29 protein-coding genes and 1 pseudogene are annotated in these 44,563 nt (G+C 37.5%); 3 read left to right on the top strand and 27 right to left on the bottom strand.

Going from position 1 to position 44,563, the window contains the following annotated elements; all coding sequences use genetic code 11:
* Positions 1-362: 362 nt before the first annotated feature.
* A complete protein-coding gene (locus ACT29I_RS22855; protein WP_444794516.1) occupies positions 363-656 on the bottom strand; it encodes a DDE-type integrase/transposase/recombinase in 294 nt (97 codons plus the stop codon).
* Positions 657-943: 287 nt separating this feature from the next.
* Between ACT29I_RS22855 and ACT29I_RS22850 the strand changes: the two genes are divergently transcribed.
* Positions 944-2,443, top strand: a complete 1,500-nt coding sequence (locus tag ACT29I_RS22850) for an IS5 family transposase (protein WP_444794515.1) — start codon at positions 944-946, stop codon at positions 2,441-2,443.
* Between the two features lie 4 nt (positions 2,444-2,447).
* On the opposite strand, the gene ACT29I_RS22845 is transcribed toward ACT29I_RS22850, so the two are convergent.
* The 20 genes and pseudogenes from ACT29I_RS22845 to ACT29I_RS22750 form a co-directional block, all read right to left on the bottom strand.
* Positions 2,448-2,594, bottom strand: a complete 147-nt coding sequence (locus ACT29I_RS22845; RefSeq protein ID WP_444794517.1) for a two-component regulator propeller domain-containing protein — start codon at positions 2,592-2,594, stop codon at positions 2,448-2,450.
* A 955-nt stretch (positions 2,595-3,549) separates the two neighbouring features.
* Positions 3,550-5,583 carry a BREX system Lon protease-like protein BrxL gene (gene brxL / locus ACT29I_RS22840; RefSeq protein WP_444794514.1) on the bottom strand — a complete coding sequence of 678 codons (2,034 nt, stop codon included), beginning with the start codon at positions 5,581-5,583 and terminating at the stop codon, positions 3,550-3,552.
* A 20-nt stretch (positions 5,584-5,603) separates the two neighbouring features.
* Entirely contained in the window at positions 5,604-8,099 is a 2,496-nt protein-coding gene (gene pglZ, locus ACT29I_RS22835; protein WP_444794513.1) for a BREX-1 system phosphatase PglZ type A, read from the bottom strand.
* A gap of 1 nt (position 8,100) precedes the next feature.
* On the bottom strand, positions 8,101-9,465 hold the full coding sequence (locus ACT29I_RS22830) for a hypothetical protein (RefSeq protein WP_444794512.1): 1,365 nt from the start codon (positions 9,463-9,465) through the stop codon (positions 8,101-8,103).
* The gene (locus ACT29I_RS22825) at positions 9,465-14,042 is read right to left on the bottom strand and encodes a DEAD/DEAH box helicase (protein ID WP_444794511.1); all 4,578 of its coding nucleotides are present in this window, start codon (positions 14,040-14,042) and stop codon (positions 9,465-9,467) included. Before ACT29I_RS22825 ends, ACT29I_RS22830 begins: the two co-directional genes overlap by 1 nt.
* A gap of 2 nt (positions 14,043-14,044) precedes the next feature.
* Entirely contained in the window at positions 14,045-15,064 is a 1,020-nt protein-coding gene (locus ACT29I_RS22820; RefSeq protein ID WP_444794510.1) for a DUF1848 domain-containing protein, read from the bottom strand.
* Positions 15,061-15,675: an alpha-ketoglutarate-dependent dioxygenase AlkB family protein gene (locus ACT29I_RS22815; protein ID WP_444794509.1), complete on the bottom strand. Its 615-nt coding sequence runs from the start codon at positions 15,673-15,675 to the stop codon at positions 15,061-15,063. Before ACT29I_RS22815 ends, ACT29I_RS22820 begins: the two co-directional genes overlap by 4 nt.
* Positions 15,676-15,691: 16 nt before the next feature.
* A pseudogene (locus ACT29I_RS22810) lies at positions 15,692-15,961 on the bottom strand (DNA/RNA non-specific endonuclease); the annotation flags it as partial.
* Between the two features lie 380 nt (positions 15,962-16,341).
* Positions 16,342-18,108 carry a hypothetical protein gene (locus tag ACT29I_RS22805; RefSeq protein ID WP_444794508.1) on the bottom strand — a complete coding sequence of 589 codons (1,767 nt, stop codon included), beginning with the start codon at positions 18,106-18,108 and terminating at the stop codon, positions 16,342-16,344.
* Positions 18,109-18,127: 19 nt separating this feature from the next.
* Complete coding sequence (locus ACT29I_RS22800; RefSeq protein ID WP_444794507.1) at positions 18,128-19,255, bottom strand: DNA/RNA helicase domain-containing protein; 1,128 nt, start codon at positions 19,253-19,255, stop codon at positions 18,128-18,130.
* A 2-nt stretch (positions 19,256-19,257) separates the two neighbouring features.
* On the bottom strand, positions 19,258-21,618 hold the full coding sequence (locus tag ACT29I_RS22795; protein WP_444794506.1) for an Hsp70 family protein: 2,361 nt from the start codon (positions 21,616-21,618) through the stop codon (positions 19,258-19,260).
* Positions 21,619-21,710: 92 nt separating this feature from the next.
* Positions 21,711-25,658: a BREX-1 system adenine-specific DNA-methyltransferase PglX gene (pglX, locus tag ACT29I_RS22790; RefSeq protein WP_444794505.1), complete on the bottom strand. Its 3,948-nt coding sequence runs from the start codon at positions 25,656-25,658 to the stop codon at positions 21,711-21,713.
* A gap of 244 nt (positions 25,659-25,902) precedes the next feature.
* Positions 25,903-27,438: an RNA-binding domain-containing protein gene (locus ACT29I_RS22785; protein WP_444794504.1), complete on the bottom strand. Its 1,536-nt coding sequence runs from the start codon at positions 27,436-27,438 to the stop codon at positions 25,903-25,905.
* Between the two features lie 9 nt (positions 27,439-27,447).
* The gene (gene brxC, locus ACT29I_RS22780; RefSeq protein ID WP_444794503.1) at positions 27,448-30,951 is read right to left on the bottom strand and encodes a BREX system P-loop protein BrxC; all 3,504 of its coding nucleotides are present in this window, start codon (positions 30,949-30,951) and stop codon (positions 27,448-27,450) included.
* A gap of 100 nt (positions 30,952-31,051) precedes the next feature.
* Positions 31,052-31,630 carry a DUF1788 domain-containing protein gene (locus ACT29I_RS22775; RefSeq protein WP_444794502.1) on the bottom strand — a complete coding sequence of 193 codons (579 nt, stop codon included), beginning with the start codon at positions 31,628-31,630 and terminating at the stop codon, positions 31,052-31,054.
* Between the two features lie 2 nt (positions 31,631-31,632).
* Positions 31,633-32,235 carry a DUF1819 family protein gene (locus ACT29I_RS22770; protein ID WP_444794501.1) on the bottom strand — a complete coding sequence of 201 codons (603 nt, stop codon included), beginning with the start codon at positions 32,233-32,235 and terminating at the stop codon, positions 31,633-31,635.
* A 2-nt stretch (positions 32,236-32,237) separates the two neighbouring features.
* Positions 32,238-32,411, bottom strand: coding sequence for a helix-turn-helix transcriptional regulator (locus ACT29I_RS22765; protein WP_444794500.1), 174 nt, complete (start codon positions 32,409-32,411; stop codon positions 32,238-32,240).
* A gap of 66 nt (positions 32,412-32,477) precedes the next feature.
* Positions 32,478-33,125, bottom strand: coding sequence for a hypothetical protein (locus tag ACT29I_RS22760; protein ID WP_444794499.1), 648 nt, complete (start codon positions 33,123-33,125; stop codon positions 32,478-32,480).
* Positions 33,126-33,149: 24 nt separating this feature from the next.
* Positions 33,150-33,407, bottom strand: coding sequence for an HsdM family class I SAM-dependent methyltransferase (locus ACT29I_RS22755; RefSeq protein WP_444794498.1), 258 nt, complete (start codon positions 33,405-33,407; stop codon positions 33,150-33,152).
* A 175-nt stretch (positions 33,408-33,582) separates the two neighbouring features.
* The gene (locus ACT29I_RS22750) at positions 33,583-33,876 is read right to left on the bottom strand and encodes a helix-turn-helix domain-containing protein (protein ID WP_444794497.1); all 294 of its coding nucleotides are present in this window, start codon (positions 33,874-33,876) and stop codon (positions 33,583-33,585) included.
* A gap of 773 nt (positions 33,877-34,649) precedes the next feature.
* Here ACT29I_RS22750 and ACT29I_RS22745 point away from each other — a divergent pair.
* Positions 34,650-34,931, top strand: coding sequence for a hypothetical protein (locus ACT29I_RS22745; protein ID WP_444794496.1), 282 nt, complete (start codon positions 34,650-34,652; stop codon positions 34,929-34,931).
* Positions 34,932-35,021: 90 nt separating this feature from the next.
* The gene (locus tag ACT29I_RS22740; protein WP_444794495.1) at positions 35,022-35,678 is read left to right on the top strand and encodes a hypothetical protein; all 657 of its coding nucleotides are present in this window, start codon (positions 35,022-35,024) and stop codon (positions 35,676-35,678) included.
* 290 nt (positions 35,679-35,968) lie between these two features.
* On the opposite strand, the gene ACT29I_RS22735 is transcribed toward ACT29I_RS22740, so the two are convergent.
* The 6 genes from ACT29I_RS22735 to ACT29I_RS22710 all read right to left on the bottom strand — a co-directional run.
* On the bottom strand, positions 35,969-37,030 hold the full coding sequence (locus ACT29I_RS22735) for a glycoside hydrolase family protein (protein ID WP_444794494.1): 1,062 nt from the start codon (positions 37,028-37,030) through the stop codon (positions 35,969-35,971).
* A 30-nt stretch (positions 37,031-37,060) separates the two neighbouring features.
* The gene (locus tag ACT29I_RS22730) at positions 37,061-38,563 is read right to left on the bottom strand and encodes a sulfatase (RefSeq protein ID WP_444794493.1); all 1,503 of its coding nucleotides are present in this window, start codon (positions 38,561-38,563) and stop codon (positions 37,061-37,063) included.
* Between the two features lie 6 nt (positions 38,564-38,569).
* Positions 38,570-39,958, bottom strand: coding sequence for a sulfatase family protein (locus tag ACT29I_RS22725; protein WP_430937096.1), 1,389 nt, complete (start codon positions 39,956-39,958; stop codon positions 38,570-38,572).
* Positions 39,955-41,421 carry a sulfatase family protein gene (locus ACT29I_RS22720; RefSeq protein ID WP_444794492.1) on the bottom strand — a complete coding sequence of 489 codons (1,467 nt, stop codon included), beginning with the start codon at positions 41,419-41,421 and terminating at the stop codon, positions 39,955-39,957. The genes ACT29I_RS22725 and ACT29I_RS22720 overlap by 4 nt, the downstream gene beginning before the upstream one ends.
* A 59-nt stretch (positions 41,422-41,480) precedes the next feature.
* Positions 41,481-43,109, bottom strand: coding sequence for a glycoside hydrolase family 172 protein (locus ACT29I_RS22715; protein WP_444794491.1), 1,629 nt, complete (start codon positions 43,107-43,109; stop codon positions 41,481-41,483).
* 47 nt (positions 43,110-43,156) lie between these two features.
* Positions 43,157-44,563 (bottom strand): sulfatase family protein (locus tag ACT29I_RS22710; RefSeq protein ID WP_444794490.1); only part of this gene is annotated, 1,407 nt, incomplete at its 5' end.

Below are 44,563 nucleotides of genomic sequence, written 5' to 3'. Positions count from 1 at the left end.
TATCTCTAATCTTAAGGCAAAATCGCCTTTCTAAATAGCCGATATAATTATGTTGCCTTGGATACCTGAGTTGTTACTTTTTTTTTAATCTGTCAAAGTAGAATTAAGTAAACACAATTACACTAACCTGAACCCAATATTAATTAACAGGGTAGTAAAATCAATTTAACAATTACAATCCAAACGTAACTCAATATGAAGATTTTCTTCGGTTCTGTCGCATTAAACCCACATGATTTTTAAAAGCATACACTATTTAATTATTACGAAGCCAAAGAATTAAATCATTTAAATGTAGTTGATTTTGAATCTATAATATGATTTTCTCCAATGATATTTATAATTTCAATTCCTGCCAGAGTTCATTGTGCTGACTCAAGGTCTTTAAATCCTCTACTGATGACTATTTTTCTTTTGATGTTACGATGATCCTGTTTGGCAATGTTGTTCAAACACTTGCATTGTCTCCATTTTACATTCTTAAAATTTCTCTTGTTGAATGTCATTATTCCTTCTTTATTTGCTCCACTCTTATCGATACTTATAACACGTGGGATACTGTTGTTCCCAATCGCTTTATTTAAATACTTCTGAGCAAATCCTTTCATTCTTCTCTTGATAATTAAGCAACCTATTGTATTTCCATCCTTATCCACCGCGCTCTATATAATACCAATAACAACATGAAATGAGCCTTAATTTGAAATAAACTGCCTGGAGGATTTTTGCTTTGGGATATCGGTGGTACTTGAACATATAACCTATGTTTTTGTGGAAAGGTAAAATTAGCAAGTATTAAAAATCAAACTACATAGAATCTGCTGAAAAAGTTCAATTTTTGCAATAACCTGTTGATAACTAAAGTAAAAGGTTAATAAAGGAATCCCCTAGAATTCATTAAGTGCAAGGCTTTTAATAAATTAGTATCAAAAGCCTTGCAGATATGATCAATTACACACCACAAAATCAGTTGAGACTAGAATTATTTAAGCATCCGTTCGAAAAAGAGTTGGATAAGAAAAATAGATGGGTAGTTTTAGTGGAACTGATACCATGGGATGAACTAGCGTCAGTTTATTGTCAAAAATTAAATTCTACCACGGGCCGAAAAAGCGTAGATGTAAAAACTGTCATTGGTGCATTAATTGTAAAGCACAAACTTAACCTGGATGACAGGGGTACTATTGATATGATATCTGAAAATCTCTATATACAGTACTTTTGCGGGCTAAAGGAATTTACGGTAGATTCGGCTTTTGATCCAAGTTTGTTTGTCGAAATCAGGAAAAGAATGGGAGGCAAGGAATTCGATGCCTTTAACAAGATTGTAATAGAGAAGTCAGAAAGAATAAAGCCACACCAGTCCAGGTTAAAAAGAAAAGATGATAGCCACAGTGATGGAAACAAAGGCACACTGAAGGTAGACGCTACTGTTGCGGACCAGGAGATAACCTATCCCACAGATCTTAAACTTCTGAACGAATGCCGTGAGAACCTGGAGCGGATAATTGATTTGTTGCATAACCACTCGATAGATAAAAAGAAGCCTAGAACCTACCGAAGGGTTGCCCGCAAGGACTACCTTGCTGTGGCTAAAAACAAGAAGAAGAGTTCAAAAGCCATCAGGAAAGGCATGAGAAAACAACTCCAATATGTCAGCCGGGACATTAAGATAGTTGACAGGCAGATTCTTGATTTAGATAGCAAAGTCAAGTTAAGCCATCGCGATTTGGAAATATTATCAACAATCCGGAAAATATACGATCAACAAAAGGTAATGTACGATACCAAGACCCATAAGTGTGATAACCGAATTGTAAACCTATACCAGCCTTTCGTGCGGCCAATAGTTAGGGGAAAGGATAAGTCAAAAGTAGAGTTTGGATCAAAGTTTAACATGAGTGAAGTGGGTGGTTTTTGCCGAATAGATAAGTTTAGCTGGGATGCATTTAACGAGGGAGCTGATGTTAAACTTCAGGTAGAAAATTTTAAAGATCTGTATGGCAGATATCCAAAGTACTTTCTTGGCGATGGCATCTATTTAACACGTGAAAACAGAGGTTTTTTAAAGCTGAATAATATCCAGATTGTCGGGAAACCATTTGGCCGACCACCTAAAATCAAAGTGTCATCAGCTCAAAAACATTATAGGAAGAAGAATCCTGCAGAAAGGAATCACGTTGAAGGTAAGTTTGGTCAAGGAAAAAGAGGATATGGACTCAATAATATAAAGGCAAAACTTCAAGATACTTCTGAATCATGGGTAAATGCCATAATTTTTGTAATGAATCTAACTAAATTAGTTCAGGTAGCCCATAAATACGGCAAACTTTGCGGCTTATTTCTTAAAAATCATATTAAAGCGTTATTAGCACTGGTTTATTTTCAACAATATCGTTTTCAGATTTGTACTGTAAAAATAAATCAACAAAATATAAAATAGAACTTCAGCAAACTCTATTTATCTCTTCTTGCTCTGAAGGTTTAAATTGCTGAAAGTAATAACCATCAAATCTGTTTAATCCTCCCTGGGTCCCAAACCACATAAATCCATATATATCCTGCGCTATGGAGGTAACCTCATTTTGTGACACCCCATCTGCTACTGATAACTGAGTAACAGAATAGTTTTGAGCATTAAAATCTAAAAAATGAAAAAACAATCCTATACCAATAAATACAGCTTTATAACACCAGTCCCTGTAAATTGCTTATAAAATTTTCGTTATAAGCAACACTATACGCCTAAGATATTAAAACCTTTATTAATTATACTTGGGTATATGTACATTTTACAATCTCCTTCTTAAAGTTATGTGCCAGTTAATCAGTTTCACCAAACACCAGTTTACTAAGACACTAGTATTATTATGATAAGGTAATTCAAACTAAGATTCATCCCGAAATCAATCTCTTTTCATCTTTGGTGAACGCTTAGGTGAACAGATATTTCTTTACCACTCCAAACACCGGTAATTATTGCGATTTGGAAAGTTGGTTCGAATCCCCCCCTCTCCGCCTTCGCCCGCCAAAGCATTTTATTGCGACGGCGGGCTTTTTTATTGTTTACAATTGTCTTTTCACGAAAGAGGGAAATCTGCGGCCTGCAACTGAGATACTTCGCTAACATGGAATTTTTACCTGTCGTTTTTCAAATTAATGTGAGCTAACACGGGATTTTAGCGGACCTTTTACCGTACAATTGGAAAAAATCTTAGAATAGCGGGAATTGTCCATGGATTCTACGCAATGTTGGAAGGTCTCACATTAACAAAATGGTTTGAGCATTATTGACGTGTGAGCGCGAATGCTTACGTTGATTTCTATACTTTAATAATATCACTATTGCAATTTGTACAATGCCACTCTGGGTCATCGTCACAAATTACACAACCTCCAAGAACCGTTTTACCAGTATCCAATTTTTCTTGTAATCTTTCATCCCAGATAGGCATCCCATAGAGAATATTTGCAATTGTCGAGCTGCCACACTTTGGACATTTTCTTGGTTTCCTGTTACAATAGTATTTATCCATTTTTTATCTAGACTTATTCCACATCCTTTAAATATGTAACCTCAAATGACTTACAAAGCCTTTCTTCCTGAATATTATTGGCAAGGTTGAACGGGTTTTTAAAGTCATAAGGTTGAAAAATATCTAACCCTCTATCCATACTTATTTTCCAGCCTGTATCTGTTTCAATGCTTCTTGCATGAAAACTTTGTGATTGGTCAAATTCAAAATCGAAGATAATTCCGGAACCATCAATGCTTTCTTTAAGTTGCTCTAGTCTTTCTTCGGTTTCCAGTTCCCTAAACTCATCACATTTGGTAACCAGTTTTAGCTCTATATCTTCACCTTCCTGTTTATTTTTCAGTAGCATCTGAATAAATTCCATAAAGTTCTTAACCTGATAGAATTGGCGAACATAAGGATCTAATACCGTTATTTTTGTAGCTCCATTGATGTATGGAGCGAATAGCTTCTGATAGCTAATTCCTTTTGAGTTTTCTTCAATAACTAAGTGCTTGCCGGAAAGAAGTTCTTCAGTTTTCTTTTCTTTGGCTTCAGTTTCAATCGGTTTAACTATTACAGGTTCTCTACCAGTTGAAACCTTACTCAAAGAAGGATATTGTTTTTCTTCTAAGGTCAGTATGGAAACTGTTTTATCATCTTCCTTCGATGTGTAGGAGAAATCTACCTCTTCAAAGGTTTCATCCATTTTTTGCAATTGCTGCTTTACCCTTTTCCTGTTCTCAATGGAGAAATCCAATATTACTTTAGCTTCTTGCTCTGTAACTTCTCCATGCGGATATATCACCTTTACCAAACCAGCAAAGGTCTTAGCAATAGATGTTTTATCTCTTGTTGTTATGGAATCTGACAAAGTAAAATACTTCGAAAACTCATTGGTTTTATCTTCTTTTCTAAGCTCTTTTAATACCTCTGCTAAATAATCAACAATAAATCCATAATTCGAGGTAAACATCTCATTACGTAACTTCTGAACTTCCCAACCAGGAAGGTAAGCATGCATCCTATCCAGAAAAGCTGTATCATAGTAATCCTTTGGTAATGCATCAAATAAGTTACTATGCTTGATCATATGCGGAACTGAATGATCAGTGTTCCCAACAAAAACCATAGATGCTGATGCACCATAAACTTCCGTACCTCGAGAGAATGATTTATTCGCCATATAATTCTTCATGATATCTACCAAACCTCTATCCGACTTTTTGGTTTTTCCGGCAAATTCATCATAGGCTACCACATCCCAATATCCCACAAGCCCAATTTCTCCAGAACTATTGTTGACAAATAGCTTCGCTTTCGATACCTCACCACCAGATATCAATATGCCATGCGGAGACATCTCAGAGTAAATATGTGATTTACCCGTTCCTTTGGGGCCCAATTCAATCAGATTATAATTGTTCTCCACAAAAGGAACCAACCGGGTTAATTGTAGCAATTTAGAACGAAAAGTAAACTCTTCTGGATTTAAGCCAATGCTTTGTATAAGCATATCAATCCACTCCTCCTTTGTAAAGTTTTTGCGCAGCTCTTTATATTCGTCCATTTCTACATTGGATACCTGAATAGGCTTTAAATTCTCGATGATCCATGGTGAACTATCTTTTTCGTCATTTGAAAAATAAGCTAAAGTAAGAATACACCACACTCCACTTGATAGTAATTTCTTGTGACTTCGAATGATAGCATCAGAAATAGGTATCTTGGCCAATCCTAAATTTGCAAACGATGCTTCATATTGGTCTAAACGATCATTGAGTTTAACCGAGATCTTATCAATAATCCTATGCGATCCCTTTTCCCTTACCGTCGATTTTATTATCTGGGCTTCATCTCTATGGACAAAGTGCTTAATAACGATGTTTTTTACTGTTTCAACACCCTGGTTAATGGTATCTTCATCATCAGTGGCACAATACTGGCCTAATAAATACTCAAGTACATAAGTTGGTACTATGGCATTTCCTTTCACTAATTTAGTAAGGTCTTTTCTTACTACCTTTCCACCAAAGTATTTATTAATTTTTTCATCTAAAGTTGTCATACTGTCTCTTTGGCTTAAGATTAAATTCCATCAAAATCGTTTGTAAACGATATATTTAAGGTATAAAAATAATCTTTATACTCTCTCCACTTTGTGGTTCCTTCAACAGGTTCCTCCAGCACTAAACGAACGCGCTGATTCTTATATTTACTGCTAGCTTTAGAGCTTAACTGAAATCTATGCTTCACTTCTCTCATTCTTTCTGAACCTTCGGCAATATCAAAGTTATATTTGAACTGATCACTGAGAAGTTCGCCATCTTCAGCATAAATAGCTGTTCTTAGTACTCTTGGCAATACCTGCTCTGTTACCAAATTACTCTGAATAAAGGATACCGAAAGAATATTGGTGGTTATGCGATCTGTTGATTTAATGATATCAATATCAACTTGACTCACTGTGTCTTTTTTCTTTTTGGTCACATTAACAAGCGGAACCACAATTTCCTGTAACGATGTGCCGCCATGAATAAAACGAGATCCAGCACCTTTAACTCTCAATCGGTTTATTGATTTTGGAAACAACAAATCAATATCCGTTGATAGATTCAAATCTTTACCCTTAAACAGCTTCGTAGAATTATCTCCTTGTAAATTTTTACCTATGACAAACCGTCTATTCTCTTTCCACACTTCACCCTGATGGTTTGAAACAGAAAAATCACTCTCACTTAATTCGCTATGCTGATATAAAAAGCCATGATCCGAGGTCACCATCATATTTGAACCGTTCATATTGGCTATTTTTTTCATGAGATCCATTAAAAACTGCAGTTCATCTTCTACAGCCTCAAATACTTTATCCTCGCTTGTTTTGTCATCACCTACCTTATCAATCCTATTGTGGTAGATATAAATTAAATCGTACTTTTTTACAAAAGCCCGTCCCTCTTTGGCTGAATTCATTTTCATAAAATCCTCGGCCTTAATGGCAGTTGCATCAACACCCGAATTGGATAATAAAACATTACTTCGTCCTTGTATACCTGAACTGCTCATATTATCGGCAACTACAATATCTGACTTATCTTGTATAGCCAAATTCTTATGGGGTAACATGGATGCCATGCCTAATTGCGTATAGGATGGTAACGAACTCAGCATATAGTCAATAGATGACTCATATCGATTTTCTGATTGAAGGCGTTTACTTAGTTCTGCACCACACTCGTATCGAAAAGCATCGGAAATAATAACAAAAAGGCGCATTTTCTTTTGAATAAAGGGTTTTACATGTACATTAAAGAATTGTTGCTGACTATGACGTACACCTGTTGGCCAAGAATCTAAGGCATCAATAACTTGCTGCCAATTATTTGTAAACTGAAGCAACCAATCATTGGAATACACCTTCTCAACTTGATCAAATAATTCAGATAGTATTTTGTTTTGATTGGTCCTGCGGTAGCTAAAAATAAACTTTCGGTAGACACTATCTACCCGGTAAAGCAACTTTGTGTAATGCTCAACACCCTCCGACAAGGACTCATATTGTGTGCTTGAATACTTTCGTATTAAAGCAATTAAAGATGATGCTTCTTGTAATGATTGATAAAACGCACTAAATTCATTAAACCAAAATTTATTTTCCCGTTGCTTAATGTACTGCGAAACTTTATCGTAACTAATGGTTTCCGCACTAATCTGATGAACCAATTCATGTATTACTTTTAAATCGGACAAGCGGAATAGCTCATCACCAATTGTCTGATCAAGGTTGGCATCGTTTAACTTGGTCTCCAAATCAATATCTTCGGCAATTTTACCAGACACAACATTAAAGCTATCTCTATATTTTATAGTATCTCGCCATAGAGATAATATTAATCGAGTTTCCTTACTCACAGTTCCCTTCTTGCCTAGGGAAAAGTTGTGTTCAAATACTTCCAGTAAGAAATCGTAAATGGAAGGTTCCTCATTTTGGTAGTTATATTTTCGGGTTACTTCGCTCCAATAAAAATTAGCCAGGTTATAACGCTCTAATTCTTTATCATACTTTTCGTTTTCATCTGCAAATGCTGATCCATGGGCATGTATAAAGGTGACTAAGCTGATATTCTCCGTATCAAATAATACTGCCAGCATTTTATAACGAATGTCCCGATGCTCATCGCCTTCACCTAGTAGTTCCTTTAGCTTTAGCCGACGTTCCTTCGCCTCGAAAAATTTCACATGTTCTGCTACCAACTCCTTTAAATGATAACCTAAGCCTATTTCTTGCAAAAACATGGCTTCTTTATCTGTATGGAAGACATGATAAGCCAATTCCAAGTCGAGCAACCAGTTTTCTTCATTTAATGGTTTTGGACTGGTAAAATACAGCAGGAACTTTTTATTAGGATGTTGCTTAACAACAAGGTGTTTTACTTCAAATTCATTGCCTTGAACATGAACTTTTTCAACACCATCCATATCCAACTCATTGAACTGCTGGGTTAGCTCTACTTTTTCATCGTACCAAAAAACAATGCGATGATTTTGGAACTGCTTGATTAGGGCTTGAGATATGTTGTTCATATTAGAATAAACTTAAGAAAAATTTATAATTACTCAATACGAAGAAACCACTGGTTGATAATACTATTAGGGCCCAGGTGATGTATGTATTATTGCGTTGCTTTATAAATATCTTTTCCTGCATTTCCGAAGTTTTAGATAGTGTCTCGGAGATGCTTTTCTCCATGTTTTGAATTTTTTGCTGAATATGATGAGTTTCATTATTAGTTTTAGCAATTGAGTTATTAAGTTTCTCTAATTCGTTAGAAAAATTAATAATTGATAACTGTTGAACTAACCTTTGTATTTTATCACTATAAGCAATAAGCGTTTTAATAATATGCTCGGCTTGAGTAGTTTGCTTTTCTATGGATTCAATGGCGATTTCCTTGATTCCATTTATAGACTTATTATTGTCCGATTTCAGTTCATTAATGGACGTATTAAAATCCTGAATTTCTTTAGATATGCAATTTGTATTTTCTTTTGTTATGTTCCCAATCCTAGATTCAAATTGAACCAACTTATCAGAAAAATTAACTATGATGGTTTCAATAGCTGCTGTAATTTGTGCTTCTTGATTCGTTATTGTTTCGCTGGTTAATGATCTTAGTTCATGGATTGCGTTATGGCTAATCTCCTTAAGCTTAATTGTTGAGTTAGTGAAATCTTCAATTTTTTCAGTAATAACATTCTTATTATTTTCTGTTTCACTCCCTATCTTATCCTCGAAGGCTACAAGTTTATTAGAGAAACTGGCGCCAATGGTTTCAATAGCTGTTGCTATTTGCACTTCTTGATTCTTTGCTGTTTCGCTGGCTAATGACTTTGCTTCATTAATTGTGTTATGACTAATCTCTGTCAGTTTACCAACAGCCTTATTGAAACCTTGAATGTTTTCAGCAATTCCTTTTTGACTTTCCCGCGCTACATCTGCAATACTGCTCTCAAAATCAATAAATTTTCCATTTAAGTTGATGATGACGGCATCCAATTTATTTGCTAAGTCTGTTTCATACTTCTTGATAAGTTCAGCAGATTGGTTGTTGACATTCTTGAGTTCAGATTTAGTAGTTTCTTCTATTTTTTTTGCAGTTTCTTTAAAGGTTTTTACCTTTTGACCAATACTCTGATCCCCGTTATCGATAGAATCATGCATCTTTTGTTCAAAATCAGCTAATGAGACAGAAAATGAATGAAGAACAGATGACGTTTCATTTTTAATGACATCTGCCATTTTTTTTACTTCTTGAGCGAGGTCTTTGGTTGCACTGGATAACATAGTGCCTGTTTCAGCTACTTTTTCTACTTGAACTCTTGCAGAATCAATTTTTGTTAAACTCTGTTGTATTTCAACTAATGACTTATTAATATTTTCAGACTTCATTATAAGGTATATTTTGTGGCTATATTACTTATTTTATTGGCATGTATTGCAAGAGACACTTCTGATTTTAACTGAAGTAAAAATGTTTTATCTGTAGATATTGGTTCTAAAATACTATTATAAACTTCAAATAAATCCCAAAACGCTAACTTATCTTCAGTGCGCTTTTCAAATTCCATTACTCCATCCTTGTAACTGTTAGTTAATTCCTCCACTAGTATATCATTGTTATTGGTACCCAGGTAAAATAAACAAAATGCATTTAGCAAAGAAAGCGCCGGGTTGGAATCCGTTAATGATCGACGAATTAAACGCACCGCACCTTGCAGGTGTTTTACATTATCAATGGGTACACTAGCACCTACTAACTCATCATTGATCACTTTCATATATTTGAATAAAATATGTGCAGATGATTCTTTCCCTCTATCTGTATCCATGGTTAATGAATATTCTTCACCATTATCTGCTATATAGTCTTCTTTGGCATATTTAGAGTTGAAGTAATAGTAGATAAAGTCCTTCAGTTCTTCATTTCTATCTTTCCAGTCTTTCGATTCATCAATACCTGCAATACAGAAGTTACGCATATCGTCAATCGCACGTTTCCTCTTTTCTGATATCTTATCGTAAATAAATTCAATCAGATATTCCAGGCAACGATTTATTTCATTTTTTACCGGATAATCAGGATCTTCCTTGATATTAAATCCTTTCGCTTTCTCCAGCTCTAGTGCAGACCTATCTGTATTATAATATCTTAATAAAAAACGGTTTAAACCCTTGTAGTATCCACCTTCTTCCTTTCTTACAGATACGATTCGATAATGACCATTCTTATAATCTTGTGTGAAGTCTTCAATCAGCCCAATACAAGTCATACGGTAAATAGCCTTGGCTACATCTATTGAATCACCTTCAATTCCTTTTTCTTTATCTTCATCAACATATGGTATAAATGAAACAATTTCCTCCCCCACCTTAGCAGCCAAAAGAGAAGATAAGAAACCTTTAACTTTCTTAACTGATTTCATCTCCATATCATTGCCAAAGAACATATCTATTGTTTTTAAACTTAAGATATCATTCATAAATTCTTTTTCAATGATAGCTCCTTTAAAGCTATTGTTATAGAAATACATTACCGTCTCATAGTCTGTATTTTGGTATTGTATGTTTTTCTTTCTAACATCTAAATTATCTTTAGCCAACTTCTCTTGCAAATCCTTTAGATAATGCCAGCCTCTTGCATTATCTGGTACTCTTGAAGCATCACATTTTTCATATTCATGACATAAGTCTTTACATTTTTTCTTTGCAAAAATATAAATCTCTTCATCTTCAACCTTTTTTCGAACAGAACAATTTACTTGAACAATGTCTGATTCCGGCGTACAGTAATCAATATATTCTGAATCTATAGAAAGCTTATAATGATTACAGATTGTTTGCAGGTCTTCTGGATAAAACCAATGGTTTTTAATGTGTTTTAAAGGGAAATCTAAAATTGGAAAATTCTTGTTAATTCTTGCCAACTTATAGTTTGACACCAAAATAGTGGAAAGAGCCATCTTTTGGTCACGACCTGCACGACCTGCTTCCTGCACAAAACTTTCTAAGGAGCTGGAATAATTCATATTGATGGTAAAGCGAACGTTTGGCTTATCGATTCCCATGCCAAAAGCTTTAGTGGCTACCATAATGGCTTGTTGGTTATTTCTGAATAATTCAAGATTTTTCATGGAAGAATCACCATCATCTCCTCCAAAGAAACTACCTATATCCTTTATATCACTTTCTAATGCTTTTTTATTTGCAAGTACAGAAATACCTGTGTTTGCTTTGTGGGGACAAAAAACAATACCGGCTTGTTTATATTCCTTATTCTTATCGAAATATTTATTGGGCATCTCAACCGTTAAATCGAACTCTTGTAATTGAATGTTTTGACGTTCGGCAAATGCATGTTGAATCGTTTTTAAAGCATCTTCGGACTGTAATTCATTCAAATATTTAGGCACTTTTTTAATATATTCAGACAGAACTTTACTTTTAGATTCATTGATGGCTTGTGATGATTTAGGTGCAAATAAATTAACAGCTTTAGGTAATCCTGAGTCTAATAAGCCATATTTATAAAATGGATCCAATTCATATTCAACATTCACTTTTTCAACTCGATACTGTAGCTCTAATCGGTTGGTGTTTTCGTATCGAACAATGGTATCCGCATCTAAATCGAAGGCTCCTTCACCGGATAACTCACGTTCAACATCCGCCAGTACATCAAATGATGCGGTAGCTGTTAGTCCAAATAACGACACATTGCCTTCTTTGGCTTTTACATATTGGTATATATTTCGTCCCATATGTAAATAGGAGAATCTAAAGTCATGCCCCCATTCCGATACACAATGCACTTCGTCAAGAACACCGTACGCAAAGTAAACATGGGTCTCGTGCATTAGTTTTAAGCGTTCTCTGAAATTATATATACCTAGTCGCTCAGGAGATAGAAATACAAATAACAATTCCGATCTTTCCATTTGCATTGCCCGATGTTCTTTATCTGAAACTGTAGAGTTGATATATGTACAGCAATCAATTCCTGCCCTGACTAAACCGTCGTACTGGTCTTTCATTAAAGAACTCAGCGGGTCTACAATCAACGTAACTCCAGGCTGTAACATTGCGGCAAGCTGGTATGTTAATGATTTACCACCTCCCGTAGGTAGTAATCCAATAACACAATTATTTTGTAATGCTCTATGAAGGATGGGCAATTGCCCTGGGCGAAAATCTTTTTTCCGAAAGAGGAGCTGAAGAAAGAATTCCAGCAATTCTTTTGATTCAGTAATATCAGTATAATCCCCACGAGAATCCTTAAACACCAAATCACGATATTCGATCTTGTCACTCGTATAAATTGTTCTTTTACTTCTTTTAGTTTGAGCAGGTTGAACATTAAAATAACATTGATTTCTGCATTTAAATGTACTAAAGCTGTCTTTTTCTATGCTACTATATTGCAATACAGACATGTCAATCACTAAATCATATCTCGTATTATTATCAAGTTCCGAGCTATCTGTATAAACTTTATTACCAAGATGCAGAGGGGACTGGCAAAATTCTATAGGGCTAACAATGTCGAGTTCAATGTTAGGGAAATCCATATCCTGATATAATTGGCTTAAGCTTGCCAAATTATTATAAAGCAGTTCTAAATCTTTAAAAGCAATTGCCGCACATGGCACATCCTTTTCTTCCACCAATATTCTCCAGGTATTCTTTTCAATATCTAATTGATCAGTCATTACTGCTTCCAGGATAGTTTTTTGAATCCGAGCAATAGCAATAGGAGATAGCACCATTTGGGCTTGAACTATATCAATATCAGAATAATCTGGTATGTAATTGTTTTTTAGCTGTTTGCGAATCCAATTTAATACATATAGATAGTCAAAATCGTCATGAAGACTAAAAGTGATATCCCCGTTAGGGCGATCCTCTCTTTGGGTCATACCAAATGCTTGTTCAAACTGAGATTCTATAAAAGGGCTTGCTTTAGTAGGCAGTCCTCTTGTAACCATATTATTTAAAACCGCTAAAAGAGGATGAACATCATCATAAACACTTGCGCCAATATCGAAAGGTGTCGCTGTTTCAAAGCAAGTTAGTTTTTGGTAAAATTCATTAATCCTTTTTTGTTTGTTTTCATCTAATCGTTTTCGTAAGGTTCCAATACAATCTAGCTGATAAGCCCCATGAAACTGCACTGAAGGATAGAACTCAATGGGGATCAGATGACCTTCTCCAGTATATTTTAGTTGAAAGACTTTTATATTACAAGTACAGGTATTTGAACCTCCGTAATTGAATTGTGATTCATTCTTTTCGTAAAGTGCTGGCACGTCAAAGTAATCATGAAAAGCATCAATACGTCTGTTCCCATAGTTTAAAGGCCCTACGCAGATAATATAATTATCACCTAAAACTGAATTGTCTACCTTTTCTGATAGCAGTTTAAGGTCAATCTGTTTAATATCCAAAATATTGGAAAATAAATGAATGACCGGATGATTACCATCTGATTGAATATCTTCATGATCCACCTCATCCAGGTATTTATTTATAGCCCTTATCTTATTGAAATCATTGACATAGGAATTCACATGCAAGGCAGCTCTTTCCAATGCTTTCTCAGACGGTTCAATGAGGGTAACCTTATTAACTTTGGTTTTTTTATTATTCGCAGAAACAAAATCAAAAAAAGCCAATGTTGCCATCCCTTGGCCACATCCCCAATCAACTATTTCAATATTTCCAAAAAAAACATCATCCGCCAATCCATTTAAGGCATCATGTATCTTGCCTTCGTGCATGTTTCCATAGGAAAATAAATACTGACACATCAACTCATGAGAATCTAATAAATCAACACCATGATTTAATTGCCTCCACAACTCATCTCGTTCTGGTTTGGGTAAGTGACTTATGCTATCGGCAGCAATTTGTCTAATCTGCTGAAAAGTAGGATCTTTTAACTCTTGTATTAAGTTTATGTAGTGTTGCATAGTTAAAGGCCGGTAATGGTATCACAAACAGGATTTTCTTTATGTGCTTGGTAGTTTTTTTGCGCAGCTGCTCTTGAAGTATTGGCATAACAGTATACACATTCATGCGGACAGGTGTTGTACTGGCCAATATCTTTACTTATAATACAGCCACATAATTCACGTTGGCCTTTGTCTTTTTTGTTTTTCTTCTTTTCAATTTTAGGTGTAGGGTCGAAAAGAGAAGCAGGTGTAATGGAGACACCCAGGAATTTCATCAGCTCTTCATCATGCGGAAATAGGTCAATCATCAGATCATCATCCACACACTTGTTGTGTTGGATACCATATTGTTCCAAGGGTATTTTTTCGGCACAGGTACCAATTTCAAAGTTCCATTTTTTATTGAGTTCCTGAAGCCCCTTGGCAAACTGGTGCATGGTGGTTTCGGTAAACTCCTGATAAGCAATATTCTCTTTTTTAAGGTTGTTAGCTACTTTCTTATATATTCCGATATCCGCAAAACTGAATACCAGTTTGTTGGTATAGTTTTGTAACTGGTCGCCTATGTTTTTAACTCGCTCCAATAAGGTATCAACGGTAATGGTATCCGTTAATATCATGGGGTCGAATCGCCAAATAACATACTGTTTCCCGATCTGCTCCGAGAGTTCAGTAAATGTATTGATGCGACTCTGCACAGGCGGAACATTGCCTTCGTAACCTTCTAAATCATAATCGTTGAGTGTAAACTGAAAATAGAAGTTTTTAATGTTCTCCTTCAAAATAGGGAGATGTTTCATCATAGGTCGCGGATTCTTGGTCCAAAAAACCACGGCTCTGGTTTTTTCAAAAGCCACATATAATGGTACCCCATTAAAAGGATTCTTCCATTTGATGTATCTTTTTTTCCATCGTTCTATAAACCAATCGGCATAAAAAGCCGGTATGTCGGTACTGCGACTGGCCGACACGATGATGGGTGCCTGCGCGCTTACTTTTTGGCCCTGATCGTTTGTTATATCTATTTTTGTCCAGCTCATTTAATAACTCTAAAAGTTAAGTTTATTCGTTCTTTTACTTCTTTTTTTGTTTTGGGCACCTGGTGCTGCCAATAGTGCTGTAACTCACCAGCCATAATAAGCAGACTGCCATGGCTTAACCCCAATTCTATTTTCTCTTTAGTTTCTCTATGCCGCAATTGAAATTTACGTGTGGCTCCAAAATTAACTGAAGCAATAATGGGGTTTGTTCCTAGTTCTTTTTCAGCATCGGTATGCCATGATATGGAATCATTACCATTACGATAACGGTTTAACAATACACTATTAAACCTTGTTTCTGCCTTTGGTTCTATCTTACGCTTTATCTCCAATAAGGTCTCGTTCCATTGCATTGGAGCAAGGGTAATGCCCGAAAATGAATAAGGTTTGTCATTGTCGCCATACCATGATGTTAGTCTGGGGAAGGGTAATTTTTTCCCATACATATTCATGAATTCCTGCTTCCATTCAATATCATTCAACAAAGACTTGAAATGCCTGTTGGCCTCATCCATACCGAAAAAAATTGGCACGTATAAGTATTCACCATTGGTGATATTTACCCACTGTGGTTCAACACTTTCTTGATTAAACAGATTGAGTTGTTTCATAGCTTAATGTTAGAAATTAAGATTCTGCAGCACTTCCTACATAACCCTGATTCCTGAATAATTTAGTCACCAATTCTCCTCCGATTTGATAAGTCTCTTTGATTTTATCAGATCTCAGAGATTTACCTGGCTGCATCAGATTGACGGTATAGTCTTTTATTTTATCTCTGTTTGCATATATAAATTGCTCCATCTTATTAAAACTACCTTGATTTATAGCTCCATTTGGGGATATGTAATTAATCATTTCCGAACGACCACCAAGGTTACTTACAAATAGGTGACCAGCATGGTCTCCCTTTAAACCATTTAGTTAGGCATTAACCGCTGTATGTGAATAATCTCCTCCATTTTTTTTACTCCGTCATCTCTTCCTTTTCATCGTACCAAAAAACAATGCGATGACTTTGAAATAATTGATATAGTGCTTGTGATATATTAGTCAATGACATGCTTAAAAAAAAATTGTTTGCTTTAGAGCTTGTTAAGTAAAAGTTATACAGATCATAACCTTAAAATTATGAATGGTTATTATATAACTTACTAGGAGCCTGTCGGACTTTAGCCTTTTTTAGCTTTTCCCATGCCCCCCTATGCTATTCTAAAGGGCTTAACTTGGTATGTCCGACACACTGCTAGATATAGTTTTAACCAAATTGGCTAACATTACCCACTATAGCAACAATAGTAATTAATCTTTTCAGATTTTATGACATAATCTTGAGTTGCTTCTATTAACCAATAGCATTTATCATCATCAATGATATTATCTACCAACTCTACTTGTTTTAAAGTGTATTCTTTAAGGCTGACCTTTATATTCCGAACAACTTCCGTGTTATCTGAGTTGTGAATGTTTTTAACAATCAAGGTTACCTTTTTCCCAAGACGATTCTCTAAGTCGGCCGCTACTTCGCTTTTCTTTAAGCCAAACTGAGTTGAATGTAATTCATCTGCATCAACATTAATCATCCAAATAACAATTACCTCTTTGATAGTACATTTTTCATTTTTTAATATTTCTTCATAAAGAGGAAGCAAATAAGATGAATTTTCAGAAATAAAAATTACCAAAACCTTCTTATCTTTTGAAACAAGTTGAGAGAGAGGCTTTACTTTGGGAGCAAAACCCTTCTTCTTTAACTGATTTTTTTGTGATAAAGAAAGGTCTCCATAAAAAGCATTTGACTCAAAATCTCCTGACAACTTTACTTCTACATCAAAATTACGGTTGATATTTATATAGTTAAACCAATCCTGATTGATAAGTCCAACTTGCTTTTTATTATCACCAAAAAGAAAATCATTTTTAAAAGGCTCCCGTAATTGCTTGTTTGAAAGAATCAAAGGCGTCTCTTTTAGTTCCGACTCTTTTAAAAAGAGTTGTTTATATATTAAATCCTCTTCATCAATAGAACGGAATGTTAATGGTAAACCAATTATTTTCTCTTGTTTTTCTTTAAAATAATTAACTAGAGATATAGAGTTTTTCTCTATACTCAAGAACTGGTCTTGAATTAAAGGATTAGGGAAAATATAATCTACTTCCTCAATAAATAAAGCTTGAAAAAATATCGCCCAGCAAAGAATCTCATATTCATTATCAACATCCCTTATCTCTTGCAATATCTCATTTATTTGATCACCTATATTATGCGCATTCACTTGTTCTTTGGTCATACATGCAAAGAAATATCCTAACATGACCGTGGAGTTCTCGTTAAATAAATCAGGCATAGATCTGAGAAGCTCATGGTTTTTAGCGAGATCTATTATGTCAAAATCTAAAAACCATTTCTTATGTTTTTTAATTTCATGCTCATTCAAACTGCTTTGATTGGGTATTAATAAATGATCTATGCAAAATTTCCCCCACCAAACTAACCGGTAGTAATTATCACTTTTATAATCACCTGTGTTTACTCTTAATATAGGAAATCCACCAACCGATAGTAGTTCTAAGATCAATTGTTTTGTAAAATCATTAGGAGTTAACAAGGCCTCATAAAACTGACTTATTGTTGCTTGCTGTTTTTTATATTTGTAACCCCAAAGCAATAGTTGTGTTAAGCCACGTCTAATCGGCAGATATAATTCAGTACATATTTTTTCTTCGTTCATACCCAATAATTCCCCCTGAGGATTAGAGCTGTCTTTCACTTTTCTATTTGACAACCGAAGCATACCATTAGGAATACGTAATTGATTTTTAAATTGGTTAAGTTCTACCTTAGGTATTTCAAACATACTAATTGAAGAAAACAAAACAACAATAGTAGTATCATCCCGTATCATACCATCTTCGTTTATTTCAATTAAATACTTTCGGTCTTTCGTGGATTTTGTATCACTTAATCTATCTGCAATTAATTCGATGAATTTTGAAAAACACAACTTTTCAATTTCTTTATATGTTAAATATATTTTTATCATGACCATTTACATTTTATAATTATCCAAAAATATCGTCTAAAGAAACAGATGAAGATTCTTCTTCTACTTCCTGTTTTAGTTCTTTAATCTTCGATATAGAATTTGGGGTACGAAGGATATAAAGACCCGAATTAGTCCTAGTTAGAGATACATAAATAAGCTCGTCCAATTCATCCTCGGAGTTAAAATTTGAAACAAAGTAATCATCCGTCTCAAAACCAAAAACTATCACATTTTCAAATTCCAACCCTTTGGCACTTGAGCTGGTAATAAGTAAAGGTGTAGTACTTGTAAAGTCATGTTCGCGAAATGCTTTATTATCTTCGAAATAATGATGCTCAACATTCAGGTGGTTTAATTGGTTATGCATGGCTTCTAGACGTCTTTTTGATGGACAAATGATACCAATACGGTCACGTTGATTTTTAAGTGCTGGCAGTATTTTTTTTATCTCGCTGGCTTCTTTTGCTATACTTATATCAATTATTTTTACATGTTTTGTATCTATTTTGGATACTTTTTTCTCTAAACCTTCTTTACGCCTTGAAAATTTATCTGCCACTTTAGCTATAAATTTATGAAACCGGAAAATATCAAACAGGCGTTCTACTAGGCTGTCATCGGTAACATCTCCTCTGGTTAAATCTGTTTTATAAACTCCTTGGTTAAAGTCTCCCATTGAAGTTATACGTCCTGCCATTTTTCTAAGCAGCTGCCATTCTTTTCTGTTTAAATCCTGAACCTCATCAATTACAGCTATATCCCAGTTTTGTTTATGTTCCAGTTTCAATAATTCCGTAAGAATATAATTATATTTTCTTTTATAAGGATCTTCTTTATGTGGGTAAATTCGATGTTGACTGGCCAAGCCCCAAAAAAATTTATCCTTAGTTGCTAAAGTAACATTATCAAAAATCCCTAATTCTTTAATGCTGGTTTTTAAATAACCATATAGAGAATGGTTGTATAGTAATACCAATGGTTGCACTACTTCACTTTCAATAATGTTTTTAATAGTGTATAAACTTATTAAAGTCTTCCCTGACCCAGGAGGGCCCTCTACAAACAAGTTAGATGGTTCCCGCGATATGCGGCGTATTATTCCTTTCTGATCATCTGATAATTTGTTATAAGGTATTAAAAACATAATTAGATATTTTTGGTTATTTGATTCTTTGTATCTAGAAACTTTTTTTCATCATCCCTTCTCTTGGTTCCTTTAGGATCTGCATATGAATACGGCTCATTAGCAATTCTAAAAACTCCAGGTAACAAAATGCGTTTGTCGAAATCACTATAATAGTAGGGCTTACTTTTGTAATGTTCGATAATTCCTCGGGCCTCTTCCAAGCATTCCATGTCACATTCTTTTTTTAGCAAAACAATTTTGCATCGAATACCTTCATCGTTACGAATTCCTTCCTCTTGATTTATGAGATAGTCCAGCGCTTCTTCTTCGCTGTCTCGTGCCAGTAACAATGAATAATTATAAATAAAAGTAGTGTCCATAGGAGCCAGTTCTACGGCTCGTTCTAATCCTTTTTTAGCTGCCTTAACCCTACCTAATGAACTGTTATTACAATAAACCATATTCCACACATATGCATCTTGATCATCGAAACGTTTAATGTACTCTTCTGCACACTGCAACGAACCTTGTTTATTACCAGCATCCGAATGTTTCCAAATAAGATCGTGTAATATTCTTTTTTCCTCAGCCCGACTTCCTTTCTGACGTGCCTTATTCATTTGAGATTGTAATTTTAGTACTTCTAACTCTTCCTCAGTGACATTCCCAATGGCAAAAGGATTATCAAAGTCTGCTTCTCCTATAAATTCTTCATTAATAAAAACCTTAATGTCAAATATCTTATCTGCTGTAATTCCTGACTCGATGCGAACAACGTCCTCCATAGAGTAAAAATCATTTAGAGGACAACGAATTTCCCCAATCGAAAAATCAACTCCATTAACGCATACGGGAATGACAATCTCATTGGTGAGATTGCTTTGTATTTTAAAATCGGGCAGCTCCACTTTAATGGGAAGTGAGTGTCCTTTTTCTATAATGGGGTGAAAACGATTCCCTTTTAGCTTTATCCCAATAGTATCACTGGTTATTGGACTGATTAAGGACAGACCATGATAGTAATAAAAGTAAGAAAATACAGCAGCACCTTCCGCAACCAGTTTATCCGGTTCTGACGATACCAGACTTATAGAATTAGATAACTTTTCCTTTACCATTGAGATAAGAAAGGGATTGAAGCTACTACCCCCCACATAAAGTACAAATTGAATATCATCCAGGGTTAGATCTGATTTTTCAATAATCTCGGAAATGGAATGACTAACTGTTGTTATTGATTTATCCTGATACTTGAAATTATAATGTTTGCCCCTAAACATTTTGGTAAACATTTTTTTAAAATCGGATCCGGTTATACCAACATCTTCAATCCTGTACTCTGTAGAGCAAAATTCAACTTTGCAGTCCTCAAGTTTGATGGAAACACTTTCTAAATCCAGCGTTTCAACATCTTTATCTGCTGACTTCAAATTGAGTTTATCACATAAATCAATCTTTAATTGTTCACCGTAAACTGCCAGTTGAGGAAGAATCACATTTTGTACGTCCGCAATTTCGAATTGATCATCAAGTTGATGTTGATCAAGAAACTTTGGATATAACAACTCTTCCGCAATTACCATGTCAATGTCCTGTCCGCCTAAATCATTATAACGGGAAATAGCTTTGTTGCCTATGGTAATGCCTTTATCTTGGATAAAATCAACATTTAATATCGAAAGGTCGCAGGTACCTCCCCCAAAATCAATTATCAAGACATTCTTATTCTTTACATGGCTTGCCCATTTTTGTTTCTCCCCTTCACTTAATCGGTTAAAATAACCAAGAAAAGCAGCGTTGGGCTCATCAATTAACATTTGTTGCGATGTTTTAATCTTGCTAAACTCTGCAGCCTTTATAGTATCTTTCCTCTGGTTAACCTGGAAAGAAGCAGGAACTGTAATTATGGTGTTTTCCATTACTTTAGCAGGATCCTTAATATGTTTTAACCGACAATAATTGAGTATACCTCCTGCAATTTTGTACGGCATATTCAATTTCTCAGAAACGGCCTCGGGATACATAGGGCACTGGTCAATGCCCATCTCAACTTTCCAGTTGTAAAACATGTTCTTTTTATATTCAAAACCAAGACTTCCTTTTAAGTGGTAAAGGTTGTTTCCTACATATGGTTTACCATCTACCAAAGCGACAATTGAAGCTACTTTCTCATCAACAATTGTAGAGTCATATATGTTAGGACTCTCCTGTTCAATATTGATAAACTTAACAGGAATACGGTTACTTTCCTTCAGGTTTACATGGCTACTATCTACTGTAGCCATTAGAGTATAAGTAGTACCTAAATCAATTCCATAACTGTTGATATGTTTATCAGGTAGGTTATACTCATTGCTTATGGGATAAATTTGTTCACTCATTGTATGTAACTTATTTCTGAATAGAATATTTTTATCATTTAATTTAATAATACGCAAAAAATGTTCAAAGTTGCGTTTGTTAATTAATATGTTTACCTAATCCCCTCCACATCTATCCAATCAAATCCTTTTACCTTATCCTTGGTCTTTTTATCGTTAAGGCCTGAAACCTGTTTAATGGCCTGAGCAAATTTATTGTAGTTAACCAATACACCATCGTCTAAATCAATGGCTATGCGCTCGGTGGCTAAGGGATATAAAATATCACGCTCGTACTCTTGTAGTTCGTGCAATACTTTTTGTAGTTTCTCTTTTTCTTTGGCAGCTTTGGTTTGCTCGGCCGAAGTACCGCTTTGTATTAAGTGATCTAGATGTTCCACACGGGTATTTAATTTCTCACGATACTCTTTAAGGTAGCCATTTAGTATGTTGTGCAAAGTATCAGGTGTATAACGATGCATATAAATAAGCACACTAAAGGAATTGCTTGGCGATGAAAATTGCCAATAAATTGGGCGCTTTTTGTAACGTTTGATATGATCGGTATAAAAATCTTTTAGGAAGTACTTGCGAATATCCTTACCCAAGCAGTCCTCTACAAAAGCCAGGTTTTTATCGTAGTTAGCTGTACCAAAGCTTATTTTTAAAAAGGCTTTAAAACGACCTACAATATCATCCTCAAACCATTCATCATCCAGTACCGGAATAATATTATCATCGTCGGGCACAAAAGAAAGATCTTCAATACTTTGAACTTTTGACTTTGAACTTTGAACTTTAGCGATGTAATCGCTAAGCGTTTCCCCTTGGTTGGCGAGTATTAAACCTTCCTTATCCAGACTATAACGGCCAAACATGCAGCCTACAGCGTAGGAGATGAATTGTTTGAAGATCTCTTTGGGGTTGAAAGGGAGTTTGGGTAGTTGGTGATTGGTGATTGGCGATTGGGCGCTATCCACTACCCACTGACCACCATCCACTAGCTGCCAAGCACTTTTATAACGCTCACTGATAGCCTTTAACTGCTTTTGATCCAACTCTTCTTTGAGTATGGTAATATCCGCCAAAGGCACATCGGGTGTTAACTCTTCTTGCAAACCATATATCTCAATAAATTGCTTATTCAGTTCTTCTTCGTTTTTATGCAGTTGGTAAAACTTGTTTTGCCAGTATTGCTGATAGAGGTCGAAACTTTCTTCCAAATCTATATGGTGCTTAGGGTTGCTGAGCCCAGCCGAAGCAATGCGATTGAGTTCGTTCTGAAGGAAGTCCCATGATGTTTCGCGTGTGTTCCATTCTGACTTTGATAAGTTAATATTTTCACTTGCTATTACAGTTACACTTTCATGGAAAAACAGTGAAGGAGTAGGTATATTACAAAAATCTCCAATTTGAAAATGAAGTGTTGGGTTAAGCAATTTTGCAATTTTATTTACGAATTTTGTATTCATGTAGGCAATTAAGACCAGTCTTTCTTGCTCATCTTTAGGAAATGCGGAATGACCTGAAATATCATAAATATTACCTATTGGTAGATATCTACAAGACAAATTACCAGATGTTACATCTGACCATGTAAGTCCTTCATTAAAATAAAATTGGGTATTCTGAGGACGAGAACGTAGTTTACCTTTAGTATCTTTAAAGTTTCTTATCTCATTGCCGTTCTTTAGCCAATTAACAACATAAACTATGTTTCCATACCACCTTCTAAAAGCTCCTCCTTTATTATATGGATACCATTTATATAACAATTCCTCCGTTCGTTCGCAGCTATCTGCAAAAAGACATAATCCTTTTTTAGCAACTTCATGCCATAATCTTGCAAAATGCTCATTATCTCCTGTAGCTAATCCTTGTTTTGCAATAGTGTTTATACCTAGGGAATCTTCCTTATCAAAAACATTAATTACATTCTTCCTCAACCAATACCCTATCGGGCTTCCTGGAATTTTCTCAAAATCTAACTGACTCGCCACATAAAACCAACCACAGTTTGAGTTCTGGATAGCTTCAATCGTTTTGTTCCTTTTTAATTCAGAAGTTCCTTCGTCAACCAAACGTATATAAGAACCTTTATCTTTTTTGATGGTATTCCAGAAAGTAAAAGAAGCATTTTGTACCACTTCACCACCTATCTCAGGAAATGTACGAGGTCCTAGATGCAAAAGCGTATCAAAAAAAGTGTTTTCAATTAATTGTTTGCGTAACTCTTCATAACTACTTAAAAACATCCAGGAGTGCTGGTTAATCATTCCTAAGAATCCCATTGGATGTAATACTTTCAATCCTGTTTCCATAAAGCAAGCCATTAAATCGGCCTTGCTGCTGGGGTAGTTATCCTTTACAAAGTCGGCTAATGGTTTATTCATATTACCACCTCCCATATAAGGTGGATTATCTACAATACAATGGTATTTATTACTCAATAATTGTAGTTGCTGTAAAGCTTGCTTTAATTGGTTTAATGCCAAACTTAAAAAGGCATCAGTAGTATTGCTTTTCTCAATTACCAAAGCGAGCGCTTTACTTATTTCTTCAGCACCTGCCTTTGGCACAATAAGTGAGCCCAGGATTGTAGCCTGAGTCATATGTAATAAATCGATATAAAGCTCTTCTGTTATTTTTAGTTTAATGGTACGGCAGGTATCTCTAATCTCATCCTGATAAAAGAATATATCATCATGGTCGTGCTCCAGAATAGTGTCGTAATTGTCTGCGCCTACTTGCCAACCATTCTTAATCAACTTTTTAGTTTTTTCAAGCGTATGTACCTTTCCGGTTTCTTTATCGGTTACATTTTTTTCCGTTGTTTTGGTAATATCTTCAGCCAGTACATATTGGTATTTTAATATATCCTTTAACTCTTTGTTGTCTTTACTTATTTTAAAAGTTGTTTTATAATCATCGCCATACGCTTTTAAGTGCAGGTCTTGATAACAAAGAATATTAGGTTTGATATCTTTTCGGAATACACGGCGCTGGTAGCTTCGTGCTTTAATCATCAAGGCCAAACCAGCCAATTGAGCTGCTCGTTCGTCTATTTCAAAACCAAAGAGGTTGTTCTCTATAATTAATTGAGGTATTTCACTGGCATTATAACCTTCCTCCTCGTATATCTTAGTAAACAATTCAAAGGCATACACCAGTATATGTCCACTGCCACAAGCCTGATCCAGCAAGGTTATTTCTTCAACAGAAGCTACTTTTAAATACTCTTCAGTCTTAGCAGAAGGCGATTCAATGTAATAAGGCATGTAAGCACGTAAACCCGAGTTAGGTCGGTTTTGCAACCATAGTTTACCCAAAGTATTTTGTACCATATACTCCACAATCCACCGAGGCGTAAATAATTGCGTTGCTGCCGGAATATCTTCTTTGGCTACCTTACTTTTTGAGGCAAACACTTCATCCTTACGTTCCGAAATATAAAACTGATACAACCAACCAATCACTTCTACCTCTCGGCAACCTTCGGTAGTCATGCCTTGTTGGAAGTCGTGCACAATGGAGAACTCAGAGATTAAGTCATCGGGTAATAACAACTCGGTGTAATCGCTAATGCGCTCAAACAGGAAAGGGAAAATTTTATGCAGGTAGTTACAAGCTCCAATCAATAGCTCTTTATAGGCTTCGTTTTGTGCGTTGGCACTTGGTATTTTACCATCCAATACATCATAAACATGTTGCACCTTTACAGGCATATCATCGGGTATATGTCCTTGTTTAGCTTCATCCAACAGCTCCGGCAAGGTATGTCCCGGCTTTGGCGTTACTACACCCATACCAATGGGCTGGTAATCGTTGGCATCCATAAAGCGTAAAGCCATTAAACGGTTAAACCAGGTATATGCCACCTTATCAATTACCTGTTCCTTTGATGTTTCGTTAATGGCATCCTGTAGTTTTTTTATCGGATTGGCTTTTTCGCGCAACTCAGCCGAGTCGGTTGAGAGCACTAGTTCTAATCGGGCACCTACCTGTTCTATGAGCTTTTTTCGGGCTTGTTGAGCAAAGCGTTTTAATATGTTGGTGTTCATAATATCGTCAATTGTTTATTTGTCAATAGTTAGTGGTTGGTTGTTAGTGGTTAGTTGTTGGTTTATAGTTTTATTTAGTGTGACATTTAGTGTGACATTTATAGTATCATTTACAGTATCATTTACAGTATCATTGAAAAATTCGGTTCTGTATTTTAATTAATCTTCCAAAAACCAGTTTTATCCGATCCTTCCCTAACAACTATATTACTCTCCTTCAGTTTTTACTTTGTTAATCATCATTTCATTCTTTATTGCTTGGTGAAATAATCTGCCAATGACCACCTTTATCCGGGCCAATTCGTCTCAAAACTCCAAGCTCCTTGAGTTTCTTAATGTTATTCTCAATTGTTGTTGTCGATTTACCAATTATTTGACTCAACTTTGCAGCAGTAACATTGGAATCTTTTTGTATTTCAAAAAATACCTTAGCTAATGTTTCTCCCAAGTTTTCTCCCAAGTTTTCTCCCAACTGTTGTTGTATTTTCTCCCAAGTATCTCCCCATTTAATCCGAACCTTTTCCGAACCTTCTCCGAACCCTATTAAGTTTTTATCCGAACCTATTCCGAACCCCGGCTTTTCACCTTCTGCTTCTTTATTCAATAAAAAAAGTTTAACAATGGTAGAATCAAAGGCCAGGTCATATTCCGGTGAGGTTTTATTGTACGATTCCCAGTTGGTTTCAATTTTGTCAAAACCAAAACCTGCATTCTCTGCCATTTTAACCATCCTAAAAAGCTTTGATATGATGGGGTTACGGGGTAAAGAAATGTCTTTACCTTTTAGTTCTTCTAATGGTTTGGGTAGTCCTCCAGGATTGTAAAACTCAATATGGTTGGTAAAAATACGGATACGAGCATGTGCCGGAGAAAAATAATCAGCATGCATCAGCATATTTACCAAAGCCTCTCGTATGGATTGTAATCCGGGAGATAGCTCCTGTCCAAATCCCTGGTCGGTCAATTTAAACTCAACATCAACCTTAGGTTTTAAGCGAGCAAAACACTCAAAGTAATATTCCCACAGATTTTCAAACTCATCCAACCTAAATGTGTAGCGCACTTGAGCATCTTGATAGGAAGTGCCCGGAACTTCCAAAAGATCAATTCTAAAATCTGGGAAGTGTTTTTCAATGACTTCCCTTTTTCCCATAAATAAAAGACCACCATAGGTACATTGGCCGTTCTCAATAATCCTGAGCTTATTCAAAAACTCTTCCTGGTCAAAGCGATTGTAACTCACATCCGGATTAAAACGTGTCATATAATCGCGATACTGCTTCAACGACTTCACATGAAGGTCGGCTACCGATGTACCAAGTGCACATTCCGATGTTTTTGTACCAAAGGATTGATCGCGATACATCGCATCCACTTCTTCCTTGGTGGCTCTTTGGTCACCACTCCCTCTTCTAATAAAAGTATTGGCTTGTGTATTGTAATAAACAGGTTTCTTGTTAGACACAGGAATATAAAAAGCCAATACATTTTTTCCATCCAGCGTATACTTATATTGACGAGTAGGAATGGGTACATTAAACTTATCACCCCTTAAGGTATTTAAAAAGTCCTGTTCTATCTTTTCTGCGTTGTCTATACCAGTAACCTCAAAAGACTTTCCTTTCTGCCTTATTCCAAAAACAAGCCATCCTCCATTGGTATTTGAAAAAGAGCTCACGGTTTCCCAACAACCTTTAGGCACGTTGGCCTTAGCTTCTTTCACCTCAAAATCTTCCCACTCCAGGTCCGACAATCTATATATTAGTTCCTCTTTTGTCATACACAACCATTAAAGCGAAATACGCCTATTCTGTCTTATCTCTTTTAGCAAAGCTTTTTTATAAGCCTCTAAATATTCCATTACATCCTGTTCTGACTTTAATTCGGTTTTAGGGTAGTCAACCTTTATATTTGACTTACTGATATAATGCGGAACCGGTTCATTCACGGTATCGGGATCACCTTTTTTTACAGGGGCACTTAACTTAATCATCTGATTAAGTTGCTTTTCCTTTAATTCTCCCGTTACCCTACGTTTTGCATCCCTAATATTGGCTATGTACTTCTGGTTAGCCAGCTTATTCTTTTCCTCTTGTAATGGATTTACAATAACAGCTTGCTGTTCTGCGTCAAGCGTTTTAAACTCATCTTTGCTTTGTAAATCCTTTATCGCATTCTCAATGGCAGAAATAGCTTTGGTTTTTTCCTCGTCAATGAAGGATAATACCTTGTCACTCAATGTATCTTTCGCAGCCTTAGCGTCCTTCATCAGGTTACCTGAATAGGGTTTCGGATGATTCATCAAAGCCTCTAAATCATCCAATTCATTGCCCTCAATAAATTCCAGGTTAGAACGATCGCCATTTAACAGGTTGCGAATACTATCATAAATCTTAGACTGATCTCCATTGACAAACCTTTTAATTGGATCGATTAAGTCTTCCTTAGTATCCAATAGCTCATCTTCAAAATCCTGTAGGTTAGTTAAATAATAACTATAATCCTTATTACTCCACCTATACAGTTTCTCGTTAAACTCGCTTAACTGATCGATAAAAGGATAATCTTTTTTATGCGCTAACAATTGGCTGACGCTAACCTGCATTTCCTTTAACTTCTCTTTAAAAGCATTAGCAACATCTTTCGCCTCTGTCAATGGGCAGCTTTCATCAAAAGCATCTTTGTAAGCTTGCTTTAAGGCTTTAACCATTGCGGTATCAAAGGTAGCTTGCGGCTCCAGAATGGTATTTACATGATAGGCTGAGTTAAGTATGGCATTTAATACACTATCATCCTCCAATAAGTTTGAATCCTGTTTCAATTCAATTTTGCCTCTCTTATACAACTTAGCCATTATCGTCCAAATGGCATTTGGATACCAACCATAAGGCTTGTTGATAAAATGATTTTTTAAATCAATCAACGTTGTTCTGTCCGATTGCTTTTTTCTTCGAATGATTAGATTCTGGATCTCCGATTCCGCTTCAGACATAGAGGTGTCATCAGCACCAAATAAATCATCTTGCTGATCCCTTATTACCTGTTTTATCGTGTCCTCACTATATTGAGTGGTTCCCAGCATTCTTAGATTGGAATACACTATCTTAACCAAATCCTGAAAAGCATTCACAACACGAGTTTTACCGTCAGAATTTTGTCCCATCTCGTGTTTCTGGCCATTCATAATAACCGTTGCTGAAGCTAAAAGCTTGTTGGCTATAAAGAGCAGCCCCTTCTTTCGTTCTGCATTTTGCTGAGCTTTTTCCTGCAAAATTCGTTTTACCTCAGGGCGATTAGATGTAGACTGGTTTTGTTTATAATATTTTTCTACTTTCAAATGCATCTTTAAATCTTTCATAAAAATGGCATCCGAGTGCAAAAGAAGCTTCATACCAGTAGTTCCCATCGTTTGAGATTGCAGTACAGGTAAATTATCAAAATCGGGATAGTTCTCTGTTATAATTTCAATCTCTAACTCTTTTTCTCTACCTAAAGTAACACCGTCAATTTTATGCGTGAAATCGTAATCTTGCTTGTTTAATTGATAGCGTATTTTATTATCACGTATAATTTCGTCAAAGAAAATGTTCCTCAGCAAATCATTGATAGCAGAATCATCTATATCCGTGCCTTTTATTTCTTCCTCTACATCCTTTTCATCATCTGTCAAAAACTCATAAACATCTCCATTTCGTTGCACATAACTTTGATTTTCCAGCGTATTTAAAGCTTCATCAATCAAAGCCTCATGTTGTTTTAAATCTACCTCTATATCATCGATCATCAATACTGATATATTTCTTTTGGTCGTTTTAAAGTTTCCAAAATACTTAACCAGAAAAAGCGCTTTAAGCACCTGTACTGCAAATCTGTTGTCTAGGTTTTTTTCAGCAAGAATAATAGAACTCTGTATTTCTCCACGAAGTTCATTCCTAATTCCTTCATACATTCGGTCAAAGCTCACTAAAGCCTTTGAATCCCGCTCATTAATATTTTGTATTACCTGTTGAAATACACCTAACATAGAACGTTCTCCTACCGAAGCATGTTTCCCCTGAAAAGCATTATGCGTTGACAAAGCTCTACGGCAACTTTGAAATAAATCAAACTGATAGGGCACAAAAGGAAATTTATTACCGAAATCTATTTCATCTCTATATCCCTTAAACTGAACACCCGCATCAGAAAACGACAGCAAGGTGCTCAGGTGTGATTGTTCCTTTATAAACTTCTGCACCAAATGTTCCTGTGCTCCATCATTCTTTTTGAGTAATCTTTTTTCTATTACTTCATCAACATTGGCCGATGTCAACGGGATCTTAAGCTTAAACCTTGCCTGAATACGCGAAAAGTCATTTTGTTGGTTCTTAGTCATATCGCCAACAACTTTTTCCATATCTTCCTGGGATGTCACTAAAATCCATGCATTCCCTTTGGTTCGAGTGGCTAAAGTTTCCGCTATGGTCTGTAGGTTAAGCATCAGCTTAGTGTTATCACTAATGTATTGTCCTACTTCATCCACAAAAAAGTTTAGTCTAAATCCCTTAGGTTTACTTTTTATATAATCATTCACCCTCAGGCAAAAATCCTCAATGGAATGTTTTTGCTTGTCTTCCAGGTCATCTAATATCGTTTCATACTTCGATGCATCCGTATTGTTTAATTCTCCAAGCACTTCAGCAATTGTATCAGTAACAAATGGATCAAAATAATCCAAACGAGCCTCTTCCCAATTTTTATCGAATCTCTGATTAAACTTTTCCTTGAATTCTTTAAACAGCCCTTGCTTATCCACCCACATTTCAAACTCAGCCACATGAGTTTGGAAACCATAATAGCCTAAGTGGTCAAAGAATACTTTATAAAATACAGATAAGATGGCATTCTCATCTGTTTTCGAAGTAATTTGAGCTTGTTGATCAATATTAAATAATACAGACTCTGATGGAATACGTGTGGCAGCCAATACGTCACCTTTCAACATTTCATCATCTTCAATCTTCTCCGCAAATAACTCCCCACTCTTATATCCATTAAATGACTTATTCTCCAATACATAGGAAAGTATTTTTAGCAAATGAGATTTACCACTACCAAAAAAACCAGAAATCCATACACCATTAGCCCCATTATAATCATTATAGGCTTGAAAAAAGTCCCTGATCTTTTTGGCGATCTCATTGGTAATTACATACTCAGCCACTTCATCTGAAATATGGTCACGATCATCTGCTTTGATGACAGTCTCTATATTTCGGTTTATATCTTTCTGAAAAAACTCTTTTATTTTCATATACTCTAATAATTAGCAAAACCCTGATAACCAGCAAATACTTTAATCACACCCTTGTGTAACTAAAATTATTTGCTCTGGCCATGCCAGTTTCATATGTTTAGGCTTCAATTTTTTCTATGTTAAAGGCTCTATAATAATTGTCATCTTTTAGCAAACCGAATAGGTTCAACGTGTGTCCATCGTAATCGCCCGGAAAAAAGGCTACCGTTGGAGCCTCTTTAGCAATATTCTGTAAATTGTTTAGAACATTGTGAGATCGAATATAGGGGAATACAAGACCAATTCCTGTTAAGAAATAAACCTTTGCAACCGACTTTTCTATTTTACTTTGAATTAATGGCATTAATATTTCATGTATATTTAAAGAAGATTGTAATGCCCTCAAAAACTTTTCTTTACTTCTGGCCTTTTCAACTTTAAACATCCGCTCAACACCTCCTTTTTCTTCCATAACCTCACATACCAAATCATAAAGATTTAACTCTAAAATTGGTACACCCGATGTATCAAGCTTGTTAATAAGCAATTGAATGGATTCTTTTACAAGCAATTCTTTTTGGGCATCATACGCGGATATAAAAAAGGGGATTTCGCCTCCCAAAGACTCTTTATTAATAAATCCCTTTGATGAAATTACTCTATACAAATGGTCAAACTTTTTTGATATATCCTTCATAATTAAATTGTCCAATTAGCTATATCATCATCACTCAATAAAAATACTTTTAGCCATTCTTTATCATCTTTAGCTATAACTTCAATTAATTTAGAATCCAAAAGTTGAGGCTGTATCCTTTTGTTCCTAACATTATCAATTAACCCGACTTGTTCCAGTATTTTCATGGTTACCTGCTTAATCTTTTTTTGAGTGGATGCTGTTAAAGCATCCATTTCCGGGTGCAATTCTGCCTTTGTTCGATAAAAGGAGATATACTCTCCATCCGTTAAGTCATAATCAAATATTAAAAGCTTTTCTCTTAGTACCTCTACTGCAAAATCACGGATGAAACCATGCAACTTACATATCGCTAAAAAAGATATCTGCCTTTGAGAGGTTAAGTCAGTCTCCAGCAGAAAGCTAACTTGTTCTTTTGTTAATCTTTTTAAGCGTTTCTTACATTCCCTGAAAATCCTTTTCCCAGTGGCACTTTTGCCCCCACCTAATTCTTTATCAATATCTAGCTCTTGTGATGACTCCTTACTTCTAGCAACTAAAATCATTTCGTTATTCCGTAAAGATGAAGCCGTATAGGAAAAATCATATTTTTCGTTGTATCCCATAATTAATGCTTCAAGTCTTCTTTAGGAATATTCAAAATTTCACTAAGCTTTTCTATGTGCTTCTTACTTGGGTAACTCTTTTCCTTAACCCAGTTACTTACTGTTACCTCACTAACACCAAGCTTTTGTGCTAACCATTTTTGCTTGATGCCTTTTGCTTTCAAAATCTCTTTCATCAGTTACTCTTTAATAAAAATTAAAGTTTTACTGAGCCAAATTTATTATTTTAATTCGTATTTCTTTTAAGTGTTTCGTATCATTCTTTTAAAACGCCCCATACTTCTCTTCAATGACCTCATTTTCCGAGTCAATATTTCATTATCTTTTTTTAATTGCATATTCTCTCGCTGCAAATAAAGGTTATCAAGAATGTATTTAACTGGTCTTTTATTGAATTCTTTACGGAGATATTCTATAACACCAGATGTTGAACTAAGTCTATTCTCGCTTAAAAGTAGGCTTGAACGTGTAATTTCCTCACCTTCATATATCTTAATTTCAAAAAATCCATAATCAGGTTTCGAAGTAATAGTTACATCAGCTTCAGGAATATATACCTTATCAGGCCTTGACTCAGAAGTTTTACCTATTGTTAATACGGCTGCACCATTAAGTTTTCCTTCATGATTTTCAATGCACCCAATTTTATTCATTCCTTTAAGAAGTTTTATTTCAAGTGTGGTTTCTAAATGTTTTGCTGGTTTTATAGTCATTCCCTCTTTGTTATAAATAATTGATTCCAAGCAAGATCTAACCTGGGCAACTGTTCCGCATTCTAACGATAAATATTGTTTTGATTTAATACTCTTTCTCTCATTTTTATTATAAAACACAAGGTGATAATACTTCCACATTTTCACCAAAAGATAGCAGTCGTGCTTCAAACTCATAATTAGGGATGACCTCAATTCCAATTATTGCATAATCATCCGAAACCTATTATTTTTATCTTGATGGCTTTCAATAAACTTCTCACTCTGCACAACCATACCACCCGAATCATAACAAGGGTCACAAACACGACCTTTATAGGTTTCTAACATTTCCACCAAAAGCTTTACAATACTCTCTGGTGTATAAAACTGTCCACCTTTCTGACCTTCAGCCAAAGCAAACTGACCTAAAAAGTATTCATATACTCGGCCAAGGGTTAGAATAAAAGTTCCACCCATTCAGGGTTGTGATTCCATTGCCTTTTTTCCCTGGGTTTCACCCAGAATTATTCAAGGTTTAACCACTACGTGGTTGATTTATTTGAATTCTTATATCAACAAAGATATAATCAAGCCTCATAATCATGTAGACAGGGTACCCTGAAAAGGTTCAACGCTTAATTAGTATTATTGATTATTTAGTAAAGGACGTTTCAATAACCATTTCCAGTGCCTCTTTCAAAAATGGCTGCTCCTTAAAGTCTGCTTTAATTTTCTCAGATATATATCTTATCTGTAAATCCTTAAAGTCATGTTCCAATATTTCTGCCAAAGGTTTTACCATTGTTATCGAGATTTGCCTTTCACCCAATTCCATCTTAGATAAAGTACTGGTGTCCACATCAATGGCATGTGCCACTTTCCGTTGTGGCAATCCTTTTTCTTCACGTATGGCTTTTACATAAGCCCCAAACTCTGCGCTCTTCATTAGAAATGTATTGTTTAGACGATTCTGTCAAATATAATAAAAAGGTCAATAACAGAATTTATTATCGGTTAAAAGTTTTTAGATAATATCAACTATGGGTTGCAGGCTTACGGGGTAGCAGCAGCAATCAAGACCTGGTATGATAGGGCGATATTTTACCATTGTTCAAACCCTCCAGCGTAATACAAAAGTAGGCCAGCATTAAAAGTGGAAGCAACTCAACGAAACGCCTTGTTTTGGGGTAGCTGAATGGCGTAACAGGATTTCTAAGGCCTGTAATGGGTTCAAACCGCTTTTACCTTTATTGATTTTTGCGCCGACCGGTAATCCCTAAGCCAGCTTCATATTACACGCACTTATCGCAACAATTCTTTCTTATCGCCTCGGTTACTGATTTTTTTTAACGCTTTTGCATGAAGGCGGATGAATGACCCCGGACAGCATACTAACCCGTTTAAAACGCTTGCTATTCTGATCAATACAACGGACGAAATAATACTTAGTCGGTCCGGAATGATATGTTATGATTCCACAGCGGTTTGAAAAAGAAATAGCCATAAAAATATCGATCGCTGCATTTTTCGTTGAGGCAGACACCGGCGTCCCACTTGAGTTTCGGGGAATATCTATTTTACTCGACAGTGTTCGGTAAATTTCGTTGTCACTACTCCCCCACATGACGGAACAGCGCCGGGCAAATGAAAGCCCGGGCTTACCCGGGTTTGTTCAAAAAGGTTTACCTGTAAGTCCCGGAAGCCGGTAGCCAGGTCATTTTGGCCGGTAGCGACCCCATAAATGGCGGTAGCAGGGTCATTTTGCCTGGTAGCGACCCTATAAATGCCGGTAGCAAGGTCATTTTGGCCGGTAGCAACCCCATAAATGCCGGTAGCAAGGTCATTTTGGCCGGTAGCGACCCCATAAATGCCGGTAGCAAGGTCATTTTGGCCGGTAGCAACCTCATAAAAGCCGGTAACCCGGCACTGTGTGAAACAGAAACATATGTAAATACCGAAATCCATAGTTCGTGTATAAAATGGATGCTTTTATGGCAATAATAATTCTTTTCGTAAAAAGAAATAGGCTGTCGTATGGAAGTAGCGGATAGATTTTTTTAACTTATTGATTCAAATTTTAAAACTAATATTATGGGAAACAAAAGTAGTATTAATGACAAATTAGAGTATTCGCGTGTTGCCATTTACAATGCACATGACGACGAAATTATCCGTGCCCGGTTTGCGCCTTTTGGCTTCGATGAAAATCGTCACCTGGCCAACAAGCAATTGTTTCAGGAAAGCAGTGATTTGATCTTAAAAAACGAGCAGGAGAATGCCGAATGGAAACTAGCCAGCGAAGCATTTAATGAAACGCTGGGATCTTCCCGCAAGAAGTTACGCCGCATTCGGCAGTCGCTTAAGTTCTGGTATGATGCCGACACACCGGAAGCGGTTGAAATGGGTTTGTACAACAGTAAAATCAGTAAATATGCCGATTTTAAGAAAATAGCCCAAAACTTCTACTCCGTCTTGTTAAGCAAGGAAGAGGTATTGGCTAAGCTGGTTCCTTTTGGTTATACCACTGAGTCTATCATGGCAGATTCGGAAGAGGTAAATTCGCTGGACCAATTACGCAACAAACGGGAGCAAGAGAGCGGGGATGCACAGTATGCCACCAAAGAGCGTAATGCTAAATTGGATGAGCTGGATGAATGTGTTTCTGAAATGGTACGTCTGGCCCGTCTGATTTTTCGTGACGACGAGTCGCAATATCTTGAAAAATTAGGTATCACCTCGCGTTCTTAAACCCGGATGATGTATTAGAAATACGTCATGCGCATTTAAACACCATAAAACAAGGCCTTGCCGAAACGAGGCCTCACTTGTCCCGATTACTTTAAGGAGCATCGTTCTGGTGAGTTGAAGTGATGCAACGAAGTGACTTGTTTTAAAATAATTTCAATGTGTAATAGAATTTCTAATGCATATTGCGGGTTACATATTATCCATACCAACAGCATGGGTATCCCCACCATAGTTTTCATTTTTTTCAGATTTAGATGAAGCATACAAGCCGGGCTAATCGAAGGTAACGACTACTTTGTCGAGAATTGGCCTGGATTCTTGATACGCAAAACACACGAGCAACTTGTATTTCCCCCTGTAATATTGATGCCTGATGCCACATACAGATACCTTGGTTTTCCATCCATCATCAGTATTTGCGGACGTTCGAATTTTTTGCCCCTAAGAATGGTGGCATTCTTTACGGACTCACTCCCCACATAGTGTTCGATCCTATCAAAGCCGAGTACGGGTATATCGAAATGGAGTCCATCCTCCGATTTCCATAAATATCCCTCTCCTTGGTGATTATTGGTTGTAAGGAAACAGACCTTTCCATCTTCAAAGAAAGCATAACCATCCTCAATCTCGGTATCATTGCCGGTCAGGTATTCTTTATGAAAAACGTATGGTCCTTCCAACTTATCAGCGATGGCTACCCCCATGCGCCTCACATCCCCCTTCTTCATCGCTTTGTAATATAAAAAATAACGGCCATCGGGATGGGCAAAGAGCGCCGGGTTATTCACCCCCACCACGGAGCCATGGCTCCAGATCAAAGAATCTGTGGGCGGTTCGAGGATCAATCCATGATCACCTGCTTTTTTCCAGGGACCTTCCGGGCTATTTGCAATCATCATTCCAATACGCTGCGAAGCCACCTTTTTGTTTCGGGAACCTCCGCTATTTGCAATGTAAAGCAACACGTATTGGTTGTTTACCCGATGAACATTGGGATTGTGAGGGGATTTTCTATCCCATGTATCTGTTTCAGTTCCCCTTATTACCACTTCTTTAAAAACAAAGGGGCCTTCCGGACGATCGCTAACATATCGTGCGATTTCACAATGGGTGATCCATGCACCAAACCCTTCCTCGACGGGCCAGCGCGAAACAAAAAGATGTGTTTTGCCATTGGGGCCAATTACCGGTGATGCCCCCCAAACATGATAGCCTGGTTCTTCCACCGCTATCCCGGCATACTCCAGGCGATCTGCCCATGAGCGGTTAACCCGTTGTTCTTGCGCGCAAACTCCCGTAAAGCGCAAAAACCCTGAAATACAAATCAGTGTAATAAGTAATTTTTTCCTCATCCTATATTTTTTATCACATGTCGCTTCCCCTTAATACGCCAATACTGAAGCAGGCGGCAGCGGCACTTTGTTTTCTTTACGCCATGTTACCAGTTCGTCCAGTAAACCATCTGCTATTGGCTTATTTGCGTCCACCAGATTTTCACTTTCCTTGAGGTCAGCTTCCAGGTTATATAATTCTGTTTTTCCATCATTCAGAAACTGAATCAGCTTCCATTTTCCTTTACGGATAATGGAACATGGCGGATTTTTGTAGGCACTTGCCAGGTGCCAGAACAGCGGACGTTCCTTTTCCTTTTTCCCGTTCAACAAAGGCACCAAACTTTGCCCATCCAGGGTTTCGTTATAATCGCTGATATTGGCCAGCTCCAGGAAAGTAGGAAAATAATCCATTCCGCAAATAGGCGTTTGTGAAATTCCCGGCGTAATCCGTCCTTTCCAGTTCGCAAATGCGGGCACGCGAATGCCCCCTTCGTACACCGTACCTTTTGCGCCCCGCAGGGTATTTGTGCTGCTTTGCAAACCGTTAAACCCGTTGTCGGAGGTAAATATCACAATCGTATTTTCACGCAATCCTTCTTTATCCAGGTAATCGAAAATTCGTTGTACGTTCTCATCAATGGACGCTATCATGGTGGCATAGCCCGCAATTTCCTCAAGCCTTTTGGTGCCTTGTCCCGTAACCGTATCCGGGGCTTTTTCCATAAATTTCCGCAACCACGCCGTGTTCCTGGGAACGGTGGGACGGTGTGGCGCATAATAGTGCAGGTTCACAAAAAATGGTTCGCTTTTGTTGCGCTTGATAAAATCAATGGCATCATCGGTCAACCTGTCGGTTAACCATTCGTCCCCTTCCTGATCATCTATAAACGGGTTTTTAAACGGCGCTTTATAGCCGCCACTTTCTGACTTATACCCTTGGTCATAACCACGGGCGGGATCGCCCCACCAGGTTCCACCTACGTTCTCGTCAAAACCACGTCCCCGGGGATAATATTTTTGGTAGTCTTGTTTATGTTTCGCCACCCAGGAGGTATCGCCATTGTCCGGTTGCTTTAGTTTTTGTTGAAATGGATAATCCTTTTCAGCTTCAGGATCTGGCCCCACAATATGCCATTTGCCCAAATGGATCAGTTTATACCCCGCCTCGTGCAATGGCTCGGCATACACCGGGTGCTCATGGCCAACCGTCCAGCGCGAGAATATATTGGTTTGGTCATTGCCGCGCTCCAATACCGGAACGTTATAAACACCGGTCCTGAATGACTGACGGCCGGTAAGCAACGCCGTCCGGGATGGCGAACAAGTTGGGTACATATAGGCATCGGTAAAAACGAGGCTTTCCCCTGCCAAATTATCCAGGTTAGGGGTTTCAAACCATTGGCTTCCCATAAAACCCACATCCTGCCAGCCCAAATCATCGGCCATAATGTAGATGATGTTGGGTTTTGTGTTACTTTCTTTCTGATTACAAGCCGACAACACGGCAATAGCTATTGGAATTATTGAAATGGTTTGAAGTATTCTTTTCATTATTTATTATTTAATCATTAGGTCTCCTTGCTCTTCCATCCACTGATGAATTGCTATTTTTAACTCCTGCAGCTTATCTGCATATACCCGGTCTTCAGCCAAGTTATTCATTTCTTCAGGATCGCTATTCAAATCGAAGAGCTGAAATTCGGGACGCTGTCTAAAACGCTGCACAAGGTCTCTTGCATTTTTATCATACCCAGCTTTAGTTAACCATGACAGATACATCTTACGCACATCTCTATCTTCAAACTTATCGACATGAAAATAATCGAAACCATTTATGGTGCGCACCGCATACAGGTTTTCAGGCGTTAAAGTCCATATTAGCTTATAGCGACCATCGGTAACAGCACGCGAAGAAAAAGCTGGTCCTTCCGGTCCGCTATTGTATATAAAAAATGCTTTCTCGCGGTGTTCTTTCTTTTTGCCTGCAATAAGCGGAAGCAGGCTTTCTCCATCCATAGACTCCGAAACTACGCCACCTGCTGCGTCTATTAATGTTGGCAAAATATCACAATATTTCCCAATAGCATCCGTTTCAAAATGAGCGGCATAAGGTTTTGGCCATTTCATTATACAGGCCGAACGAACACCTAAATCATAGGTTGTCCATTTTCCGCCGGGCATTCCCACACCATTTTCGTCTAAAACAATAAGCGCTGTACTTTCATCTAACTTATGTTTTTTAAGCGTTTCCCTGGCTTTTCCAACCTGCTCATCAAACAATCTAATTTCGGCCAGGTACTCTCTATAATAGTGACGGGTTTCTTTGGTATCCACTAAATTTTTGGGGAGCTTCAATTCATCCAGGTCCCAAAGCGAAGCATCCCCTGCATCCCAGGGAGAATGCGCATGAACCGAACAAATAATCAAACAGAAAGGTTGCTCTGGATTACGACTCACAAATTCTTCAACCCCCTCCCAATTTTCAGGCGCATTGCCGTGCAAAGTACAATTTGGCGTAAAACCATCAATAAATTCAAATGGATAAACAGACTTTGGCCTGAAATGACGTTTTCCCGTTAAGCCAACACGATAGCCCAATTTCTCCAAATGCTGAACAATACTCAATGTACCAGTTTTTGTTGCTGCATGATTGACGGTACAACCATTTTTATAAGGCGACATACCCGTGTATAATTCGGCACGGGTTGGAGCGCACATTGCCTCGGCTACAAACATGTTTGTAAAACGAATGCCCTCCTCTGCCAGTTTATCAATATGGGGTGTTGTTCCCGGGTTCTTCGAATTATAGCACCCAATATTTGAGGCACTTATATCATCGCCTAGTAGTATTAAAAAATTGGGTTGTGACGATTGACCATAAGCAGATGATACGATCCCAAACCACACAAAAATTAATCCTAATATATTATTCGAATAACTTTTCACTTTATACTTTTTGTTTTTAGGGTATTCACACGACCCATTTCACGATTCCCGCTCCCTTTTTCTATGCCAATATTCAAGTCGCCCAATTCTGCACGGGCTTTTTCTGCTACCTTCATCAATTCTTCCACTTTCCCGGGATAATGTTTAATTACATTGAACTGCTCGCCCGGATCGCGCCGCATATTATAGAGTTCGGGTTCTTCAATAACTGTGTTAATTCTTTTTCCACCATACCCATCGTTGCCCGGTGTTGTATTATACGAACCGTATGAATGTGGTAAAACTAGTTTCCAGTTGCCTTTTCTTACCGCATTTAGGTTGTTCTTGCCATAGTAATACAGTATGGTCTCTCTGGGAGTTTTTTCAAAATTGCCTTTAAAAAGCGGTGTTATGTCTACTCCATCAATTTTATTTTCAGATAGTTTTCCTCCCGTTATCGATGCAAATGTAGGCAATAAATCAACCGCACAGGCCAATTTATTGCAGACTATACCTTCGGGAACTTTGTTCGGCCACTTAATAATAAAAGGCACCCTTTGTCCGCCTTCCCAACTGGTGGTTTTACCTTCTCGCAGTCCTCCTGCTGAGCCAGCATGGTTGCCGAAGTTTAACCAAGGCCCATTATCCGTTGTAAAAATGATGATTGTATTGTCAGTTAAGTTATTTTTCTCCAGGGCTTTCATGATTTCCCCTACCGACCAATCTACTTCCATCATAACATCGCCATACAACCCTTGTTCGCTTTTTCCTTTGAACTTATCGGATACGCCCAACGGAATATGGGCCATGGTATGGGCTGCGTAAAGAAAAAAGGGTGTGTCGGCATTTCGGTTAATAAAGTCAACTGCTTTTTCGGTGTACAGCGTGGTTAACTTGTCCTGATCGGCAATACTGGCAATGGTATCGATGGTTTCGTTTCCTTCGATTAAACGCAATGCAGGATACCTGCTGTTAGGTTTCTTTTCACCGGTAACATTCGAGTGTGGCCACATATCGTTTGAGTAAGGTAGGCCTAAAAACTCGTCGAAGCCATGCTGTAATGGCAAAAACGCTTCTTGCCACCCTAAGTGCCATTTACCCACACATGCCGTTGCATACCCCTGGTCATGAAACATTTCGGCCATAGTGTACTCTTTTGAATTAAGTCCTATTTTATGCCAGGGAAACAATGCCCCGGTTAATCCAATACGGTTGGGGTAGCAACCAGTCATCAATCCGGCACGCGACGCGCTGCAAACCGGCTGAGCTGCGTAAAAATTTGTGAACCGCATGCCATTGCCGGCCATTTCGTCGATATGGGGCGTTTGAAAGCCTGTAGCACCATAGCAGCCAACATCGCCATAACCTTCGTCGTCGATGAAGACAACGATAACGTTTGGTTTGAGAATTGTTTGTTTTGTCTTGTCTGGTGTGCACCCAAACAAAACGATAGTTAATAAGAATCCTCCAATATATGCTCTCATTTTCTTATACGTTTAATTATATGGTCTAATAATGAATTTCACCAATTATATTTTGAATTTTAGTGCGAGGTCAATACCCCTTCCGGATCAGGCACACGATTGGATGTGGTGGTTGCATCGCCATACCAATAAACCCCTACGCCGTAAGCCATATCGCAGTCGGTCCAGCTCCATACTTCCATATCTAGTTTTAAAGAACTACCAAACGGCATCACATCCAGGGCCCGCGTACGTGTTTCGGTACTGTATCCCAAGGTATTCCGCTCAAATTCTGTGGTCTTTCTATTCAACTTATTATACTTGTGGCTGCGTGGTTGTGCATGAAACGGGTGCTCGTAAAAATCGGTACTCATGCCTCCCCATGAATAGGCATAGTAATCTTCAGTACCCGTACCAAAAATTGACGGGAAGTCTTCGCCATCCACCCATATTTTTTCATCGCCTTCGCCCCACCATTTCTCCACCGGATTCATGATGGTAAGCGCATCGCCAACGTACACGCCTCTTCCTTTTAGCGTTACATAATTCCAATCGGAATATGGTCGTGTGGGCACAGGATACTGTCCCCGCCAGGCGGCATTAAAATACATGCTGTTTTCATCCCATTCCCAATCACCAACAACGGCTTTCAACTGAACATCCACCGATTCCTCACCCAGATTCAAAACCGTAACTTTGGCAGATTCCTGATAAGGCATCACCCAACGACACGATAAGGTTCCATCTTCACCAACGGTACGATACCAGCCCTGATAAGGGTTCAAACCGATTCCGGAACCAAAGAAATCACCCACAGGACACCAAACAGTTTGTTGTCCGTCAAACTCCATCTGAAGAACAACTGAACGCATCACCAATGAATCGGTATACGAACCCAACTTTAATGAAAGTGAACGTACAGCCGAAGTACCTTGAGGCAGAGCAACTGATTTTTCTTCCTCCGGAGCCAGGCTTTCATGGAGTTTTACATGTTTCCCTTCTTCCGTATTTACAGGGGCTAACAACGTTTCACACACCTGTTTAATTTGTCCTTGTGCCTGGTTAAAGTCTTCCAACGTAAAAGTTTTAATGGCTGTCCCTTCCGCATATTCCCTAAAGGTAAATTGATAGAAAAAAGGCCTTTCCGTTACCGTTATCTTACAACTTTTTGCATAAGGAATAGGGAAAAATGAAACCGCTGAACGCAAAGATTTGTGCGCCAATGGGAAAGGAATAAGTCCGGTTCCATCTAAAAGCCCCATCATATTTCCTTCCAGAACAGGCTCTGGTGATCCGTCCAAATAAAACTTGATGATACTATTAGTCCCCGGGTTTTTTGCATTCCTGAATGGCATCCATGTGCGCACTATTGCACCGGCTCCCTGATGGTCCATTAATACCCATTCTTGCTGCCCGTTGTTATCTTCAATACGAATAAAGTTACTGTCCTTTTCATTCGAGTTAAAATCTTTATTTATAAACCATCCTACAGTGTCTTCCGGATTTACAGAAGCACGGTTATAACTGCTTTCCTGTTTTAACCGGAAATCTTTCTCCGGGAAGCGGGCCACAGCCTCTCTGTCTATCATTTCTGTCAGAAGTGATTCAATACTTACCTCTTTGGGTGGCTGAGCGCATGCGCTCAACATTAGAATGGCCATCAAAAATAGACTTGATAATTGGTACATTTTTCCGGATTGATTCTTCATGGTGTTTATTTAGTTTTTAATGTTTTTTTGTTTTTCAAAAATAATTTTTATTTGGCCACTTTTCCCAATTCCTGATAGGACTTCAGAAGCTCTTTCATTTCTTTTACCTTTTCAGGAAATTCATGATAAAGGTTTGTGGTTTGCGAAGGGTCTTTTTCAAGATTATAAAGTTGGGCCGGTGGGGCATCTTCCTTTATTTTTCCATTTTCGATATCGCTATTCACTTCTCCTGCAAAGGTAATGGCTGCCGGACCTCCAAAAGCATGGGCACCGTGTTTTCCAGACGTAAAACCGCCACCTCCTTGCGCGCCAATATAAATCCAACTGTCCTTGCGAATGGCCAGGTGTGTTTTTCTTTGAGCAGCCAGTAGCACTTCGGTCCGTATTTGTTTGTTGGTTTGTCCGGTAATGGCGCCCAACATATTTTCACTATCCTGCCCCTGGCCTTTCTCAAGTTTTTGCCCGGTAAGTGCTGCTAAGGTGGCCAGCATATCCACATTGCAAATCAACTGTTCCGACACGGTACCTGCTTGAATCTTCTCCGGCCAATGCGCGATAAAGGGAATTCGGTGTCCGCCCTCCCAGGCATCAAACTTAAAGCCCAACAAATCGCCATTTAATCGGTGTCCTTGTCCCCAGGCCTTTTGACCGGTAGCATTAAACATCCCGCCATTGTCGCTGGTGAAAATTACAAGGGTATTTTCGGCTACCCCCATCTCTTCCAGTGTTTGCATCACTTCCCCCACAATCCAATCCAACTCATGCACAAAATCGCCATACAATCCACATTTACTAGATCCCACAAACTGCGGTGCTGGTGTAAACGGATGGTGAATATTGGTGGTGGCATAATACAAAAAGAAAGGTTTCTCTTTTTGTCCTTTCATCCAGTCAAGCGCCTTCCCTTTTAAATGCGTTCCCACTTCATCATCAACATATAACTCATGTGCCTTATCTGCTCCACCAATGGCATCCAATTTCATTTTTTCGAAAACGGCTGCCGTTTTGGCACTTTTACCGTAAACAAAAGGGTCGTCTTCTGCATAACCTACCACATTGTGGTTTTCGACATAAACAAAAGGAGGATGACTGTTTACCACGGGAACCCCATAATAATAATCGAAGCCCAGTTCGTTAGGTCCCGGAGTTAATGGTTTATTCCAATCAACGGGTTCCGTTGTTCCAAAGCCAAGGTGCCACTTGCCAATACAAGCTGTTGTGTAACCAGCCTTTTTAAGTACCGAGGCAATGGTTGTTTTTTGTGTATCGATTATCAGTTTATTTTTAAGGAACACGGGATTATTCAGGTTTCCGTGGCGCACGGGGTATTCGCCGGTAAGCAAAGCATAACGCGAAGGGCTGCACACTGCCGATGCGGAATGGGCATCGGTAAACATCCGGCCTTCCCTGGCCAGTTTATCGATGTTGGGCGTTTGCAGTTTGGTGGCTCCATA

The organism is Saccharicrinis sp. GN24d3 (assembly GCF_052400645.1).
Taxonomy (GTDB): domain Bacteria; phylum Bacteroidota; class Bacteroidia; order Bacteroidales; family Marinilabiliaceae; genus Saccharicrinis.
The sequence above is the reverse complement of the archived record's forward strand: the minus strand, read 5'-3'. Positions and strand labels throughout refer to the sequence as shown.

Bases quoted from the DNA above. Each gene is read 5' to 3' on its own strand.
- brxL (WP_444794514.1), bottom strand. From the start codon at position 5,583: ATGACAACTTTAGATGAAAAAATTAATAAATACTTTGGTGGAAAGGTA.
- ACT29I_RS22830 (WP_444794512.1), bottom strand. From the start codon at position 9,465: ATGAAGTCTGAAAATATTAATAAGTCATTAGTTGAAATACAACAGAGT.
- ACT29I_RS22740 (WP_444794495.1), top strand. From the start codon at position 35,022: ATGGGAAACAAAAGTAGTATTAATGACAAATTAGAGTATTCGCGTGTT.
- ACT29I_RS22760 (WP_444794499.1), bottom strand. From the start codon at position 33,125: ATGAGTTTGAAGCACGACTGCTATCTTTTGGTGAAAATGTGGAAGTAT.
- ACT29I_RS22815 (WP_444794509.1), bottom strand. From the start codon at position 15,675: ATGAAACAACTCAATCTGTTTAATCAAGAAAGTGTTGAACCACAGTGG.
- pglX (WP_444794505.1), bottom strand. From the start codon at position 25,658: ATGAACACCAACATATTAAAACGCTTTGCTCAACAAGCCCGAAAAAAG.
- ACT29I_RS22765 (WP_444794500.1), bottom strand. From the start codon at position 32,411: ATGAAAGAGATTTTGAAAGCAAAAGGCATCAAGCAAAAATGGTTAGCA.
- ACT29I_RS22735 (WP_444794494.1), bottom strand. From the start codon at position 37,030: ATGAGGAAAAAATTACTTATTACACTGATTTGTATTTCAGGGTTTTTG.
- ACT29I_RS22850 (WP_444794515.1), top strand. From the start codon at position 944: ATGATCAATTACACACCACAAAATCAGTTGAGACTAGAATTATTTAAG.
- ACT29I_RS22775 (WP_444794502.1), bottom strand. From the start codon at position 31,630: ATGAAGGATATATCAAAAAAGTTTGACCATTTGTATAGAGTAATTTCA.
- ACT29I_RS22770 (WP_444794501.1), bottom strand. From the start codon at position 32,235: ATGGGATACAACGAAAAATATGATTTTTCCTATACGGCTTCATCTTTA.
- ACT29I_RS22730 (WP_444794493.1), bottom strand. From the start codon at position 38,563: ATGAAAAGAATACTTCAAACCATTTCAATAATTCCAATAGCTATTGCC.
- ACT29I_RS22795 (WP_444794506.1), bottom strand. From the start codon at position 21,618: ATGAGTGAACAAATTTATCCCATAAGCAATGAGTATAACCTACCTGAT.
- ACT29I_RS22715 (WP_444794491.1), bottom strand. From the start codon at position 43,109: ATGAAGAATCAATCCGGAAAAATGTACCAATTATCAAGTCTATTTTTG.
- ACT29I_RS22800 (WP_444794507.1), bottom strand. From the start codon at position 19,255: ATGTTTTTAATACCTTATAACAAATTATCAGATGATCAGAAAGGAATA.
- ACT29I_RS22820 (WP_444794510.1), bottom strand. From the start codon at position 15,064: ATGAGCTGGACAAAAATAGATATAACAAACGATCAGGGCCAAAAAGTA.
- ACT29I_RS22755 (WP_444794498.1), bottom strand. From the start codon at position 33,407: ATGGGTGGAACTTTTATTCTAACCCTTGGCCGAGTATATGAATACTTT.
- brxC (WP_444794503.1), bottom strand. From the start codon at position 30,951: ATGAAAATAAAAGAGTTTTTTCAGAAAGATATAAACCGAAATATAGAG.
- ACT29I_RS22720 (WP_444794492.1), bottom strand. From the start codon at position 41,421: ATGAGAGCATATATTGGAGGATTCTTATTAACTATCGTTTTGTTTGGG.
- ACT29I_RS22805 (WP_444794508.1), bottom strand. From the start codon at position 18,108: ATGATAAAAATATATTTAACATATAAAGAAATTGAAAAGTTGTGTTTT.
- ACT29I_RS22785 (WP_444794504.1), bottom strand. From the start codon at position 27,438: ATGACAAAAGAGGAACTAATATATAGATTGTCGGACCTGGAGTGGGAA.
- ACT29I_RS22825 (WP_444794511.1), bottom strand. From the start codon at position 14,042: ATGCAACACTACATAAACTTAATACAAGAGTTAAAAGATCCTACTTTT.
- ACT29I_RS22750 (WP_444794497.1), bottom strand. From the start codon at position 33,876: ATGAAGAGCGCAGAGTTTGGGGCTTATGTAAAAGCCATACGTGAAGAA.
- pglZ (WP_444794513.1), bottom strand. From the start codon at position 8,099: ATGAACAACATATCTCAAGCCCTAATCAAGCAGTTCCAAAATCATCGC.